We start from the raw sequence: 57,671 nt of genomic DNA on the forward strand, positions 1-57,671 counted from the left end.
CCCGTGCCGTCCGCCTGCATTGCCACCTCGCACCACGAGCCGTCCTCGGCGGCCACCGTCGACCAGCTCGGCCGACCGTCCGGAGCGCGGCCGCGCAGGCCGGTGGCGACGATGCGCGGCAGCTCCGCCTGCACCAGAAACCACGGCACGAGCTCACTCGCCGGGTCCGAGCCGAGCGACGTCGTTCCGCGCGCGCCCTCCTCGCCGCGTCGCACCTCGACGATCTCGGCAGGAGCCGCCGCACCGCGCATCGCCATGAATGCCGCCCACCTGGGGAGGAACCGACCCTCGAGTCGATCCTCCTGACGGCGCAGTGCGACGAGGCTTCCCGCGTGCAGCGCCGGTTTGAGATCCGCCAGTACGAGGCCGCCGGGCCGGGTCTGGTCGGCCCACGACCACGGCACCCGTCGCACCGAGCACGTCGCGATGATCCTGTCGTACGGGGCGTGGTCGGGGAGTCCTGCGGCGCCGTCGGCGGCGAGCAGAGTCGGTGTCAAACCGAGACGCGCCAGCCTGCTGCGGGCGGCTTCGATCAGTTCGGCTGCGACGTCCAGGGAGAACACCTGACGGGCACCGAGCAGGCGGGTCAACAGGGCCGCGTTGTAACCGGTGCCGGTGCCGATCTCCAGCACCCGCGACGCGTCGTCGAGTTCGAGCGCCTCGATCATCCGCACCATGAGGCCCGGGGTGGTCGACGAGGACACCGTGACCCGCTGCCCGTCGGAGAGTTCGCCGAGCGTGGTCACCAGTGGTCGGTCTCGGTAGACCTCGTCGAGGTACCCCGGGGTCCGCTGGTCGCTCGCCACCCACGCTCCGGTGGGCTCCTGTACGAAGAATCGTGGGACGAAGACGTGCCGCGGAGTCGCCTCGATCGCGGCCCGTAACCCGTCGTCATGCAGGACGTCGCTCTCCCAGAGCCGAGCGGCCAGGCGCCGCGCGGACTGCCTCCACTCGAGGGCGGGCGGGGTCATGCCGACGCCGAAGCGAGCAGGTCGGCGAGCACATCGGTGATAGGCAGGCTCAGGACCTGCGCGTCCGGGACCCTCATCGGCCCCGCATCGCAGCGTCGTCACCGACGGGAACGGCTCAGTCCGCCAGGATGAGGATCTGCCCGCCCGCCTGCGCGACCGGATCGTCGTCCGCTGCCTGCGACGACCGGCGTGCCCACGACGACGAACCGCAGGCGGCCCTCGCTTCGATACATGATCCACAGGCTATCGAGTGAGTCATCGGATGACGCTGCGCTCGACCGAGGAACACACCAACGGTCGACATGTCGAAGTGAACTGCTGCTCGCTGATGACAGGTGCCGTGGTTCCCCGCTGCCGCAGCCGGCCGACGATCTCGTCCCGCCGCGAGACATCACCGCGTGAGCGCAACAGAGGTCTGATCCTCCGACGGCAAGGCAGGCGTCCCGAACGGTCGCCGGGTCCTGACGGTCCCGGAACCCGTCGTCGCGACGTCCGGTCGCCCCCTTGCCGTTCACCGAATCGTGATCGACGCATCACCTGGTGTGGACGGCCACGCCACGCGGGTCCAGCAGCCTCGACTGGGCTGGGCGACAGCAGGTTCGCCTGTCAAGATCCCGCTACAGGAGGAACGACGTGACCGAACGCAGTACCCCACCCGCTCTCGCGCTTCCCGCCCGCTCCGCGTTATCCCGCCGATCGATGCTGGTCGCAGGCACCGCCGCAGCAGGCCTCACCGTCATCGCCCCGGCTGCGAGCTGGGCGGCGGGCCGCCAGGGCACCTCGGGTGCCCCGTCCGATTCGACGACGGCAGGCGGGCGTCGAGACCCGTTCACTCTCGGCGTCGCCTCCGGGGACCCCTTCCCGGACGGGTTCGTGCTCTGGACTCGGCTCGCCCCGGAGCCGCTGGCCGAGGACGGCATGGGCGGGATGCCCGCCCGCAGCGTCAGAGTGCAGTGGGAGCTGGCGACCGACGAGCGCTTCCGTCGAGTGGTGCGACGCGGCGCCGAGCACGCCAGACCGGAACTGGGACACAGCGTCCACGTGGAACTGTCCGGCCTGCGGTCGGGGACGGAGTACTTCTATCGATTCCGGACGGGCGGGCACCACTCGCCGGTCGGGCGGACGCGGACCGCACCAGAACGGGGCGTCGTCGGCGCGGGCCTGAGCATGTGCTTCGCCTCCTGCGCCCAGTACGAGCACGGCTACTTCACCGCGTATCGCAGGCTGGCCGAGGAGGAGCCTGACCTGGTGCTGCACCTCGGCGACTACCAGTACGAGCATCGGGCGGACAGCTACGTCGCGCCGGGCGGCAACGTCCGGGACCACGACGGGCCCGAGACCGAGACGCTGGCGAACTACCGACAGCGCCACGCCCAGTACAAGACCGACCCGGATCTCCAGGTCGCGCATGCGGTCGCGCCGTGGCTGGTGGTCTGGGACGACCACGAGATCGACAACAACTGGGCCGCCGACGTCCCGGAGCGGCCGGACATTCCGCAGCCCGACTTCGCCGCCCGCCGTATCGCGGCCGCGCAGGCCTACTACGAGAACATGCCGCTGCGGCGCAGCTCGGTGCCCTCGGGCGTCGACATCCGGCTGTATCGCAGCATCCGGTGGGGCGGCCTGGCGAACTTCCACATGCTGGACACTCGGCAGTACCGCGATGATCAGGCCTGCGAGGACGGTTGGAAGGACTGCGACGCGGCGGGCGAGCCGAGTCGCAGCATCACCGGTGCCGAGCAGGAGGCCTGGCTGCTGGACGGCTTCCGCCGCTCCAGGGCGCGCTGGGACGTGCTCGGCCAGCAGGTGTTCTTCGCTCAGCGGGAGAACGCGGCCGGGGCGAACAGCATGGACGCCTGGGACGGCTATTCGGCATCGCGAGACCGCGTGACCCGCGGCTGGGTGGACGCGGGCGTCCGCAACGCCGTCGTCCTCACCGGCGACGTGCACACCCACTGGGCGAACGAGCTGAAGCTCGACTACGACGACCCGGCGTCGCGCTCGATCGGCACCGAGCTGGTGTGCTCCTCGATCACCTCGGGCGGGGACGGCGCCGACTCCGACCCGTCCGACAACGAGAGCGTGCGACTCAACCCGCACATCAAGTTCTACAACGCGCAGCGCGGCTACGTCCGCACCCGGATCACCCGTGACGAGCTGCGGGCCGACTTCCGGGTGGTGCCGCAGGTGAGCCGGACCGGTGCGCCCGTGCACACCAGGGCGTCCTTCGTGGTGCCGGATCGGGAGGCGACGCTGCACGAGGTGTGAGTCGAGTCGCACCGGGAGGCGCACGGGCAGGAGATCCACTCGATCGATATCTTGCCTCAATCGAACATCTGTTCGATCATGATGGCGTGATCAATCCTCGCATCCCCACGAAGTCCCTGTCCCTGGTCGACGACGGCTCACGGCGGCGTTCCACCGGGACGGCAGCCCTCCTCGGCCGTCCCCGCCTGGCAGGCGGGCGAAGAACAGGCGGCCTGCGTGGCGTTCGTCCGAACGTACCGGGCGAACGCCGCGCAGGCGGCGAATGCCGGCCCGTTCGACCAGCGCACCCTGCTCGCCGAGGCCCGCCTCGGCGTCCTCGCGACGATCAAGCCCGACGGCCGCCCCGGACGTGGGCCGTGCGGCAGGGCGACGCCGATCCCGATCGGATCGCGATCTTCGGCGACGACGCGACCATCGACACGCACCGTGGCGCGGCCCGCAAGCCCGCAAGCCCGCAAGCCCGCAAGCCCGCAAGCCCGCAAGCCCGCAAGCCCGCAAGCCCGCAAGCCCGCAAGCCCGCAAGCCCGCAAGCCCGCAAGGAGAGTGTTCGCCGCGCCCCACCCCGACGGCGACCGCAGCCAGCGACCTCAGACGAGGATGGTGCCGACCGGGAGGGCGGGGTCGGCGCCGAAGTCCGGCGGCGAGGGAGGAGCGCCTGCCGCGAGCAGTCGGGCACCCAACGCGGCGATCATCGCCCCGTTGTCGGTGCACAGCCTCGGCCGGGGGACGCGCAGCTCGATGCCCGCGGCCGCACAGCGGCTCGCGGCAAGCTCCCCCAGCCGCGAGTTCGCCGCCACCCCGCCGGAGATGACCATGGTCCGCACACCGTGGTCCTGGGCGGCACGCACGGCCTTGGCAGTCAGCACGTCCGCCACGGCCTCCTGGAAGGAGGCGGCCACGTCGTCGACCGGCACCGGCTCGCCTGCGGCCTGCCGCTGCTCGACCCAGCGGGCCACGGCCGTCTTCAAACCGGAGAACGAGAAGTCGTGCCGAGCATCCTTCGGTCCGGTCAGCCCCCGAGGGAAGGCGATGGCGCTCGGATCGCCGCGTCGGGCCGCCGCGTCGATCGGCGGTCCGCCGGGATAGGGCAGCTCCAGCAGTCGGGCCACCTTGTCGTAGGCCTCACCCGCCGCGTCGTCGATGGTCGAGCCGAGTTCGGTGATCGAGCTCGCGACGTCCTCGACGAGCAGCAGCTGGGTGTGCCCGCCGGAGACGAGGAGTGCCAGGCTCGGCGAGGGCAGCGGGCCGTGCTCCAGTGTGTCGACGGCGACGTGTCCCGCCAGGTGATTGACGCCGTAGAGCGGCCGGTCGAGCGCGGCGGCGTAGGCCTTGGCGGCCGACACGCCGACGAGCAGTGCGCCTGCCAGGCCCGGCCCGGCGGTCACCGCGATGGCGTCGACGTCGGAGAGCCGCAGGCCGGCGTCGGCGAAAGCCTTGCGCACCATCGGGACCATCGACTCCAGGTGCGCCCGGCTCGCCACCTCCGGCACCACGCCGCCGAACCTGGCGTGTTGTTCGACGCTGGAGGCGACGGCGTCGGCCAGCAGCTCGACCGAGCCGTCGGTGTGCAGCCCGACCAGGCCGACACCGGTCTCGTCACAGGAACTCTCGATGCCGAGCACGATCGACTCGGGTCGGCTGTTCGGCCTGGTCATCGCACGGTCTCCTCGTCCGATCCTGCGTCCGATCCCAGGTCCGATCCCGCTGCGGCGTTGCGCTGCGGGGGCTGCGCGGGCCGACGCATGGTGTAGGCGTCCGCTCCCGACGGCTGGTAGTACCGCTTCCGCAGGCCGACCACCTCGAAGCCGTGACGCTCGTACAGCGTGATCGCCTGCCGGTTGTCGGTGCGGACCTCCAGGAAGGTCGTGGCGCTCACCTCGTCGGCCCGCCGCAGCAGCGCGCGCAGCAGGGCCGTGCCGACACCGCCGCCCTGGTAGTCGGGGTCGACCGCGATGGTGTGCACCTCGGCCTCGAAGTCCGGCGCCCGACCCACCACCGCCAGGCCCGCGTAGCCGATCAGGCCCGCCGGGCCGGGGACCTCGTCCTGCTCGGCTCCGCGCCGAGCCGCCAGGTACAGATGACCGGCCGCCAGCTCGGCCCGGAAGGCGGACTCCCGCCATGGATCATCGCCCCGGAAGAGCCGAGCCTCCAGCTCCGCGCAGCGGGACAGGTCGGACTCGGTCAACGGAACGAGTCGGAAGGTCATCGCGGGCTCACCCGCTTGGGGGCGCCGGGTGCGACGGCGTCGGGCCTGCGCAGGTACAGGGGCACCAGCGGTTCCGGGCTCCGCTGCGCCAGGGCGGCCTCGGCCGCCACCAGTGCCAGGCCCAGCGGGGTCGGCCCCGTCGTGGCGTGCACCGGAAGGGCGAATCGCTCGGCCGCCTGGCTCGCCTGCGGTCCCGCCAGCGCGGCGACGTCGAGGTCTGGCAGCCGCTCGGCCAGGGCGTCCGGGGCGGCGACCTCCGGTCCGTGGGTCCGAACGCCGTCGGCGTCGTACCTCGCCCAGTACAGCTCGCGGCGGCGCGCGTCGCTGACCACCAGCAGCGATCCGACCGAGTGCGCATCGGCGGCGGAACCCGAGCCCGACTCGGCCTGCGTCGCGGGTTCGGCGACGCAGGCCGCCCGCACGGCGTCCAGCGAGCAGACCGGATACACGGGTCGGTCCAGGGCGTCGCCCAGCGCGGCCGCGGTGACCATGCCGACTCGCAGCCCGGTGAAGGGGCCCGGTCCGACGCCGCAGGCGATCACATCGAGGTCGGCGAGCGTGCGCCCCGCCGTCTGGACGGCGGAGGAGATCAGCGGGGTGAGCAGCTCACCGTGGGCTCGCGGGTCCACCACGATCTGCTCGGCCAGCAGTCGTGGTGCGGACCGAGGGTCGAGTTCGACCAGCCCCGCGGTCACCGCAGGGGTGGACGTATCGATGGCCAGCAACAACACGAGGGAGAGCCTAGGAGCCCACGGCCGGCCCGCTCCGCCCGGCCGGCCGGTCCCCACGCCGGCACGCGCCGAACGCGCTGTCGATCGACGGCGTAGCCGGATCTGCACAGGCGAGCCCGCCGCTCCGAGCAACACCGAGACCGACCGGCGGCGCAGCACCGAGGGTCGACCGGGCGGACTGCCCGGACGCCGCACGGTCGACCCGCCGCACGGTCGACGCGCCGCACGGTCGACGCGCCGGTTGCTAGGGCAGCAGCTCCGTCGCGGGCAGGGTGAGGAAGTCCACGAACCGCTCGGCGAGGGCGACCTCCTCGAACAGCTCCACCGCCTCGTCGAGCCGGTCCGCCTGGTCGGCGGGCAGTTCGGCCAGCAGCGACTCACGAACCTGCTGCGCGGCCTCGCGCACCAGCTCGACGTCCACGGTGGCGCCCGTGTCGAGCTGCACCCCGTTGTGCACCCACTGCCAGAGCTGCGAGCGAGAGATCTCCGCCGTGGCCGCGTCCTCCATCAGGTTGTGGATCGCGACGGCTCCGTTGCCGCCGAGCCAGGCGACGAGGTATCGGATGCCGACGTCGACGGCCGCGCGCAGCCCGCCCTCGGTGACGGCGCCGCCCGCCGAGGCGACGTCGAGCAGTTGTCGTGGCGCGACACGCACGTCGTCCCTGGTGCGATCAAGCTGGTTCGGCGCGTCGCCCAAGGCCTTGTCGAAGACCTCCCGGCACAGCGGGACGAGGTCCGGGTGGGCGACCCAGGAGCCGTCGAAGCCGTCGGCCGCCTCGCGTTCCTTGTCTTCGCGCACCTTCGCCAGGGCGGTGGCGGTGGCCTGCTCGTCCCGCCGGTTCGGGATGAAGGCCGCCATGCCGCCGATGGCGTGCGCGCCCCGTCGATGGCAGGTGCGGACCAGCAGTTCGGTGTAGGCACGCATGAAGGGGGCGGTCATCGTGACGCCGCTGCGATCGGGAAGCACGAAGGACGCGCCCGCGTCGCGGAAGGTCTTGATGATGCTGAACAGGTAGTCCCAGCGTCCGGCGTTCAGTCCGGCGGCGTGCTCACGCAGCTCGTAGAGGATCTCGTCCATCTCGAAGGCGGCCGGGATCGTCTCGATCAGCACGGTGGCCCGGACGCTGCCCACCGGCACCCGCAGCTCCTGCTGGGCGTGGACGAAGACCTCGTTCCACAGTCGGGCCTCCAGGCTGCTCTCGAGCTTCGGCAGGTAGTAGTACGGGCCGCTTCCCCTGGCCAGCAGCTCGGCGGCGTTGTGGAAGAAGTGCAGGCCGAAGTCGACCAGTGCCCCGGCGATCGGCTCGCCGTCGACGCGCAGGTGTCGTTCCGACAGGTGCCAGCCTCGGGGGCGCACGACGATGACGGCGGGGTCGACGTCCTCGCGCAGGGTGTACGAGCGCCCGTCCGGACCGGTATGCGAGATCGTCCGTCGTACGGCGTCGAACAGGTTGATCTGCCCGCCCACGACGTTCTCCCAGTGCGGGGTGTTGGCGTCCTCCAGATCGGCCAGCCAGACCTCCGCGCCGGAGTTGAGTGCGTTGATCGTCATCTTGCGCTCGGTGGGACCGGTGATCTCGACCCGGCGATCACGCAGGTCCGCAGGTGCGGGTGCGACCCGCCAGTCGGACTCCCGGATCTCGGCCGTCTCGGGCGAAAAGTCCAGGCCGCCACGGCGGACCGCGTCCTCTCTGCGCAGGACTCGTCTGGACAGCAGCTCCCGTCGTCGCGGGTCGAAACGACGATGCAGACCGGCGAGGAAACGCAGCGCCTCGGGCGTCAGGATCTCCTCGCCGCGCTCGACAGGCGCTCCCAGCACCTGGGCGCCCTGCTCGGTCTGATCGGACATGAGCACTCCCTTTTCCGCATTGTGGAACTATGTTTCCGAACTGCGATAGCTAGACTAGCTGCTCGGAGCGGGCCCGAGAAGAACCTCGCCGACCGGACAGAAGCGGAGTCCCATTCGGATGTCCCCAGACGACCCCGACCAGATCGCTTCAGGACAGCGCGGTCCTGCACCGACCGGGCCCGCGCAGGCAGGCGGGGTGCAGTCGGTCGAGCGCGGCATCCGGCTGCTGGAGCTGCTGGCGGACGCGGGGGGCGAGATGACACTCAGCCGACTCGCCGAGGCCGCCGGACTTCCGATGCCCACCATCCACCGGCTGCTCGGCACCCTCGTGCAGTGCGGCTACGTCCGCCGACGACCAGACCGGCGCTATGCGCTGGGCTCGCGACTGATCCGGCTCGGCGAGACCGCCGGACGGGCACTGGGCACCTGGGCCCGCCCCCGGCTGGCGGAGCTGACCGAGGCGACCGGCGAGACCGCCAACCTCGCGGTGTTGGAGGGCAGCCAGCTCGTCTACGTGGCCCAGGCGCCGTCGCCTCATTCGATGCGGATGTTCACCGAGGTCGGCAGGCGGGTGCCCGCACACAGCACCGCGGTGGGCAAGGCGGTGCTCGCGCTGCTCCCGGAGGAGCAGGCGTTGGACCTCGTCCGCAGCGCCGGGATGCCTGCACAGACCGAGCACACCATCACCACGCCCGACGCGCTGATCGACGAGCTGCGGCAGATCCGTCGCACGGGCCACGCGATCGACGCTCAGGAACAGGAACTCGGGGTGCGCTGCCTCGCGGTGGCCGTGCCGACCGCAGACACGCCCACCGCGGTCTCGGTGAGCGGTCCGCAGGACCGCATGCAGCGGATCGGCGAGGCGGCGCTGCTTCCCGCCCTGCGGCGGGCCGCCGAGGCGGTAGCCGAGGAACTGACCGGACGCGGTCAGCGCGGTACCCGAAGCTGATCACGAGCCGGGCGCGGCGTCGACCCGATCCGGCCTGCGGAAGCCCCGGTGACCCGGCAGCCATCGTCCAGCTGCGCGGTGCGGTGCCGGAACGGCGACGCGGGACGGCACCGACTGTGCCGAGCCCGACCCCGTTTCCGGGCCCGAGGAGTCGAGACGCCGGATGCTTCCTCCGCTGCCTGCTGCGCACCGGAGCGGACGACGAGCGGGCAGCCCACACCGGGTGCGCGTCGGGTCCGCACGCGGACCGAGCCCCGGGCGGCTCGGGCGACGCAGGAAACGGATGCGACGGGCCTGGCGTTCCACCCCGGCCGAGATCGGCGACAGTCGACGTCGGAAGCGACCCGAGAAACCGCACGCGACGAGGCCGACTCCGCACCCCGATCAGGTACGCCGAGCAGCAGGAACCGACTCAGAGTCTGTCTTCGGTCCCTCTGGAGTCCTGAGCGGGGAGCGGCATGGATGAGCTGCCAGGCGGAGGAGAGAGCCATGGCGGAGCCATGGTGACCGACGACAACGCCGCAGATCGCCGCGCCGGCCCCACACAACTCCGAAAGCAGGGATCGAAGACAGACTCTCGGTCTGTCTTCGATCCCTCTGGAGTCCTGCGTGGGGAGCGCCGTGGATGAGCTGCCAGGCGACAGGAGCGAGCCATGGTGAGGCGACGTCGCAGGCAGCGTGCCGGACTCCCCACCCGATCTGCTGTTCGAGGCGCGTACCTGCCTGCACGCCATGATCGCGATCAGGGCAGCCGACCGGCCGACGATGGCACGGCTCTATGAACGACCGCTCCCGGCTGCAGGAGAACTCGCGGGGGCAGGCAGCGGGCTGCTCACCCTCGGCCCCACCGCACAACACCTCGGTCACCTCGCCGCCGCCCTGGGACAGGTCGAACGGGCAGCAGACCACTACCGACAGGCACACACGATCGCGACCCGCGCCCGATCACCGCGCAACTCCGACAGCAGGGATCACAGACCGGCTTCAGAGCGTGGCGAGCCGCCGAGCCCAGGTCGGGCCGCCCGCGAGCAGCATCGCCTCGCGCGTGTCGTCGGGTCGGCGGTCCATCCTGATGAGCAGGTGCTCGTCGGTCAACGTCTCTGCCAGCCCCTCCCCCCATTCCACGACGACCACGGCCTGGTCGAGGTCGAGTCCGAGGTCGAGATCCTCCAGCTCGCCGAACCCGCCGAGCCGGTAGGCGTCGACGTGCACCAGCGCCACCCCACGCCCGTCCGGCGCGGGACGGTGCAGCCGAGCGATGACGAAGGTCGGCGAGGTGACCCGCCCGAGGACGCCCAGCCCGGCACCGATGCCCTGGGTGAGTGCCGTCTTGCCCGCGCCGAGCGGGCCTGCCAGCACCACAAGATCGCCTGCCTCGACGATCCCGCCCAGCCGCTGCCCCAGCGCATGGGTGTCGGCGGGTGTGGGCAGGGTCCGGCGTCGCTCCACGGCCGCCGCCGTGCCGTCGGCGACGCGGCCCTCGGCGCCGGAACGGGCGGGGGACACGCTCCGGCCGGGCAGGTCTGCTGCGGTCGCGTCGTCGATCACGCCTCGGCCTCCTCCGGTCGGATCGGCGCCCGGCGCCTGCCGCTGACCCTGCGCACGAGCTGCCGCACGGCCTCCGTGCAGCGGTCCGCCTGTTCCAGCATCACCATGTGCCCCGCGCCCTCGATCCGGACGAACTCCGCGTTCGGCAGTTCTCTGGCGATGACCTCCGAATGCCAGAACGGGGTGATCCGGTCGGCGTCGCCCGCCAACACCAGCACTTCGCAGTGCCGCAGCCCGACCAGCGCCGTATAGCGATCGTGGGTGCCCAGCGTCTCCAGGAAGTCGGTGACGACCTGCAACGGCGTCGACGTGATCATCTCCGCCATCAGGTCGACCAGGTACGGGCTGACCTTCCGGTCGCCGAAGGCGATCGAGCGCACCCCGCTCCTGGTGATCCCGCCGCCCGCGCGTCGGACCATCTCGAACAGCCCAGGCTGCCAGGAGGCCACCCGTCCGAGGCCCCTCGTCATCGGATTGCGCCGGTTGAGGAACGACCGGGACAGGCCGGACTTCCCCAGCTCGCCCGCCGCCGTGCCGATCAGGGCGACGCCCTTGATCCGCTCGAGGAACAGCTCGGGGTACTGCTCGGCGAGCGCCATGATCGTCATGCCGCCCATCGAGTGCCCGACCAGCACCAACGGACCCTCCGGCGCGGCCACCCGCAGTACCCCCGCCAGATCACGGCCGAGCTGCTCGATCGTCGACGACGCCAGCCGCGCCCGGCCGGACCGGCCGTGACTGCGCTGGTCGTAGGAGATCACCCGGACCCGAGGATCGGTCATCAACGGCAGGTCGCGCCGTTGGAAGTGCCAGCACCGGCGGTCCAACACGTAGCCGTGCACCAGGACGACCGTGAGTTCGGGCTCGCCGCCGTCGGCGGGGCCCACCTCCTCCACGGCGATCGGCAGTCCGTCGTCGGCGGCCACCGTGTACTCGCGATCGGGTGCCAGCATTCCCAGTTGCTCGTCAGCCAGCGGGTCCGCTTCGCCTGCGCGCTGGGCGGCCAGCCGGGCGCTCTGGGCGGCGACGCCGACGACGGCACCACCCACGGCCGCGCCGACCAGGCCGCCGACGACGCCCACGACATGCCACGGTTTCATTCGTCCGCCTCCGCGTGGTGCTCGGGACGTGCCTCGCCTCCGTCGACGGCGGCATTCGCTCCGTCGACGACGACCCGACGTCCCCTCGGCCGGTGCATCCCGGTGACGATCTCGTAGTCGATGGTGCCGATCGCGTCCGCCCAGTCCGTCGCGGTGGGCTCGCCGTGATCACCCGGACCGAACAGGACGACCGGGTCCCCCGGCTCGACGGTGTCGTCACCGCAGTCCACCACGAACTGATCCATGCAGATCCGGCCCGCGATCGGCCGTCGCGCCCCCGCCAGCCAGACCGACATCCGGCCCGAGAGCAGTCGGGGCACGCCGTCGGCGTAACCCACCGGGACCAGGGCCAGCGTCGTGTCCCGCTCGGCGGCCCAGGTCAACCCGTAGGACACGCCTTCTCCGGCGGAGATCCGCTTGACCAGCACCACCGTGCTGCGCAGGGTCATCGCCGGACGCAGCGGCGCCGAGGTGTGGCCGGGCACCGGGTTCAGGCCGTAACAGGCGATGCCCGGCCGGACGAGGTCGAAGTGCAGGTCGGGCCGGGTGAGGGTGGCGGCGGAGTTCGCCAGGTGTCTCATCGGCCGGAGTCCCGCAGCGCATGCCACCCGGTAGGCCTCGTCGAGGCGAGCCGCCTGGGCGTCGATCGACGGGTGCCCCGGCTCGTCGGCACACGCCAGATGCGACCAGACCGCGCCGACGGCGACGTGCCCCGCATGCGAGGCCTCGGCGGCCTCGGCGACCAGTCTCGGCCAGTCCTCCCGAGACGCGCCGTTGCGGCTCAGCCCGGTGTCGATCTTCAGATGGACGGCGGCCGGGGTCCCCGTCCGGCGTGCGGCGGCGATGACGGCGCGGAGCGTGGCCGGGGTGGCCGCCGACAGGGTGACCCGCTGCCGGACCGCCTCGGTGAAGTCCTCCTCCGGCTCGTGCAGCCAGCACAGGATGTCGGCGGTGACACCGCCCGCACGCAACTGGAGGGCCTCGGCCTGCGAGCGGACCCCCAGCCAGGTCGCGCCGCCTGCCAGCGCGGCGTTCGCGGCGGTCAGCGCGCCGTGTCCGTAGCCGTCGGCCTTGACCACGGCCATCGTCGCGGCGCCGGAGCGCCGAGCCGTCTCGGCCAGCAGGGCGACGTTGTGTCTGATCGCCTCGGCGTCCACGACCAGCTCGGCCCGAGACGGAGGCACCGTGTGATGTGCGTCCATGACCCGGCCATGGTGTCACAACGCGGCAGACGGGTGAGCTGAGTCGGCGCGCACGTCTGGGGCGAGCCGCCGTGGTCCGCAGCCGAGGATGTCCCGGCGCCCGGTCGGCGCCGACCTGCCGGGCGCCGCCTGCACGACGGTCCCGCCCCGGCCGCCCGCCGACGCGAGAGCCTCAGTCCTCGGCGCGTCGGAATCGACGGATCGCGGCGGGGACGGCGGCGAGCAGGGCGGAGGCGCCGATGGGTGCGCCCCGCGCGGCCAGGTCGGCGGCCGAGGCGTGCAGCAGCGCCGCGTTGCCCGCCGCCGCCCACGGGTCGAGCCCCGAGGCCAGCAACGCGCCGATCAGCCCGGAGAGGACGTCCCCGGAACCCGCCGTCGCCGCCCACGAGGCCCGCGCCTGATTGACCAGGACCCGCCCGTCCGGCGCGGCGATGACCGTGGTGTTGCCCTTGAGCAGGACGACCGCGTCGAAGTGCGCCGCAGCCCGGCGGACCGAGGCGACCCGGTCCGCTCCCACCGGGCCGAACAGCCTGGCGAACTCCCCCGCATGCGGGCTCAGGACCAGCGGAACACCGGGATCGCGCAGGTCCCACAGCGTCTCGTCCTGCGAGAGCAGGGTGATGGCGTCGGCATCGACGCAGGCGGGCAGCCCGGACCGCAGGACGTGGCGGAGGACCTCACGACCCGACTCGCCGGTGCCGATGCCCGGCCCGACCGACCAGGCCTGCACCCGCCCGGCGTCGGCGACGGTCCCGGTGGCGACGACCTCCGGCCAGTGGTCCCGGACGACGTCGGCGGCCGGACCCGCGTACCGCACCATGCCCGAGGTCGCGTGCACCGCCGCCCCGGTGACGAGGATGGCGGCACCCGGATAGACGGCGGAGCCCGCCGCGACGCCCACCACGCCCTGGCTGTACTTGTCGTCCTGCGGGCCGGGCACCGGCCAGTTGCGACGCAGGTCGGCGGGGTCGAGCAGGGACAGCTCCGGCGTACCCAGCTCCTCGGTCAGGCCGATGTCCAGGACGTCGACCCGTCCGGAGTGGATCGCACCCGCGCCGAGGACGTGGCAGGGCTTGAGCCCGCCGAAGGTCACCGTGCGCGTCGCCGAGACGGCAGGTCCGGTGACCTCGCCGGTGGCCGGGTCGACGCCGCTGGGCAGGTCCACCGCGAGCACCGGGGCGGTGACGAGTTCGACGAGCGCGGCGGCGGCGGGCCGTAGCGGGCCGCGAGCCGACAGGCCGACGATCCCGTCGACGACCAGGTCCGCCCGCGCCGTCACCTCGGCGGCGGCCTCGGCCGAGTCCGAGCCCGCCGAGTGCGACTCGGCCGAGGCCACGCCGCCGGACCGCGACCCCGTCACCGCCAGCACCCGTCCGCCCGCCGCGCGCAGGGCGGCCAGCCCGGCAGGGTGCGCCCGGTCGGGGGCGAGCAGCACGGCGTCCACTCGCACTCCGCGGCGCCGCAGGAAGGCCCCGGCCCAGAGCGCGTCGCCGCCGTTGCTGCCCGCGCCGACCAGCAGCACCACCCGTGCGCCCGAGACCCGGCCCACATGCTCCCGGAGCAGGTCCGAGGCGGCGACGGCCACGCCGAAGGCCGCTCGATACATGAGCGTCGACTCGGGAACCTGCTCGATCAGTCGTTCCTCGGCCGCCCGCACCTGGTCGGCGGTCCACACTCCGCGCATCCGGCTTCCTTCCTCAAAGACCGCGACTGTTCAGCACACCCGACGATCATCCTGACGACCGAAGCCCGGTGACGCACCTTTCGACCGGAGATCCCCGGCGTGCGCGGCAGCAGCCGGTCGCACTCAGGCCCGCGCGGGCCCGGTCGCCGCAGGCCCCGGCTCGGCGGCCTCCGCGATCACGATGGCGGCGGCGAGGTCCGCATCGTGCGTCAGCGAGACATGCCAGCGGAGCACGCCGAGGCGGGCGGCGTGTTCCGCCAGGACGCCGGTGATCCGCAGCGTCGGCCTGCCGTCGGCCGCCGTGACCACCTCGCAGTCACGGAATCCACAGCCTGCCGGGGCGCCGAGTGCCTTGGCCGCCGCCTCCTTGGCCGCGAAGCGCGCCGCCAACGACCGCGCCGACCGGTCGCCGCCCGATCCGGTGATTCGCTCCTCGGGGCAGAACACCCGGTCGAGCAGGTCCGGGGTACGGGCGATGACGGCCTCGAACCGGACCACGCCCACCAGGTCGGTGCCGATCCCCACGATCATGACGGTCAGCCTGCCAGGCCGGGCTGGAAGTCCGTTCGAGGCGACCTCGCTTGCGCGTCGCGGAGGAACCGGGCTCGTCGGGGCGGAGGCTCCGCGCGGCGACGGGCCGAGGCTCCGCGCGGCGACACGTCGGGGCGACCACCGCCCACGAGGACGACACTGGCGGCACGCCTGCCCGCCGCGCATCAGCCCGCCGAGGACGGCCTGCGCAGGCCGGCGGTGCTCCCGCCTCCCCTCGCACGTCCTCAGGCGACGAGAGGCGGAAACGGGCTCACTCGACCGTGACGGACTTCGCCAGGTTGCGCGGCTTGTCGACGTCGTAACCCCTGGCCTTGGCGATCTCGGCGGCGAAGATCTGCAGGGGGACGGTGGACACCAGCGGCTGGAGAAGCGTCGACACCGCAGGCACCTCGATGAGGTGATCGGCGAACGGCCGGACCGTCTCGTCACCCTCTTGGGCGATGACGATCGTCTGCGCGCCGCGCGCCTGGATCTCCCGGATGTTGGAGAGCAGCTTCGAGTGCAGCGTCGCCCGGCCCTTCGAGGACGGCATGACGACCACCACGGGCAGCCCTTCCTCGATCAACGCGATCGGGCCGTGCTTCAGCTCACCCGCCGCGAAGCCCTCGGCGTGCATGTAGGCGAGTTCCTTGAGCTTCAGCGCGCCCTCCAGCGCCACCGGGTAGCCGACGTGCCTGCCGAGGAAGAGCACCGCCTTGGAGTCGGCGAGGCCCCTCGCCAGCTCCCGCACGTGACCCGTCGTGCCGAGCACCCGGCTGACCGCCTCCGGCATGGCCTCCAGCTCGTGGAACTCCCTGGCCACCTCGTCCGGGTACTTGGTACCGCGTGCGCCTGCCAGTGCCAGGCCGACCAGGTAGTTCGCCGCGATCTGGGCGAGGAAGGCCTTGGTCGAGGCGACCCCGATCTCGGGGCCTGCATGGGTGTAGAGCACCGCGTCGGACTCGCGGGGGATCTGCGCCCCGTTGGTGTTGCAGACCGCCAGCACTCTGGCCTTCTGCTCCCTGGCATGCCGGACGGCTTCCAGCGTGTCGGCCGTCTCACCGGACTGGGAGACCGCCACCACCAGCGTGTCTCGGTCCAGCACGGGGTCGCGATAACGGAACTCGCTCGCCAGCTCGACCTCCACCGGAAGCCTGCACCAGTGCTCGATCGCGTACTTGGCGACCAGACCGGAGTGGTAGGCCGATCCGCAGGCCACCACGAAGACCTTGTCGATCTCGCGGAGGTCCTGATCGGCGAGCCGCTGCTCGTCCAGGACGATCCGGCCGTCGGCGAAGTGGCCGCGCAGGGTGTTGGCGAGCGCCTCCGGCTGCTCCTCGATCTCCTTGAGCATGAAGTACTCATGGCCGCCCTTCTCGGCGGCGGCGAGGTCCCAGTCGACGCGGAAGGTCTTGGGCGTGATCTCCGTGCCGTGGAAGTCGGTGACCTGGTAGCCGTCCCGGGTGATGACGACGGCCTGGTCCTGCCCGAGCTCCACCGCGTTCCTGGTGTGCTCGATGAAGGCGGCCACGTCGGAGGCCACGAAGGTCTCGCCGTCGCCGACCCCCACGACCAGCGGGGACGACCGGCGAGCCGCGACGATCATGTCCGGCTCGTCCAGGTGGGTGATGACGAGGGTGAACGCACCCTCCAGCCTGCGGCACACCGCGCGCACCGCCGAGGGAAGGTCTCCCTCGGAGTCGCCGCCGTCGATGCCGAGGTAGGCGCGGGCGATCAGATGCGCGGTGGTCTCGGTGTCGGTGTCGCTGGCCATCTCCACGCCCGCCGCCTCGAGCTCGGCGCGAAGCTGGGCGAAGTTCTCGATGATGCCGTTGTGCACGACGGCGACCCGGCCCGCAGCATCGGTGTGCGGGTGGGCATTGCGGTCCGTGGGCGCACCGTGGGTCGCCCACCTCGTGTGCCCGATACCGGTGGTCCCGTCGAACCTCTTCCGCCCCACCTCGTCGAGGCGTGTCTCCAGATTGCGGAGCGGACCGGCCTTGCGCTCCACCGCCAGCCCGCCGTCGACCACGGCGATGCCCGCAGAGTCATAGCCCCGGTACTCCAGCCTCCGCAGACCAGCCAATACCACGTCACGTGCCTGCTGATGGCCCACATATCCGACGATTCCGCACACAGCCACAGCGTAAGCCGGCAGCGGCGCACTCTCCTCGCCTACGACACTCCCGCATCGTCGCAGGTAGCACGCTCACTCGGGCGAGTTTTGGTATAGACCAGTGTGGATCTTGTCCGCTGCCCGACCGAGCCGTCGGAAGCCGGGTCAGCGCGGCCCTCGACCGCCTGATCGACTACCGTCGTCGTTCATGGCCGCCCCCGCCAAGAAGCTGCTCGCCGAGCTGAGCAGGCCCGGACCGCATCAGGTGCTCTACGGCGATCTTGCCCTGGTCGGTCTGCCCGGCCTCGTCGTCACGCCACGCCGAGGCCTTGACCTGCCCGCCGTCGCCTTCGGGCACGGCTGGATGCAGCCGCTGCCGAGGTACCGAGCCATGCTCCGACATCTGGCGTCCTGGGGCATCGTGGTCGCCGCCCCGGCCACCCAGCGCGGTCCGCTGCCCTCGCACCGGCTCTTCGCCGCCGACCTGTGCACCGCACTGGACGTGTGCACCGGGGTACGGCTGGGCGACGGTCGGATCAGCATCGACGCCGACCGGCTCGGCGTCGTCGGTCACTCCTTCGGCGGCGGGGCGGCCGTCATCGCCGCCGCAGAAGACTCGCGCATCCGCACGGTGGTGACCATCTCACCGACCGAGTCCCGGCCGTCGGCGATCAGCACGGGCGCCGGCGTCCGCGTGCCCGCGCTGCACCTGGCGGGCGCTGAGGACCGGGTCGCCCCGCCGGAGGCCACCGCTGAGCCGCTCGCCCACGGCTGGGCCGGGCCCGTCCAACTCCGCACGCTGACCAAGGCGGATCACCTCGGCGTCACCGAGGGGCGGCACTGGAGCGAGCTGCTGATGGACGGCCGCGCCTCCCGAGGCCCCCGACGGCTGGCCACCGCGCTGACCACCGCGTTCCTGCTCCGGGTACTCACCGGCAACCGCGACATGGACCCGCTCTTGGAGAACGACGTGCCCGGGGCGCAGCTGGAGTTCAGCAGGCGCAGCCTGCCGGGCGCGAAGCTCGCCGAAGCGAGCTGATCCGCCGCATCGCGCGCCGTCCCGGCCGGTGCCGACGGCACTGCGGCACGCCCCACGGTCGGCGAGGCGGGTCCCGGTCGCACGCTGTGACAGCGTGTATCGCGACGGGCCAGCCTCCTCCGAGGTCGGACGAAAGCGGAGCAGGGCCCCGGCAGGTCGCCGAATCGTCCGCACCCTCGGGTTGCTCATCCATCCGCCCGTTTCGGGCGCCGAGCGCAGCAGCGGCGCAGGGACGGCTCGGCTCGCACGGTCTGTGGATGCGCTCGGGCCCAGCCGCCGTCTCCGATGCATCCGGGCAGCCGCACAGCCGTACGGCAGGCCGCCGCAGGAAGCTCCGAACCGACCGGCGCCGCCGGCGCACCACAGTGGAGCTCCGGACGGCCGACACTGCCGTCCGGAGCTCCAAGACCCGCGCCGCAGCCGACGGTCGTCCGAACCGACGACCACGTTCCAATCCTCGGCGTGCCGGTCCGCCTCACCCAGTCCCGTGTCCGCCCGGACCCGACACCGTGTCCTCGATCCGCCGCCGGACCTCGCTCACACCACGCGATCGATAGCCTTGGCCGATCACGTCTCGCACATCGACGACGCCGAGTTCGGGGGCAGGACATGTCGCTACCACCACAGCACCCGCCGGGGCCGCCTGTGCAGGGGCCGGGAGGCCCCTACGCGGGCGGACCGCCGGGGTTCGCGGGCGGATCGCCGCAGAACGGTCCCCACGGCGGTGTCGCGGGGCCTCCCGGCGGCCCCGGAGGTCCCCGGTTCGGCGGTCCCCGACCGGGCGGCTTCGGGCCGCCGGGAGCGTTCGGGCCGCCGGGCGGCGGGATGCCGCGCCCGGCAGGCAGACCCGCGCCGTCGGGGCCACCGTCGATCGGCATGCTCGTCCTCGGCATCCTGCTCGTCTGTCTGGCGGCGATGCCGTTGGCGATACTCGGCATTCCCGCGATGCTGGAGTGGAATTCCTCGGGCTTCGGACTCTTCGCGCCTGCTCCGCTGAGCGGGATCGCCTGTCTGATCGTGATTCTCGGCGCGGCGCTCATCCACTACGGCCGCCGGATCAGCCAGGTGTTGATCATCGTTCTCGGCGGCGGCTTCTCCGGATTCGTCGCCTTCGTCGGTCTGGTCGGCGATCCCACGTCCATGCCGATCTGGCTGTCCGCAAGCGCGGCAGCGGGTGCCGTCGCGCTGATCGTTCTGCCCCTGGTGCCGCCGCTCTCCCGTGCGGCGCGCAAGACGGCAGGCAGGCCGCCGATGTCCGACCCGACCACCGGGCCGGTCGGATATCCGGGCGGGCCCGGCACCGGACCGGGGCCGATGCCCACCGGACCGCCGCAATCGATGCAGGGTCGATGAACCCGGCTGGTGAGATCAGATGACGAGACGGCAGCAAGGTCCATGACGACCGGCGGGCGGGGCGGGCGCTTCGCACCGCACCGCCGACGTCGCTCCGCGCGGCCGACCGAGACGGCACCCGGCGGCAGACAACTGCCGACCCGCCACCAGCCGGTGGGGGAGGACTCTTCCACGCCCGCGGGCGACAGCCTGAGGCACTCACGTCGACGAGCACAATTCGGGAGCAGGACATGTCACAGCCAGGACCACCCGTCGGGCCGTATCCGCCAGGCGACCACCGGCAGCAAGGACCAGGCTTCGGCGGACCGCCGAGCGGCCCGATGCCGCAGGCTCACACCCCCGGGCCGCCCCCGCAGTTCGGTCCACCTGCCTATGGGATGCCGGGCCCCGGCATGAACGGACCGGCAGGCGGGTTCCCACCCGGACCCCGCCCCCCGCGCCGAGGACCACGTCCGCCCTCGATCGGATCACTGATTCTCGGCATGGTGCTCGTCGTGATCGCTGTGACGCCTGCCCTCATCTTCACCAATTTCCTGATCTTCTTCCCAGTCAACTGGTTCATGAACTCGTACACCATGATGGCGGCGGCCTCGGTCATCCTCCCCCTCCTCGGTGTCGCGTTCATCAGTCTGATCCGGCGCGTCGCTCAGATACTCATCGTCCTCGGCGGCATCGGGATCGGGGTCTTGGTCGGCGTCGTCTTCGGCGGGACCAGCGAGCCGCCGGACACCGGTGACTGGGTGATGGCCGTCTGTCTGGGCCTGGGGGCGCTCGCCCTGTTCGTGTTGCCCTTCGTCCCGCCGCTGAGCTGGGCCGCCACCTACAAGTCGGCACCGTCGCACCTGGGATCGAATGGACCGGCGGGCCCCGGTGGACCGGCAGGCCCCGTCAGCCCCGGTGGACCGGGATGGCAGGGCGGCCCGGGACCGGGGCAGCCGCGGCCGGGCCCCGGTCATCTCGGCGGTCCCGGTCCTGGCATGCCGATGGCACCCCCACCGGGCCCGCAGGCCGGGCCGCCGCCGAGATTTTGAGCCGAGGAGAAGACAGACCGGTCTCTCGAGCCCGGCCCCGTGTCCCCTGGGCGGGTCTCGTCCTTCGGCCGGGCTGACGGCAGCGATCGGAACGGTCAGGCTTCGGCGGCTCGGTCGGCAGGACTCCCCGACCATGCGAAGAGGGGTGTGATCCGCGCACACCCCTCTTCGTCGAGCACGATCCGACACCGTCATCGAACGCCGAGAAAACCGACGAGCCTCCGGATCGGCCTGTTACTGGAGCCAGTTACCCGTCGAGTAATCGTCGTCATCGTCCTCTGCACGACGCCGCGCGGACGCACGGAACGACTCGGGCGCGGGACGGGCGACCGGCGGCGGCTGATGCGGCGGCTCAGCCCTCAACGGCGTGGGCTCGGAAAGAGGACCGGACTGCACGCCTTGATATCCGGCGCCTGCCGCCTCGGCCTCGATGACCCGTTCCATCTCGTCGATCTCCGCAGAGGCGTCGCGCATCTCGTCGGCGTCGTAGTCGACATTGAGGGTCTGTTCCGTGTGTTGCCTGCCGAACGGATCGGCCTGTCGCTTCTCCTTCTCCTTCGCCCACCGTTGCAAAGCACTGATCCGCTTGCCCCAGCGGTCGGTGGTCTTCTTGGTCGCCTCCGCAGCGTCCTTGTTCATCTGTGCGGATTTGTCGCGGTAGTACTCCCGGTTCTCCCGTAAGGAGCGCAGCCGGGAGTCGAACTCAGCGCGAAGTCGGGCAGCCCGTCCTTCCACCGATCCCCTCTCCCTCATTGCCAGTCCTGGCCCTCTGGTCAGTCATCGTCGCCGAGCAGTGCGCGAATCCGGTTGGTGGTCTTCGCGGCCTCGCCCGCGTCGAACAGCTCGCCCTGAACCCGCCACTGACTCGCGCCGCGTTCCTGGTTCTCGCCGCCGCCCTGGCCGCCGCCACCGCCGCCCATGCCGCCGCCCGCCATTCCGCCCATCATGCCGCCACCCGCTGCGCCTTGGCCGCCGCCCGACCCTGCCGCGGCTGCCTGGCCCGGCTGACCGGGCTGGCCGCTGTCTGGCAGCACACCGAAGCCCGCCTGGCCCGCAGGCGGCGCCTGCGGGGTGCTGGTGGAGGGTGCCATGCCGGGGACGTCGCTCGGCGGCCCCCACTGCGCGGCAGCGCCACCGCCCGGCGCGAAGCCCTGCGGCGCCCCCGACGGGCCGGGCATCCCCGGTCCCGAGGAGTGTGCGGCCGCCGCCGAGATGCCGGGCGGGCCGCCGTCCTGACCGCCACCGGGGCTCGGGCCGAAGCCCTCTGGCGGGGTGAAGCCGGGCGGGGTGAAGCCCTGCGGAGGTCCGAATCCGCCCGCGCCCGCAGGCATCGTCTGCGGCGGGCCGAAAGCGCCCTGACCGGCACCCGGCGCCTGCGGCACGTCATTGCCGAACCCGCCGGTTCCGCCGGGGCCGAACTGGGCCTGCTGATTCCCCCCACCGAAGCCCTGGGCGCCGATCGGCTGCGACTGCTCGCCGGTCGGACTCTGCCACGTTCCCTCGAAGCGAGGGCCCTCGCCACCGCCGGGGCGGAAGTCCGGGTTCACCGCGTGGGGCATGGTCTGGAAGCCCGACGGCTGATCCCGCAGGCCGTTGCCGACCCGGTCGGCCAGTGGATCGCCGCTGCCGAACTCGGTGAGGTAGCTGGTGGAGTTGCCCTCGGCGTCCTCCACCGTGATCAGGTGGCCTGGCTGACCTGCCGGAGCAGGCTGCACGCTGATGGTCGAGTCGCCGTCCTGGATGACTGCCCGGCCGTCCGCGTCCGGCTGAATCGGCTGCGGCCCGTCCTCGCCGGGCCGTTCCCAGCCTGCGAGACCATCCGGCCCGCCGGGGACCTGCACCGGAGCCGTCGGACCGCCCGGCATCGTGCTCGGCGCTCCGGGTCCGAACGACGCCTCGTCGGGCATCGTCTGGTACTGCCCGGGGACCGTGCCGGGACCGCCGGGGCCGAAGTCGATCTCGTAGCTCTGCTTCTCGCCGTCCGGGCCGACGATCTCCAGCTCCACCTGACCGTCGTCACCGGGCGGGTTGACGGTGATCTCGTCCTCGCCGTTCTCGATGGTGACCGGGCCGCCGGGCACGTCCGGCTGCACTCGGAAGGGGTCTTCCGGGGTGCCGGTACCGGGCCCGTCCGGGCTCTCAAGGCCGGGCGGGAGGTCGCCGATCTCCGGCATCGGACCGGGGTCCGGGATCTCCGGGGTCTCCGGCGGCGTGGGCAGGCCGCCGGGCGGCAGATCGGGCATCGGGGGCGCACCGCCGCCGCCCGCACCGGAACCGCCGCCGGAACCGCCACCGCCCGCACCAGAGTCGGGCATGCCGCCGCCGGAACCGTTGCCGCCACTACCGTCGCCGCCACTACCGTCGCCGCCGCCTTGGCTGACCGCGTCGAAGATCTCAGGTCCGATGTCGGCCAAGGCGTCATTCAATTGGCCCCAAGCCTCGACAAGCAGCCCGTCCGTGGCGATGCATGCATCGTCGAACTGGGCCTTGTGGCCTTCCATTCGGGGGATCAGCCAGGCATTGAGCCAGCGATTCGCCTCATAGGCAGCCTCGTCCCTCACCGAGTCTGGGACGTTGTTCCCACAGCCTCCGGTGTCGTACTCGACGCCGAGCTGACTGGCAATCGAGGCCAGCTCCTCATCATTGGCCTCCTTGCGGGCGACCTTGATCAAGAGCGCAACCTGATTCGGCGAATACGAGCCACCAAGTTCCGTCGCATCCGGCTCGAAGACCCACATATAATCTGCTTTATAGTAACAGGCCTCTTCCGCCGCCAACGCGGATGACTCGAGAGTGGTGGCCAACTCCTTGAACTTCGCCATGAAAGTGTCGGAATTAGTCAGAAAGTTGTGGATCTGATTCTGCGCCTGGGCGGCTGCCCCCCCGGACCAGACCTGGGCAAGCGCGCTGCCGTGGCCGCGCAGATTCTCGCGAATCGTGTCCAGTGCATCATAGGCACTGTTCAGCCGGTCGACCTCGGCCTGGAGCCTGCCGAAGGCCACCTCGCGCTGTTCGTCATAGCTGCGGCAGATCGCATCGTAGTCGAGCGACGCCCCCGCCCAGTCGTTGTACTGCGGAATGAAGTTGTGGAAGAACTCCAGTCCGACCGCACCTGCGTTGAACATCGGCTCGGAAGTAGCGTCGCCCGACGGGTTGCCGCTGTCGTGCGCATTCGCCGCGCTATCGAGGTGGCCCCGATTCCCCGCCCGTCGTTCGAGGGATTCCTCGATTCCGCGAGCTTCCTCGATGGAATCCATGAGGTCCAGCTCTGCGATGCCCTCGTGCGAGTTATCGTAGTAATCGCCCAGCTTACGGTCTGGTTCAGTCTTGCTGTCCGCCTCACGACCGTGCCGATAGGTCTCGACCGCGTCGGCAGCATCATAGCGGTCGACGTAATCCTGAACATGATCAGGAAGATCGCCGTCGGAGCTCCCCCGGTAGGTACCGGCCCATTCCCCGATGATCTGCGTCTTCAAGTGGTCCGGTATACCCGGATCGTCTAGAATCCGCTGCACTTCCGCATCGGAAATGGACTCGTCGACTTCACTCCTACGATTGTCTGCCATGCTCGTCTCACTCCACCCTCATCAGCACGGTCAGCCCAGCTCCTGCATACGCGCGGCCTCATCGTCTTCAAGTGCCGAATAAGTCCGGTAAGACTGCGTGATGTTCTCCGCGAGCGCACGCGCCTGACGAGCGTATTCTTGAACTGCTTTCACCAGATTGTCATCTACACCGGCAGCATAGCTCTCACCATAAGAATGGTAGTTCTCCCCACCGAAGTCACTCGGGCCGAGCACGCTCTGCGCCAGCGCGGTCGCCTGCTCATCGATCGCCTCGGCCTCTCCCTCGATCTGCCCACCGATAGCCGACATCTCATCCAGGGTCGTCTGGTAATTGTCGCTCACGGGCCCCCCGTCCTCATTCATCACGTCGTCAAGTCAACGAGCGCGTCCACGACTCCGACGCGGCCGTCCGATCTCCGGTTCCCAGGATCGCAGGCGGACGGGCGCTGCGGGGGGACACCTTCCAACTACTTGCTAACGCGAAACTGACATCATCCCCGCCCTCATCCCCGCTGAAGAGGGCACGGGTCGAGGGCGGGCGTCAGTGGAGAACGACGTGTCACCCCACCGAGGAGACGACCTCGACGAGCCTGCGGGCCGTAGCCTCGGCGACGTCCTGGCTGGTCGCCTCGACCATGACCCGGACGATCTGCTCGGTGCCCGAGGGGCGGAGGAGCACGCGGCCGTTCTCCCCCAGCTCGGCCGACGCCTCCGCGACGGCTGCGGCCACCTCCGGTGCCTCGGCCACCGAGGCCTTGTTCGCGACGGTGACGTTGATCAGCACCTGCGGCAGCCTGCGCATCACCGAGGCCAGGTGGGACAGCGGCTTGCCGGTGGAGGCCATCCGGGCCATCAGCCGCAGTGCGGTCAACAGGCCGTCGCCGGTGGTGGCGTGCGAGGGCAGCACGACGTGGCCCGACTGCTCGCCGCCCAGCGAGAAGCCGTTCGCCCGCAGCTCCTCCAGCACGTATCGGTCACCCACGGCGGTGGTCCGCAGGGTGATCCCGTTCTCCCGCATGGCCAGATGCAGCCCCAGGTTGCTCATCACCGTGGCGACGAGGGTGTCCTCGACCAGCTCGCCCGTCTCCCGCAGGGCCAGCGCCAGCACGGCGAGGATCTGGTCGCCGTCGATCAGCTCGCCCGTCTCGTCGACGGCCAGGCAGCGGTCGGCGTCGCCGTCGTGGGCGATGCCCACGTCGGCCTGGTGCCTGCGCACCGCCTCGCGCAGGTGGTCCATGTGCGTGGAGCCGCAGTCGTCGTTGATGTTGCGGCCGTCCGGCTCGGCATGCAGGGCGATGACCTCCGCACCCGCCCGGCGGAACACGTCGGGGGCGACGAAGGACGCGGCGCCGTGCGAGCAGTCCACGACGACCCGCAGGCCGTCGAGCCGCTGCGGGGTGGCGACCAGCAGGTGGTCCGCGTAGCGGCTGTCCGCGTCGGCGACCGGCCGCACCCGGCCGATCGAGGCACCCGTCGGACGGCGCACCGCCTTCCCCAGCCGCGCCGTGATCTCGTCCTCGAGCGCGTCGGGGAGCTTGTGGCCGCCTTCGGCGAAGAGCTTGATGCCGTTGTCCGGCATCGGGTTGTGGGACGCGGAGATCATCACGCCGAAGTCGGCACTCAGCTCGCCGACGAGGTAGGCGACCGCAGGCGTGGGCAGGACCCCGACCAGCAGCACATCGGTGCCCGCGGCGCTGAGGCCTGCGGTGACCGCCGCCTCCAGCATCTCCCCGCTCGCTCTGGGATCACGGCCGACCACCGCGACCGGGCGACGGCTCTCCGAATGCTCGGACAGCACCTCGGCAGCCGCCGAGGCCAGGGACAGTGCGAGTTCCGGGGACAGATCCGCGTTGGCGAGTCCACGCACTCCGTCGGTGCCGAAGAGCCGGGCCATGGTCGAAGAAACCTCCTCATCGCGCCGCGCTGAAGGCGCCGCAGGGAACACAGACGACAACGGGAGCAGCCCTCGCCCTTCGGCGATGACTGCTCCCGCTCACTGCCTGCCCAGAAGCAGGACCCGAATCAGCGCTTGCTGTACTGAGGCGCCTTACGGGCCTTCTTCAGGCCGTACTTCTTACGCTCCTTGGCCCGCGAGTCGCGGGTGAGGAAACCGGCCTTCTTGAGAGCCGGACGGTCGTCGGCGTCGACCTCGATCAGCGCCCTGGCGATGGCGAGCCGCAGCGCGCCTGCCTGGCCGGAGGTGCCGCCGCCGTGCAGGTTGCCGAAGACGTCGAAGGCGTCGACCTTCTCCAGCGTCACCAGCGGCTCCTTGATGAGCTGCTGGTGAACCTTGTTCGGGAAGTACTCCTCGAGCGCCTTGCCGTTGAGCTTGAACTCGCCGGAGCCGGGCACCAGGCGAACCCGGACCACGGCCTCCTTGCGACGGCCCACCGTCTGCACCGGGCCGCTGACGAAGGCCACGGGGGCCTCTTCGTCCTCGAAGAGGTGCTCCTCGTCCGACTCGAACGCCTCGTCGACCGGGGCCTCGCCGTCCTCGGCGACCTCGACGTCGTCAGTGCCCTCGTGGGCCTCGCCCTCGAGGGCCTCGCCCTCCGGAGCCTCGACGGCCTCGGCCTCAACGGCCTCCGGCGTCTCGACGGTCTCGCCCTGGGGGGTCTCGACGGCGTCGTTCACCGTGTTCTCTTCCGAACCATGTTCTGGGGCGGTCACTTCTCCACCTTGCCGATCTCGAACGCCTGCGGCGCCTGCGCCGCGTGGGGGTGCTGGGAGCCTGCGTAGACCTTCAGCTTGCTGGCCATCGCCCGGCCGAGCCGGGTCTTCGGGAGCATGCCCTTGATGGTCTTCTCCAGCAGGCGGTCCGGCTGCTTCTCCAGCGCCTCGCCGAACGTCCTCTTCCGCAGACCGCCGGGGTAGCCGCTGTGGCGGTAGACGAACTTGTTGTCCCGCTTGTTGCCGGTGAGGGCCACCTTCTCGGCGTTGACGATCACGACGAAGTCACCGGTATCGACGTGCGGGGCAAAGCTGGGCTTGTGCTTGCCACGCAGCAGAATCGCTGCCTGGGTGGCGAGCCTGCCGAGCACCACGTCCTCGGCGTCGATCACATGCCAGGCGCGCTTCACCTCGCCAGGCTTCGGGCTGTACGTGCGCACGGATCTACCTCGTCGTCGTTCGCATCGGAATGGATGGGCTCCAGGATGTTACTGCGGCCCCCTCAGTTGGATGCCTCCGCACCGAGGAACGCGCCGGATCAGCTCTCACCGCGCACCGCACAACAAAGAGGGAAGATACCCGCTGCTGCTTCGTCGGGTCAAAACGACCCCTCGAAAAGGGGTCGGAACGGCTCTGCCACGACCACGGCCACGCGTTGGGCGAGCCGCGCGGGGCAGGAAGCCCCGACCGTTCCGATCAGCCCGCCGCCGCACCTCGGCGGCGACGCGCCGACGGCCCCGAGGACCCCCTCATCGGGGACCCGTCAGGGCCGTCGGCGCAGTTCACACCGGGGTGACTCAGGAGAAGCGCGCCGCGTTCGCAGCCTCACCGGCCTGGTAGTTCTCGGCGGCCGCGGCGAGCGCGCTACCGATGGCCGCGATGGCCTCACGAAGCTGCTGAGCGCTCGTGTCCCAGCGGGCCTGGACGTCCTGCCAGTTCGCCTGCGCCTGGCCTTCCCAGCTGGAGACGATCGGCGCGAGGCGGGTCTTCAGGTTGTTCTGGATCTCCTCGGTCTGGTTCCCCGCGTTGGTCACCTCTTCCGAGGCGTTGACGATGGTGGAGAAACTAACCTTGATTGCGCCGCCCATGGTCGTGGGCTCCTTTCAGTGCCGAACTTCGAGATCTGCCGAGTGCAGCCATGCGGAGACCGCATGGGATGTCGCGGAGGGTGACGCGGGCGAACCCGACTGTCACAGGCCTTCGAGGCGGCCGCCGAGGCTGCTGATGTTGCTGGACTCTTCCTCTTCCATCCGGGCGTACTCCTCGGCCGAACCCGCCAGGTTCATGCCGATCTCCTCAAGCACCATGTTGATGCTCTTGCCCGCCTGGTCGGCGGCCTCCATCAGCCGCTCGAACTGCTGGGCGGCAGCACCCTGCCAGAGACCGGCGACGCCGCCCGCCGTGGACTGGAGGCTGGCCAGAACGGCAGTGATCTCCTCGTTCGCGGTGGCCACGTCGCTGGCCGCGGTGACCATCTCGTCGGTGGTAGTGCCGAAAGCGTCAGCCATCTGAGGGCTCCCCATTCATGCTCAAGTCGATGTGTTCCGTGGTGCGACGCAAAGACTGCCAGGTTCGGTTCCGCTTTGTCCGACACTTCGGCGAAGTCGTTGCGCCAGTGAACGCCAATCGTTGCGGCAGTAAACGATCAGCGGGGAAAACGCTGGTCAGCCGAGTATTCGCTGTTGCGAAAAATCGTCGTCATCGTCCTCGCCGTAGGTCTCAAGCCCGGCGGGAGAATGTGCTTTCCGAAACGGCGTCGGTGTTGCGCGGCTCACTTCCTCGGCTTTCTGTGCTTCTGCCAACAATTCTTCGCCGGAGGGAAGTGCCGGAACGGACAGTCCGGCGTCCTGGCGAAACGCCGCCGCAGATGCCCGCAGTTCGTCGGACGTGACGTCGTCTCGGGTCGGCTTCGCCGAGCGTCGGTCCACCTTCTCGGCGAGTTCACGACTGTCGGCGCGGAAGCGGTCACCTTGTTCCCTGGCCCGTACCGCCGCCTGCCTGCCCCGGCTCACCGCACCGGACACCACGCCGCGCAGTCTTGCCACTGCCTCCTGGGCTCCGCTCATCGCTTCAGTCAGCTCCTCGTTCTCCCGCCGCAGACAGTTCACGCCGCACGTGCGACCCGTCCCACGATCTGCGCTCCGGCGATCCGCTGCGGCCTGTCGTCCCGGCCCGTCGAGCACGGCCCGCAGTCTCGTGCCCTGCTTCGTCCGGCCGCCTCACCTGGTGACCGCCAGGCTCGCGACCACCTGTTCACAGGCCTGCGCAACTGCTGTCGCGCCCGCCTCGGTGTGCTGGCAGCCCACGTTCACCTGCACCTCGCCGTCGAAGTACACGTACCAGTCGACCTCGGCCGTGGACAACTGCTGTCGATAGTGGATGACCTCGCGGCCCGCGAACTCCGCGGTCTCGTCCAGACCGGACACCTCGGCGCTGGCCGCATCGTAGTTGCGACGCACCTCGCCCACTGCCCGTTCCCGATCGGCGTCGCTGTCGTAGTCCAACAGCCACTCCTCCACCACGATGAGATCGGTGTCCGGTGTTGAGTCGACGGGGCGGATCTGCACCGAACGGCGCTGCGCGTCCCCGCCGCTCTGTTCCCAGCCCGCCGGGGCGAGGAAGCGGTAGTCGTACTGGGCGATCTCCACGCCCTCCCCGACCGCGTCCCCGTCGACTGTGTCGCCGCCGACCTCACCGCCCGTGAGCGCAGTGCCGGGATCGCCCTTCCGGTCTCCGCTGAGGAACGCGAGCACGGCGACGATCCCGGCCAGCAGAACGACTCCCAGTGTGACCGGCAGTGCCCAACGGCGCAGGGACGTCGCGTCGCCCGGCCCGGCCGAGGCCGCAGGCCGGTTCCGATGATCGGCGGGCGGCGTAGGGCCTACGGACCCCGGTGTCGGCGACAGCCCAGGCGTCGGTAGTGGCTGTGGCACGCCCGGCACGCCCGACACGGACGGCGCCGGTAGTCCCGGCGGCGTCGGAGGGCCGGTCCTGACCACAGGCCCGCCGATGCGCGGTGGGGGGCCCTGCCTTGGTGCGGGCAGCCCGCTGGTGCGTTCCGGGTCGAGTGCGGCGGCCCGCAGCGCGCCCCGCGCCACCACGGTCTCCGGCTGGTCCAGCGTGGTGGGGACGATGCCGATCCGCTCGTGTACCAGCCGCGCGACCAGGGGAATCCGGCTGGAGCCGCCGACGAGGAAGACCCCTGCGAGGTCGCGTGTCCGGAGCCCGGCGTCCTGCGTCGTCGCGGTCACCAGATCGACCGCCCTGGTCACCGCGGGCTGGATCAGTCGTTCCAGGTCGACCCTGGTCACGTGCGCATCCGGGAAGGGGTGCGGCATCGGCACGTCGGTGAAGGTGTGCCGGGATAACGTCTCCTTCGCCCCGCGCACGTCTTGATGCAGCACCCGGCGACGGCGGCGGTCGGCGAGTTCGCGGCCCGCCACGAGCAGCTGCCAGGCGGCCGGGTCGTGCGAGCCGACCTCGATGCCGAGGTGCTCCAGCAGCGCCTGATCGATGTCGGCGCCGCCGTAGTCGGGAATCCCCTTGTTCGCCAGCACCTCGAAGCCCGCGCCCCGGCTGCGCACCACGCTGGCGTCGACCGTCCCGCCGCCGAGATCCAGCACCGCGAGCGGACCGGCCCCCACCGTCGAACCCGCCCTGGTGCCCGCGTGGAACACGGCGGCGGCGGCGGGTTCCTCGATCAGGATGAACTCCCGACCGAGACCGTGCGCGGCCTGTCGCAGGACCCTGGTGCGCATCGCGCCCCAGTCGGCGGGATGGGTCAACACCAACAGGTCGACCGGTGCGCCGTCGGCAAGCCTGCGCGCCTCGGCGACCGCCCTGGTCAACACCTCATGAACCACGTCGAGCACCGCGAGGACGGTGCTGCCCAGCAGCAGCTCCCCCTCGTCGATCCGCCGCTTCGGATGCGGCTCGTAGCGAGACGGGTCGATCCCCGCCTGCCGTTCGGCCTCGCGTCCGACGAACAGCGTCCCGTCCACGGCGGCGAACACCGCGGACGGGACGAGCGGCTGCCCGTCGACCACCACCACCTGCGGTTCCCGGCCGTCGACCGAGAGGACCACGCAGGTACTGGAGGTGCCGAAGTCGACCGCGACGTGCAGGCTCACAAACGTCTCCGCTCGGTCGTCCCCGGGCACCTGGCGAATTCCAGGGCCGACTCTAGTACTCCGGCTCCACCCAACCGATCTGGATGAGCTGCTGGCCGGTCCGTCTGCTGACGATGGTGCCTCGGCCGGGCGGCAGCGCCGTCGGCTTGACGTTGCCGAGGATGTTGGACTCCTCCTTCGGCCCGCTCATGATGATGCCGGGGCTCGTGACCTCCTTCATCTTGCCGATGATCGGCTCGAAGCCCGCCCTGGTGCCGCCCGCGATGTTGCGGGCCAGGATCAGGTGGAGGCCGACGTCCTTGGCCTGCGCCACATACGGCGCGAGCGGGGCCAGCGGGTTGGCCCCCTGCGGAGAGACCAGCTCGTAGTCGTCGACGATGATGAACAGCTCCGGGCCCTTCCACCAGGACCGGTTCCGCAACTCCTCCTGGGTCACGTTCGGACCGGGCAGCCGCTTGTCCAGCGACTTCTTGATGTCCGCGACATAGCCCTTCACCTGCTGCGCCGAGGCGGCGTACTCGAGCAGGTGATCCGTCTGGAGGTAGCCGAGCAGCGTCCGCCGGTAGTCCACCAGCAGGATCAGCGCCTCCTTGGAGGTGTAGTTGTTGACGATGCCGCTGATGATCGTCCGCAGCAGGTTCGTCTTGCCCGCCTCGCGTTCGGCGAAGGCCACGAAGTGCGGGTCGGACTCGAAATCGAGGAAGACGGGCGCCAACTCGTTCTCGTCGACGCCGATCGGCACCAGCTTCTTTCCGGCGGGCTGCTGGAACGCCGGGATCTCCTCGTACCGCAGGAGCTGCGGCAGCAGTCGGACCTTCGGGGCGTGCGGGCCCTTCCAGGCCGCCGTGATCTTGGCGACCGCGTCGCCGACGCCGTTGCCGATGTCGCCCGCGTCGCTGACGGCGTCGACCCTCGGCAGTCCGGTCAGGAAGTGCAGCTTGTCCGGCGAGAGGCCTCGGCCGGGGATGCCCTGGGGAACGTTGACCGCGGCGCGCCGGTCCACCTCGGACTCGGTGGTGTCACCGAGCCGCAGCTCCAGCCTGGTGAGCAGCAGGTCCTTCAACGCGGGGCGCACCTCGGCCCAGCGGTTCGCGGCGACGATGATGTGCACGCCGTAGGACAGGCCCTGCGCCGCCAGCGTCTGGACCTGCTTCTCCAGGGCGTCGAACTCGGTCTTGAAGTTCAGCCAGCCGTCGATGATGAAGAAGACGTCGCCGAACGGGTCGTCGGCGGCCTCACCCTGGCGCTTCCTGGCCCGATAGTCCGCCATCGAGTCGACGTTGAGCTGAGCGAACCTCGCCTCTCGGGCGGCGATGATCCCACTGACCTCGGCGAAGGTCCGGCGCACCGTGTCCGGGTCGCGCCTGCTCGCCACGCCGCCGACGTGCGGCAGCCCCGCGAGGCTGCCGAGCGTGCCGCCACCGAAGTCCAGGCAGTAGAACTGAACCTCCTGCGGCGTGTGGGTCAACGCCATCGACATGATCAGCGTCCGCAGCAGCATCGACTTGCCCGCCTGCGGGCCGCCGACCACCGCCGCGTGGCCCTTACCCCCGGAGAGGTCCGCCCAGAGCAGGTCACGCCGCTGGTCGAAGGGCTTGTCGACGAGGCCGAGCGGGACGGTGAGCCTGCCGTTGCCGTAGAACCCGACCGGGCTGAGCCCCCGGTCCTCAGTCTGCGACAGCGGCGGAAGGAGCTGGTCGAGCGACGGCGGCTCGGTCAGCGGCGGCAGCCACACCTCGTGGGCGGGCGGTCCCTGGCCGACGAGCCTGCCGACGAGCACGTCGAGGCTGCTCGGCTCATCCGCCTTCTCCTCCTTCTTCTCCTCCTTGACCTCTTCGACCTGTTGCACCGGTTCCTGGGGAATCTCGATGTAGTCGGGGACGAACAACTTCGGACGACGGTCCGCCGTCACCGGTGCAGAGGACGGGCCGACCTGGATGCCCGCAGGCCGGTACGGGCCTGAGACGTAGGAGGCCTTGAACCGCACCATGCTCGTCGTGTCGAACTTCAGGTAGCCAGAGCCGGGGATCGACGGCAGTTCGTAGGCGTCGGGCACGCCGATCGCGGCCCGCGACTCGGAGGCCGAGAACGTCTTCAGACCGATTCGGTAGGACAGGAAGGTGTCCAGACCACGCAGCTTGCCCTCTTCCAACCGCTGCGATGCCAACAGCATGTGCACCTGGAGCGATCGGCCGACTCGACCGATCTGAAGGAACAGATCGATGAAGTCCGGCTTGGCGACGAGCATCTCGGAGAACTCGTCGATGCAGATGAACAGCGCGGGAAGCGGATCGAGATCGGCGCCGTTCTCCCGTGCCTTCTGATAATCCCAGACGTTCTTGAAATTGCCCTTGTGCAGGACTTCCTGCCTGCGGGCCATCTCGCCCGCGATGGCGTCCTTCATCCGGTCGACCATGGTCAGGTCGCCCGCGAGGTTCGTGATCGTCGCTGCGACGTGCGGCGCCACGTCCAGTCCCGAGAACGTCGCACCACCCTTGAAGTCGACCAGGATCATGTTCAGCGAGGTCGAGGAGTGCGTGGCGAGCAGCCCCAGCACCAGCGTCCGCAGGAACTCGGACTTACCGGAACCGGTCGCGCCGACGCACAGGCCGTGCGGGCCCATGCCGCCTGCGGCGGCCTCCTTGATGTCGAGTTCCACGAGCTGCCCGTGCTCGCCGACGCCGAAGGCGACCTTGTAACGGTCGCGCACCGGCCGGGGGCGCCAGGCCTCCTGGACGTCGAAGGTCATCGGGTCGCCGGGGATGCCCGCCATCTCGAGCACGCCGGGGTTGGACAGCAGGGGCTCGTCCTCCTCCTCCTGCTGCGCGGCGGCGCTGATCCGATACGGGGCCAGCCGCCTGGCCAACGCCTCCGCCTCGGCGAGGCTGATGCCGTCCGGAGCGCCGAACCATTCGACGCCGCCCGCGCCCTTCGCGCCGAGGCGATCGGCCTCGACCACCATGCGCAGGCCTCGGCGGGAGGTCAGGTTGCCCAGCGAGTCGGACAGGTCGAGCAGCGTGACGCCGACCAGGCCCTCCTCCATGAGGATGTGCTCCTCGCGGCTCACATCGCCGTCGTCGATGACGATGACGATGTGCGGCTGATCGGGCTGCACGGGCGCGTTGCGGCTGAACCGCTGCCGATCCCGGATCTGGTCGGCGAGCCAGGCTTCGATCTGGCCGAGGGAGCCCGCCATCATCCGGAGCTGGCCGATGCCGTCGGTGAGCGTGGGGTGCTGCGCGTGCGGCAGCCACTTGACCCACTCCCACTCCTGCTTGGTCTTGCCCGCCGCGACGACGGCGATCAACACGTCCTCGGGGCTGTGGAACGTCGCGAGCTGCGCGAGCAGCGCCCTGGCCAACGGTCGGGTGTGCTCACGCTCGCCGTTGAGCCCGATCGCGGCGAATCCGCGCAGCGAGATCGCGATCGGCATGTCGGGCAGGATCGAGTGTCCCCGTACGAATCGACGCAGGGCCAGCGTGGTCAGCGGCTCCAGCTCGTCGACCGGGCCGGTCTGCGGCGGGACGAGGCGGGTGGACAGCCGTTGCGGGCCGCGACCGGATCGGAGTTGGCAGAAGTCGGGGTCGTTCGTCCGACGCTCCCACAGTCTGCGGCTGCTCGCGGCGATGGACCATAGCGCCTGCGGGTCGGGGTGACTCCATTCGCGGGCCGCCCGCTGTTCGTCGGCGGCCTCCCGCGCGCGATCCCGCATCTGTCCGAGGTACCGCAGGTAGTCCTTGCGGTCCTCGTTCATCTCGGCCTTCTTCTGGGCCTGTCCGTTTCCGCGACCGCCCGCCATCATCCCGATGGTCGAGATGAGGAACATGCCGCCCATCATCATCATCATGGGGCTGCGTCGCACCATGAACATGAAGGCCATCATGCCGATGGAGGCCACGATCATGATCACGGGCAACAACTTCTGAATGATGTTGCCGGGAATGGTCCTCGGCACCTCGGGCGGCGGTTCGAGGTGCACCTCTCCGCCGGGGAGCCTGGGGGCTGCCAGTCGCGGCGACCGCTTGAACCTCAGCGTGCTCACCGAAGACGCACCTCTCGAACTCGATGTGGTGGTTGTCGCTCGACGACATCCGATGGGTCTCGACGAACGATCGGGCAACGTGCTGGACGACGAGCCGCATACATTCTGATCGTTGTCTTCGAACTCCCGGACGCGAGCCTGCCGGTGCCGCCATACTAGGGTCGCTCGGCGACGGGCCGGGACGGTTTCGAACAACCAGACCTTAATGCCCGCCTCTCGGCGGGGAGCGAGCGACGACAGTCTTCCGGCGATCCACTCGGTGGCCGAGGACCGGCCTCGATCATCGCGCCGCCGCGCCGCAGGAGACTTGGACCGACGACAAGACCAGGAGACTCAAGTGGCGACCGGTACGACGGTGTTCAGCCGGGTCACGGTGGTTGCGCCGAAGACACGCATCGATGTCGCACTGCCCGCCGACGTGGCAGTGGCCGACATCCTCCCGATGGTGCTGGAGATGGCCAAAGAGGTCACCCCGGACGGCGGCGCGCGGCACGGCGGCTGGTGCCTGAGCAAGATGGGCGAGGGGCCGCTGACGCCCAATCGCACCCTCGCGTCCCTCGGTGTCGTCGACGGGGAGATCCTCCAGCTCCGGCGTCGCATCGACAATCCGCCGCCGCCCCTCTACGACGACGTCGTCGACGCGATCTCGGACTCCGACCCGAACAGCTTCCGGCCCTGGACCAAGGAGACGGCCCATCGGCTCGGGCACCTGGCAGGCGTGCTCGGCCTGCTCGCCGCCGCCGTGGCGGTCTTCCTCGCCGGGCCCACCAACAACCTCGCCGCCGCCATCACCGGCGGTGTCGCGGCGATCGTCGCCATCAGCCTCGGCACGGTGATCGCCCGCGTCTACCGCGCGGTGACCACCGGTCTGCTGATCGCGGCGGCGGGCGGCCTGCCGATGGCCTTCGTCTCCGGCTTCTACATCGTGCCGGGGGCTCAGCCCCGCCCCGCCTTCCTGCTGGCCTTCACACTGATCCTGGTCGCATCCGCAGCCTGCATCATGCTGCTGGGCACCGGGATCACGGTGTTCGTGGCATCGGCGACGGCCGGTCTCTTCGGCACCATCGCCTTCTTCATCGCCACCTTCGTCGCCCACCCCGGCCCCGGCATCGCCGCAGGTGCCGCCGCAGTCGGCGTCGCGACGATCTCGCTGCTGCCCCGGCTCACGATCCAACTGGCCAAGCTGCCGCTGCCGCAGGTGCCAGGCAACGCGGAGGACCTCAAGGACGACGGCGGGTTCCCGGACTACGCCGTCATCGAACGCCGTTCCGGCCTCGCCCACGAGTACATGACCGGCATGATCATCGGCTGTGGCGCCACGGCGGCCGTCGGCTCGGTGATCGCCGCGGCCTCCGAGACCATCTGGGGGCCGATCTTCGGCGTCGTGGTGGCGATCGTGCTGCTCATGCGGTCGCGGACCTACGCCAACGGCGTCCAGGCCATCGCCCTGCTGATGTGCGGGATCGCGACCTTCGCGGGTCTGATGATCGGCTGGCTGATGATCAGCGCGGGCGACACGCTGACGCTGCTGCTGTGGACGATGAGCAGCCTGTTGGCGTTGGCGGTGGCGGGCTTCGTCTTCGGCGTCGTCTTCCCCGAGCAGAAGTTCTCCCCGGTGCTGCGTCGCTCGGTCGACATCTTCGAGGCGGTGATGATCGCGGCGGTCATCCCGTTGGCGCTGGCGGTGATGGACCTCTACAGCACGTTCCGCCACCTGATCCAGATCGATCTGGGCTTCTAGTCGATGGGGCTCGCGATGACCTCCACCCGCATGACACGACGTGTCCTGGTCGCCCTCTCCGCCGGGCTGCTGGCGCTGGGGCTGCCCTTGGCCGGGGCGCCCGCCCTGGCCCAGCAGGCGGACGTCGAGGACACCGTCACCGACGCCGCGCAGTACCCGCCTGCCGATCCGGCCATGGTGCCGGGCAATCCCAGTTCGGGCAGCGGCGATCACTCGCAGTTCACGCATGAGGTGGAGTGCATCAGCCCGAACGGGAGCCTGCCCACCGATCTCCAGCAGACGCCGTGGGGACAGATGTTCCTGCGGATCGACGAGGCGCAGCGGTATGCCACCGGCGTGGGCCAGCGGGTCGCGGTGATCGACACCGGCGTCAGCGTGCACCCCAGGCTCGCGGGCCGGGTCGAGGGCATCGGCGACTACATCGCGGACGCGAACGGCCTGACCGACTGCGACGGCCACGGCACGATCGTCGCCGGAATCATCGCGGCCGCCGAGGACCCGGTGACCGGTTTCACGGGGGTCGCCCCCGATGCGGAGATCCTCTCGATCCGCAACGTCTCCCATTTCTACGGTCCGGTCGACCGGCTGGAGGAGCAGGCGATCCAGGCCGGGAACCTCGAGACGATGTCTCGGGCGATCGTGCTGGCCGCCGACCGAGGCGCGACCGTGATCAACCTCTCCGAGACGGCCTGCGTCGTCGCGACCTACCCGGACGACTTCTACACGGCGCAGCTGCGGGCGGCGATCAACTATGCGATCGAGCGCGACATCGTGGTCATCGCCGCAGCGGGGAACCACAACCAGGACGATCCGGCCTGCGCCAACTCCAACACCCCGAACTCCCTGCAGAATCACACCTTCCCCGGCGTGTTCCCCGAGGTGCTGACGGTCGGGTCGATCGGTGGGGACGGGGCGCTCTCCGAGTTCTCCGTCCAGGGCGACTGGGTGGACATCGTGGCGCCCGGCGAGGACATCATCTCGCTGGACCCGGCGGCAGGCGCCACGTCGCTGGCGAACCAGGTTGCCAGCCCGCAGGGCGACCTCGGTCCGATCGAGGGCACCAGCTTCTCGGCTCCCTACGTCGCCGGGGTCGCCGCGCTGGTCCGAGAGCGCTACCCCGACCTCAGCGCCGAGCAGGTGGTGAACCGACTCGTCCGTACGGCCCAGCACCCCGGCGGGCTGGAGGGTCGCAGCTTCGGCGTCGGCTACGGCGTCCTCGATCCGGTGGCGGCCCTGACCGAGGTCCTTCCCGAGGAGCACGGCATCGAGCCTGCCGCGCCGGAACAGGCGAGGAACGAGCTGCCACCGATGCCGCCGTTCGACTGGACGCCCACCATCGTCGCGGTCTCCGGTGCGGGCGGCGGCCTCGTCCTGCTGGGGATCACGCTCTTCATCGTCCGCGCCGTCCGCCACACCCGACAGGGCAGCGAGGCCTGAGGAGCCCGAGTGGAAACGGTCGGCCGCCGAAAAGGGCGGCCGACCGTTTCTGTCCGCGAGTGTGTCGACGTCAGCGCAGTCCCGACGTCAGCGGAGGTCGTCGTCGGCACCGATGACCGGCGCGACGGTGGCCTCCGGCTCGCCGAACAGCTCGGTGGCATCGGAGATCACTCGGGACGACTTCTTGCGTTCCTTGTCCTCGTTCTGCTGAGCGCCGCCGCCGCCCATTCCGCCGCCGCCCATCATCCCGCCCATCATTCCGCCGCCCGCGCCGCCGCCCCCGGCAGCGCTCGGGACCACGGACGACGGGGCGCCCCCGGAGACCGCCGCGACGCCGGTCGAGGCGCCGGTGCCCGTCGGAGCCGCAGGCGCGCTCGGCCCGCCGCCCGCGCCGCCGAGGCCGCCCCCGACACCACCGCCTGCTCCGCCGCCGACACCACCGCCACCTGCACCGCCACCTGCACCGCCGCCCGCACCGCCACCGCCACCGCCTGCACCCGCAGGCGCCGTCTCCGGAGCGGGACCGCCGCCGCCGACGGTCGGCATCTCGAAGCTCCAGTCCTCGCCGGGATAGGTGTGCGCCATCTCGATGTCGGCGAAGGCGCTCTCGCCTTCGAAGCCCTCACAGGCACTCACCAGCGCCTGAAGGACCTCACGGACCAGCTCGAACATCTCCAGCACCGGGCCCTGCATCTCCTGCAGGTAGTTCCGCGCGCGCTGCTCGCCCTCCAGCGGGAGCACCATCGCCTCGGATACCGACTCGGCGCCGTGCGCAAGCACCTCCACCATGTCCATCACCAGTTGGCGGATGCCGTCGGCGGTGGCGTCCAGCGCCTCGCCGAGCGCCACCATCGTCTCCGAGAGCGACGTGGTCGCGCGGCCGAACTGGTCGATGTGGCCCCGGAAGGACTCCGCGTCGGCACCGGTCCAGCCCTCGTCCATCCCGCCGAGCGGGCTCGCGACGTCGATGGCGACGTCGTCGACGAGTTCGGCCGTCCTGCGCCACCGTTCGGCCTGCTCGTGCATGTCGTTCCAGCGGCCGACGACCGGACCGAAATACTCCTGAACGGGGTCGGGCACGCCCAGCTCCCGGCTGATCCAGGAGAGGTACTCGAGGTGGCTGCTCGCACCGCCCGCGATCTGCTCGCCGTCCGGCCCGCCGATCCCGCCGATAGCGGGCGGGCCGGTCGGCGCGATCTCGGCAGGCGCGGGGGCGGCGAGCCTGCCCTGGTGGGCGATCGGGCTCGCGCCGAGGGCACCGAGGGAGTCACCTCGTTCGGGAGCGGCGACGCGGTCGGCCGTCGCTCGGCTCCACCGGCCGTCGGCGGCGCTGTCCTGGCTGAACTGGTCGGGTCGCACGGCGACCGACCTCCTTTCGAGAGTGATCAGGCCGGTTCGGTGCGGGTGAACTCACTTGCGGCGTCCTCGTCCTGCGTCTGATGCAGGGTGACCACGTTGCGCAGGCCGACGGCTGCGGCGGCCAGCACCTCGCAGCCGCGTCGAGCCTGCTCGTAGAGGTGGTCGGCCACCCGCGCGTACGCGACGTCGGTGCCGACCTCCGCGCCCAGCTCGCCGAAGCTCTCCGCGCTGATCCGTGCCTCGTTGAGACTCTCGTCGGCGGTCGTGAAGTCGTCAGAGGCGTTGTTGACGCTCTTCGCGTAGTTGTTCAGCCAGTCGATGTCGATGCTGATGTCGGACACGGCTCGCCCCCAGAAAGTCATGATCGTGATTCGCGGTCGCTGCCCGCCTGAGACGGAATGTGACGCCGAACGGTTCCCCACCTGCGGCGGAAAGCCTCGCACACGACGGCGGGCACCGATCCTCTCGTCAAGGATCGATGCCCGCCGCAGTCCACTCGTCTCAGGTCGCACGCACGAGCTAGAAGCCGAACAGATCCTCTTCCGACTCGGTCTCCTCCGCCTGACCGGCCTCGGGGCCGAGGATCATCCGGTCGCCGCCGCTGCCGTCGAACGGCACCGCGTCGTAGACGCGGCTGACGTCCTCCTGGTCGAGTCGGGGGCCGCTGGGCAGCAGGCCGAGGATCGACTCGGGCCCGGCGTCCACGGTGGAGCCCTCGGCGGCCAGGTCGAGCCCGACCACGTGCGCCATGTCCGGAATGCCATAGATCACGCCTCGATCGGAGACGAAGTGCAGCGGCCCGCGCTCGAAGCCCTCCTCGCCGGTGGCGGCACGCACCACGGCGGCGTTGCCGGGCGGCATGAAGAAGTAGTCCACGTCCGGGCTGCTGGACAACGAGACGGCGCGCATCTCGACGTCACTGTCCTCATCGGACTTCGGCAGCACGACCTCGTCGCCCAGCGTGACCTCGATGCGCTGGCCGTCCGAGCCGTCCCAGGTGAAGCAGGACATCTCCGACTCGCTGAACGAGACCGGCGTCGGCAGCTGCTCGGGAAGGTCCGCGACGTCGATCGGGTTCTCGGACTCCTCCATCTGAGTGAGCTGATCAGACTGGATGCCCGGCGTCGCGACGGTGAGATCCTGATCGGCCCGGATCAGGTCGGCGACACCCTCGGGGATCCGCTGGTAGCCGTCCGCGAGCAGGACGTAGTAGCCCCGCGCGCCCGCAGCAGTCTCGGAGAACGCCACCGTCCCGACCTGAGCGTCCGACTGGTCGCTGAGCTGGACCGGGTTCGGCAGCGGGCTGCCCGCGTCCGGGATCTGCGGGGCGCGGAAGGCGCCGACCTCGGGGATCGCGTTCAGCAGACCGAGGCTGACGGCGCGCGGCGTCGGGTTGGAGTTCAGCACCGCCGCGGCCGCGACCGGGTCGTTCTCCACGTCGATGGGTGCCCGGACCACGCCCCGGGAGCCGCCGTCGTCGCCGGACGGACGATAGACCAGATAGTGCCGGTCGTTCTCCGCCGAGTGGACCAGCAGCGCCTGCTCGTCCGTCATCGGCGTGCCGGGCATGTCCTCGACGCCCGCCAGGACCGTGGTCTCCGGCCTGGCCACCGCCTCCGCGTCCGGGTGGCTGGCGTCCAACTCGGCGACGTCGCACAGTCCCCAACTCGGCACGATGCGCCGGTCCGAGCCCGGCATGTAGTCCGGGGCCCCGATCAGTCCGGTGAGCTGCCCGCGCGGAATGTCGGCGAGGACGTCGTCGCCGATGACCTCCATCTCACTCTTGGAGTCGGCACCGAGCTGCATCTGCAGCAGCCGGGCAGAGGCCATGTTCGTCATCGGGATGAGCTGCATCCCGTCGTTGTCCACCGCGACGTAGACCCCGCCGGACGGTTCGGACACGACCACCGCGCCCGCGGCAGGCGGCTGCGCGCGCGGGGAGATGATCCCGAAGATGAGGAATCCGAGCAGGCCGACCACGGCCAGCGCGACCCCGGCTCCGACCGAACGCATGTGCGTGCGCATCGGATCGTGCAACATCACCGCGTCCTTGCGCACCAGCGCCGACTGCATTCGTCGCAAAACGAAGCGATAAGCCTGGACCTGGGACTTGGTGGTAGGTGTTGACGGCATTTCGAACCTACAGCTCTCTAGTCCACGGTACGGTTCGGAAGAATAGCGGGCGCGGGCGCGGCCTGAGCCTGGATTGCGCAGAAGCCGTGCCCGGAGCCGCTGTCACACTGTGAGCCCGTCATGCTTCACCGCTGTCGGGCGATCACGCTCGCACCGCCCCACACCACCCACGCCGTCACGCGTCAGCGAGGGGAAGACCGAACACATGTCCGTGACCACACCACCGCATCCGGCAGCAGCGCGTCCTGCTCCGCCAGGACCAGGACAAGGGCCCGCGCCCGGGAACGCGGCCCGGCCGATCGGCAAGGCTCGCAAACGGACCGTGGGCGCCAGCCTCGGCGCGCTGCCGGTGGCCAACCTGGTGGTGCTCGAAGTCGGCCTCGCCGTGGGTCTGCTCGTGATGGCGATCAACATCGACCTCTGGCCGGTCTCGGCCGGGGTGCTGGTGCTGGCGCTGGCGATCGCGTTCACCCGGTGGCGTGGCCGATGGGTGGTGCAGTGGAGTGGACTGACGCTGCGTTATCTCGCTCGTCCGCACTCCCGGGTCGTGACGCCGCCCGCACCGACCGACGGCGAGGTGCCCGCGCCGGAGGAGAAGACCGTCACGGGCCCGGAGGACGCCAGGGTCGCGCTGCTGCGGCTGGTGATCCCCGATCTGGTCGTGGCGCACGCCAAGGATCACGAACGCAGGCCGCTCGGCCTCGCCTGGCATGACGGCGCCTGGACCGCGGTGCTGATGGTCGAGCCCGCCCCGGCACTGGTGACGCACGTCGGCGCGGCGCCGAACCTGCCGTTCGGCGCGCTGGCGCCGTGCCTGGAGGACCGGGGTGTGATCCTCGACTCGATCCAGGTGATCTGGCACTGCTACCCCGGCAGCGCGTCGCTGCCCGCCACCTCCCCTGCGCTGAACTCCTACCTGGAGGTACTCGGACCGCTGCCCGCGGCCGCCCGTCGCAGCACGCTCGTCGCGGTGCGGCTGGACCCCCGGCGGTGCCAGAGCGCGGTGTCCGAGCGCGGCGGCGGCGTGGTCGGTGCGCATCGGGCACTCATCGGCGCCTTGTCTCGAGTGCGCAATGCGATGGAGGGCCAGGGGGTGCCCACTCGTCCGTTAGACGTCGACGAACTTCTTCGTGCAGGCATCTCCACCGCCAATCTTCAGTCGGTGGCGGGGGCCCAGGTCAAGGTCGGCCTTCGGGAGCGGTGGGCGGGTGTCACCGCAGGCGGCGTGGGCCACGCAAGCTACGCCGTGACGTCGTGGCCGAGCCGAGCGGCACACAGCCTCAACGCACTGACCGGGGTCCGGGCGCTGTCCTCGACCGTCACGATGTCCATCTCGCCGACGGAGGACGAGGGCCAGGTCAGCCTGCGCGGGCTGGTGCGGGTCAGCGCCCGCACGCCGAGCGAGCTGGCTGCGGCGCACACCAGGCTGAATCAGCTCAGCGGGAAGCTGGGCGTGACGCTGACGCCGCTGCGGGGCCTCCAGGTCCCCGGCTTCGCCGCCACGCTGCCGTTGGGAGGCACGGTATGAGCAGCAGTCGCATCGCCTACAGCCAGCGCGGTGACGCGGGTGTCGCACCGGAGTTCCTGGTGTCCCCCGCGATGTTGGACTCGGTCAGCCCCTCCGGCGACCGGGGCGGGATGGTGCTGGGCTCCGGCATGAAGGGCGAGCCGCTGACCATCTCGGTGCTGCGCTCGGCACCGACCAGGGTCGTCATGGTGGGCGGTCTGTATCTCGCCCGCCAGGTCGCCCTGCGGGCGATGGCCACCGGTGCCTCCGTGGTGATCGCCACGGGCAGACCCGCCGCCTGGCAGATGCTGGTGCGGGCGGCCGGGCAGCTTCCCGACGGTCGCCCGGTGCCGCTGGTGCAGATCCGCAGGCTCAGCCCCGTCGAACTGCCTCGGCCGACCGAGGACTCCCCGCTGCTCGTGGTGCACGACGAGGGACACCTGCCGCACGACCTCTTCCCGCCTCGGTCTCCCTGGCAGACGACCCTGTACGTGCTGCCCTATCTGCACCCCAACGCGACCGCCACCGCCAACGCCGCCGATCTGGTGCTGCTGCAGCGGATGCCGGTCGGTCAGGCGCAGCTCGCGGCTCGGGTGTGGCGGCTCCCGCCGCCGATGATGCAGCAGCTCACGACGTTGAAGGACGACGGCGTCGTGGCGCTGGGCCACAATCTCTGGCGTCCGCTGCGCCTGATCACGACGAAGAAGGAACAGGAGATCCTCGGCCCGGTACGGCGCGGGGACTAGTCAGGCCGCGTGCGCGCCCTCGGGTGCCGATCGGGCATTCGGGCCCGCGCGGACGGCTTCGCGCTCCGGGCGTGAGGCGGGCGGCGCCACGCGAACCGGGCAGCCCCGTTTCCTCGTCTGACGCTCGGCGGGAACTCCTCCTGCCCGGCGCGGGCTCGGGACGGTGCCCGATTCCGACTGCGGCCGATTCCGACTGCGGCCGATTCGACCAGAGCCGGTCCCGCCTACGGCGAACCTCAGTCGGACCTCGCCCGCGCACTCGGCCGGGCGTGCATCCTTGGTCCGGGGCGGTTCAGGCAGGTTTCCGGATTGCGGCACCCCTCGACGGCGGCACGGCCGTGACCGGACATCAGCATGTAGTCCGGTCCCGGCAGGCGTGGCGCAGCCGCGCACGGCAGGTGCAGGCGGGCTCAGTGTGCCGACCAGCCGGACCAGTGATCGACGTCGATCCTGATCACCGGCCCCGCAGGCGGGTCCGTCCGATACTGCGGATACTTCGCCGCCAGCGCGCGCAGCGGCGTCGCCATCACGGCGGGCTCGGCCTCGATCCGCGCCGTCCCGTCGACGCGGACCCACCACAGCTGAGACCAGTCCGGCTCATAGTGGTCGACGAGAAGCGACACCGCCGGATGTCTGCGGATGTTGCGGAGCCTGGCGAGCTGCCTCGTGGACTTCGGCTTCTGGTCGACCGCCAGATAGACCGACTCCCCCATCATCGTGAAGGTCACCGGCACGAGTTGGGGACGACCGACCGCGTCGATGGTGCCCAGCCTCGCGATCAGACAGCTCTCGAATCGCCTGCGGCATCGCGCGAGATCAAGGCGCATCGTCGGTCACCACCGGGGTGTCGGACGACAGGACGCGGCAGTGCGTGGCGGCGGGCGACGAGCACGACGCCGCCGGTCGCCGCCGGAGCGGACGAGCGGTGTCGACGTCGCACGCGAAGATCACGAACACAGAGTGGCACAGGTCATCCGACGAGAGAGGACCGTCGGACCACCTGTGCCACGAGCTGATGAATCAGCGGCCTGCGGTGCGCAGCGCCATCGGCAGCCGAAGCGGCATCCCGATCCGACGACGGTAGACGAAGAACCCGAAGGGGATACCGAGGGCAGCGCAGGCGATCAGGGGCAGAATCGGCACGACGAACCCGAACGAGAACGCGATGACCGCACAGGCCATGATCGTCGTTCGCGGTCCCATCGAGCTGAGTACAACGCCCACAATTCCGCTGAAAATCAGAATAAGTGCGATGATGAACAAAAAGGGGACAAGCTGGGTCGAGATGAAGCTCCCCACCGAAACAACTCCCTGAAACGTCAGAACTCCCCGGGGACTCGATCACTTTAGCCGCCAGACGGCGATGAAGCCAACCACCGAATTCGACCTACCGACCTGCGACACAGGGCCAAGCGGCCGACAGAACGCCTGGTCAGTGCCATCGGCCACCAAGGTTGCCTTTCTGTGACTCGCATCACGTTCCGGCTTCGGCCCCGTCGAACAGGTGCCCACGGCCTGCTGACGCCCGCCGTTACCGGTCGGTATTCAAGGTTCGATCGGCGATTTGCGGACCGCCCGACCACACCCGGCACGGAGGTCGCGCGCCTGCAGGCGCGCATTGCCGTTAGGCCGACTCGGCTACGCCGCCGACTCCGAAGGACGATTATCGTCGACTATTCATCCTATTCTCCATTCGGCGTTCATCTCTTCTTCGTCGACGACGGCCGCACCCCGAGACATCGGCGGTCACTCGGCACGGGCACCCGCCGATCGAGGACGACAGGAGCCCCCGCGTGCCGTGTGCGGCGGGGCCGTTCAGAACAAGAATCGCTCGATCGTGGGAGACGACACGAAGGAGATGTCGGCGCGGCAGGCCTGCTGACCCGCATCGCACGCCGTCGAGAACGCCGCGCGATGCATCAAGGGGAACCGGGCCGTCGCCGCGTGGATCACCGACGGTGGCCGGTCCGGCGACCGGCTCGGCGGCAGGGCATGGTCGGACGACGATCCAGCGGGCGGATGGTGACACACCGTGACATCAACCACGCGGTTCACGAACGTCGATGGTCGAGGCGGGACTAGGATCGCGGGCGTGGCTCACCAGCTCGCGGACGAGAGCGCGGCAGGCGCGCTCGATTCGACCGCACCAGAAGACCACCCCGACGACTCGGCCGCCCAGGCCGATCGGCCGGTCGGCCAGGCCGCCTCACGTGGGCTGGCGCTGCTGCTCACCATCGGCGGGGTCATCGGGTTCGCCGCCGCCTTCGTCCTGCTCATCGAGCGGATCCAGCTGCTGATCGACCCGCTCTACATTCCCTCGTGCAGTCTCAATGACGTCCTGAGCTGCGGATCGGTGATGACCACTCCGCAGGCCGCCGCCTTCGGCTTCCCCAACCCGATCATCGGGGTGGCGGCGTTCCCCGTGGTGGCGACGATCGGCGCAGCAGCGCTCGCGGGCGCCCGATTCCGCCGCTGGTTCTGGTTGGGCCTCCAGGCGGGCACCGTGTTCGGCGTGGTGTTCGTGCACTGGCTGATGTTCGCGAGCCTCTTCGAGATCAGGGCACTGTGCCCGTACTGCATGGTCGTGTGGGCGGTCATGCTGCCGATCTTCTGGTATACGACGGTGGCCAACATCCGCGCGGGCAGGCTGCCGCTCGGCGCGGTCGGGCGCGCGCTGGTCGACTATCGCCATGTCGTGATGCTGACCTGGTCGCTGGTGATCGTCGCCCTGGTGATTCAGTCGTTCTGGAGCTACTGGGTCAGCCTGTTCTGAACCGGGCCCGACTCGTGCCCGGCGCGGTCCGCCGGACCCGGCCCGCGATCCCGGTCGGCGGCATCACGACCGGCCGGGGCGGCAGGGTAGGCCTGCTCGACAGGCCGGTAGGCACCCGCCGCGAGCCGCGAGCTGGCTCGTCGTCGACGCGGGTCCGTCAGTCGTCGTACGGGTCGTAGATGGCCGCCGTCTCATGGCCCGTCGCCTCACCGGGATCGATCAGCCCGAAACGGGCGCCGGTGACGTCGCGGAGCACCGCGATCCGCCCGTACGCGGAATCGAAGGGGTCGACCCTGAGTTCGGCGCCGAGCGACCTGGCCTGTGCGACCGTCTGATCCACCCCGACGGCCGGATCGACCCCGAAGTACACGAGCCAATGCGGCTCCGTCTGCGGACCGGTGTCCTTGACCATCCGCACGCGAGCCAGCACGGAGTCGCCGCCGACGTACCAGACGACGAAGTCGGAGCGCCTGCTGTCGCCGAACTCCCTGGTCTCGTACTCGAAGAGCGTCTCGTAGAAGTGATCGGCGAATCGAACCCGGTTGGTGATCAGCTCGGCCCAGATCAACGATCCCGGCCTGCCCACCTCGAACTGCCAGCCGTTGCCCGCCTGTAACAGCGCGATCTCGGCGAGGCTCGAGTCACGCAGTACGACACGGCGACCCAGTGCGCCGAGCTCCTCTTCCTTCCGCAGGACCTGCGCCCCGAGTCGCTGCGCGGTCGAGGAGGCCTCGGTGAGCCGCTGGGTGGCGAGGTGGAGCACCCAGCTCGACGCGGCCTCGCGGCGGGCGGAGATGCCACCGACCGGGATGCCGTCCCGCGTCGCCACGAAGTAGTCGTCGCCCGCGCCGCCCTGCTCGGCCGACTGCGTCTGATACTCCCAGTCGAACAGCGTCGCGTAGAAGTCCAACGCGGCCGACGGCTCAGTGGAGCAGAGGTCGACCCAGCACGGCAGTCCTCTCGGCAGGCTCGCGTACAGCATTGTTCCGCCGGACCTGGACATCGGCATGTGACCACCCCCGAAGTTGATCTGAGGCGCACATTATGTCGCGGGTTCACCAGCCGTGGGGCGGTTGTGGTCAAGGTCTGCCGGAACGTGCCCGCCCGCCACCAGCGACGTCCCCGAAAGCCTCGCCGGACCGTCGCTCGGCCGTCACGGGCCGCCTGGCAGCCTCGTCCAAGGCAACGGTCATGCATCCATGCCACACCGAGCGGTGTGAGCCCCTTGCCCAGGCCTCGAGGAACCGACACGATACGGACTCATCGCGTTCACGTGATGAGAACCGGCATCGGGTAGTCGGGAGGCAGGATGTCTCCTGAAGCGACCAGACAGGACCTCATCCGTCATCTAAGGAGCCGTCGTGACCGAGTTCAGTGTCCCTCCCTTGGTAACGACGCAGCCGGGAGGCGGACTGGCCGACATGGTCTACGTCAACGCCGCCGAGGCTCCGACACAGGTGGTGTTCGGGCGTAAGCAGAGCGACGGCACCTGGGCAGACGTCACCACCAGCCAGTTCCGCGACGAGGTCACCGCGACGGCCAAGGGCCTGATCGCCTCGGGCATCAAGTCAGGCGACCGCGTCGCGCTGCTGGCCAGGACCCGCTACGAGTGGACGCTGCTCGACTACGCGATCTGGGCGGCGGGGGCGATCACCGTGCCCGTGTACGCGACGTCCGCGCGCGATCAGATCGCCTGGATTCTGGCCGACTCCGGCGCGGTCGCCGCCGTGGTGGAGAACCAGGCGAACGCCGACGACGTCGAGGCCGCTCGGGCAGACGCCACCGCGTTGAAGACGGTGTGGCAGATCGAGTCAGGCGCGGTGGAGGCGATCGTCGAGGCGGGCCGCGAGATCGCCGACGACGAGGTGGAACAGCGCCGGTCGGCCGCCAAGGCGGACGACCCGGCCACGATCATCTACACCTCCGGGACGACCGGACGGCCGAAGGGCTGTGTCCTGACCCACGCGAACTTCTACGCGGAGGTCGACAACGCGATCGCCCGCCTGCCGCAGCTCTTCGTGAACCAGTCCCCGGAAGGACCGGTGCCCTCCACCCTGCTGTTCCTGCCCGTCGCACACGTGTTCGGCCGCATGGTGCAGGTCGCCGTCGTGCGGGCACGGGTGCACACCGCGCACGCCCCCGACATCACCGAGCTGACCTCGGATTTGCAGACCTTCAGACCCTCCTTCATCCTCTCGGTTCCTCACGTCTTCGAGCGCGTGTTCAACCGCGCAAGCCAGAAGGCACGGTCCGAGGGCAAGGGCCGGATCTTCGACCTGGCCGCGAAGACCGCCATCGCCTACAGCAAGGCGTTGGACGCGGGCAGGCCGAACCTCCTGCTCAAGGCCAGGCACCTGCTGTTCGACAAGCTCGTGTTCAGCAAGCTGCGGGCGGTGCTCGGCGGCCGGGTGCGTTACGCCATCTCCGGCGGAGCCCCGCTCGGCGAACGCCTCAGCCATTTCTACCGTGGGATCGGCCTGCTCGTCTTCGAGGGCTACGGCCTCACCGAGACGACGGCGGCCGCCGCGGTGAACTCGCCGGAGAAGATCAAGCTCGGCACGGTCGGCCAGCCGCTGCCCGGCAACGCGATCCGCATCGCGGAGGACGGCGAGATCCTGATCAAGGGCGGAGTCGTCTTCCCGCAGTACTGGAACAACCCGACGGCCTCCGCCGAGGCGTTCAGCGACGGCTGGTTCGCCACCGGCGACCTCGGCGAGCTGGACTCCGAGGGCTACCTGCGCATCACCGGCCGGAAGAAGGAGATCCTGGTGACCGCGGGCGGCAAGAACGTCGCCCCGGCAGGCATCGAGGACGTCATCCGGGCACACCCGCTGGTCAGCCAGGCTCTGGTCGTCGGGGACGGCAAGCCGTTCATCGCCGCGCTGATCACCGTCGACGCGGAGTCACTTCCGCAGTGGAAGTCGGAGAACGACAAGCCCGCCGATGCCACGGTCGCCGACCTGGCGGACGACGTCGATCTGATCGCCGCCGTGCAAGAGGCCGTCGACGCGGGCAACGAGCGGGTCTCCCGGGCCGAGTCGGTACGCAAGTTCCGCATCCTGCACACGGACTTCACCATTGCCGACGGACACATCACCCCCTCGCTCAAGCTGCGGCGGGCCGCGATCGCGAAGGACTACGCGGCCGAGATCGCCGATCTGTACCGAAAGTGATGGGGACCACAGGGCGCTGAGCGTCGTCGAGTGGAGGCTCGGTAATCTTCCACTCGACGACGGCACGGCACGAGGTGGTTCATGACCCGGCAGACGAGAACTCCGTTTCCGGTGACGCTGGAGATGCCCAACGCCGCCCGGGTGTATGACTTCTACCTGGGCGGCAGCCGAAACTTCGCCGCCGACCGGGAGTTCGCTCGCCATGCGATCCGGGTGATGCCCGAGATTCGAGATCTGTGCATCTACAACCGTCTGCTCGGCCGCAGTCTCGTGCATCACTTCATCGCAGGCGGAATCCGACAGTTCCTCGACATCGGCTCCGGTATTCCGACCGTCGGCAACACCCACGAGGTGGCCCAGCGGCTCGTCGACGACAGTCGAGTCGTCTACGTCGACAATGAGCCGCTCACCGTCGGGCAGAGCAGGCTTCTGCTGGCGGGCAACGACCGCACGATGATCGTCGAAGCGGACGTCCGCGATCCGGAGCTCATCCTCGACGCGGCCGCCGCGAGCGGTTTACTGGACCTGAGTCGCCCGGTGGCGCTGCTGATGACGGCCCTGTTGCACTTCATCCCCGCCGCCGACCGCCCGACCGGTTTCCTGTCCCGGTATCACGACGCGCTGGCTCCCGGCAGCGTCTTCGCGTACACCCATCTCACCGCCGACCATCGGCCGGACGAGATGGGTCGATTCGCGAAGCTCTATCACGACACGCCGACTCCGGTGGTGATCAGAACGCGGGCGGAGATCGAGGCGCTGTTGAGCGGATTCACTCCCGTGGGCGGTGCGAGCGACGGCATGTCCTGGGTACACGACCAGGACGAGATCACCGGTCTGGAGCATGTCGCGGCGTTGGGTTATCTGGTAGTCGGCATCAAGGGCTGAACCCGGGCCCGAAAAATCGGTACAGTTTCCATGAAGCGCACTGACTGTAACGCCCCGGTCGCACAACCCGGTCTTATTGCTGTAAGAATCAACTGGCAGACCGAGGAAGCGCACTGCGAGGCTTACCGTGACCCAGCAGCTGAATTGGTTACCTCATGGACTCAGGCGAGCACCCGGTGCCGACGGGGGCAGCGATGTCATCGGCGGCGAGGGCGAGGGCGCACCGAGGGCAGGAGGTCCACCCCCAGCCGACGGCGGCGCCGCGAACGGAGCCGTCCGGGTGACCGACGAGCTGAGCACCTCCCTCGTTCACGAGACCAGGTCGGTCGATCGGCGGAGCCCGGCGCTGGCGGAGTTCGCCCACGACTGGGCGGCCTCGGTATTCCGGACCAGCTACGTCGCGATGACCCGTCAGGACACCGAGGACCTGCTGTCGCGCTTCGCCCACCGACTGCAGGCCGCCCTGCGGCGGGAGCCCTTCACCCCGGAGGAGGGCAGGCGGATCGGCACCGCGCTGATCGACGCCCACTTCACCGACTCGACGACCCTGGAGAACACGCTCCGCGTATTGGGCACCCGGCTGCGGCCCTGCCTGAGCCCGCCCCCGCACCTCGGCGAGCGCGAGGTGGGGGCGCGGCTGACCGCGCTGATCAGCGCTCTGGCCGCCGGGTATGCCGCCGCCCTCCAGGATCACGTCCTGCGGCAGCAGGAGGACCTCAAGGTCTCGATGATGCTGGAACGCCAGCGGAGCGACGCCATGCTTCAGGAGAGCGACGCACGCTTCCGGACCGCCGTCGAAGGGTGCGCGACCGGGGTGGCGACGCTCGACATCACGGGGCGGGTCCAGACGGCCAACTCCGCGTTGGAGGAGTTGTTCGGCACCCGCGCGTCGGAGCTGATCGGACACGACATCCACGCCCTGATCCACCCGGAGGATCTGCCCGGTGCAGGCGAGCACCTGGCCGCGCTGAGCACCGGACTGTGCGACAAGTTCCGCTCGGCACTGCGGTTCCTGATCGACGGCGAACAGCCGGTGTGGACTCGGGTCACCGGCTCGTTGATCAGGGACAAGCAAGGGCGGCCAGACCAGCTCGTGCTGTTCATCGAGGACTGCACCCAGTCGTTTCTCAATCAGGAGATGATCCGCAGGCAGCTCATGGTGGACCCGTTGACCGGACTGGCCAACCGATCGGTCCTGGTCTCGCAGATGGAGACCATCCTGGGATCACTGCTGCCCGACGGACGACTGGCACTGTGCTACTTCGGGCTCGACGGCTTCCGGCTGATCAACGACGGACTCGGTTACGACGTCGGCGACGAGGTGCTCCGCAAGGTGGCGGGTCGGCTTGCCGCCGGGGTGGGAACGACCGACGAGCTGGTGGCCAGGATCAGCGCCGACGAATTCGTGGTGCTGATCCCGAACACTCGCGGAACGGCCCCGGTCATCGAACGCGTCGAGCACCTGCTCCGCAGTCTCACCGAGCCGATGCAGGTGTGCTCGCAGGACGTGTCGGTGTCGGTGAGCGTCGGCGTGGTGGAGCGCCCCGCCGCCGAGGTGAGTCCCCTGGAGCTGATCCGGGCGGGCGATCTGACGTTGCGGACAGCCAAAGAGGAGGGCCGTGCGCAGTGGGCGCTCTATGACCCGGAGCGTGACCAGGCCGGACACCGCCGTTCCCGGCTCGCGGCCACGATGCCCGCCGCCCTGCGCGACAACGAGTTCTATCTCGACTATCAGCCGGTGGTGCGGCTGTGCGACGGGCGGCTGACGAGTGTGCGGGCCGTCGCCCGCTGGGATCACGTGGAGTTCGGCCTGTTGTCGCAGGAGGATTTCGTCGGGCTGGCATCCGACGCCGGGCAGGTGGTGGCCTACGGTCGCTGGCTCCTGCGGCAGGCCTGCGAGCAGGCGCAGCGCTGGCGCGAGAGCCTCGGCACCACGCCGACGGTGAGCATCACCCTGGTGGACCGGCAGGTTCGGGATCAGGACCTGGTGCGCGACGTGCGAACCATCCTGGCGGAAACCGGACTGCCTGCGGCGAGTCTCCGGCTGGAGGTGCCCGCCGGAGCCGCCTTCGCGGACACCGGAGAGCCGCTGGACACCTGGTCGATCCTGGCGGAGCTGGGCGTCCGCCTCACCGTCGGCGGGCTCGGCACAATGGGACGGATGCTCTCCCGGCTGCGGCTGCTGCCCGTCGAGGCGGTCCTGGTGTCCGGCGGGCCCGCGCGCGATCCCCATGCGGGGTCCGACGCGGTAGACCAGTTCGCCCTCCGCAGCATGGTCGCGATGTTCCGCAGGCTGGGTCCGGCCGTCATCGCCAGCGACGTCGACGACGCTGCGCAGGCACGCAGGTTGCGGACGATGGGCTGCGAGCTGGGTTACGGGGAGCTCTTCGGTCCGCCGTCAGACCCGGTGGACATCGAGGAGTTGGTCGTCTCGGGTTCGCTGGTGGCAGGCACGTGGCCGTAAGCGCGGGTCGGCGGCTCCGGGTCGTCCACGACGTGGGGAACCGGCCGGTGCACGCGATGATCGACGCCCTCAGCTCGGCAGCCCGCGCCGATCAGCACCCGTCATGAGACCTGATCGCGAGTTCGACGGCGCCGTGACCTGTTGCGTCGAGCCGGGTCGCCCCGAGCCCGCGCCGCTGCGGTCCCGTCCGCCCGTGCCCAGCCGCCTCGCCGCGCCACCTGCCGCCGGCACGCCTGCCTGCCGCCGAGCCGGATCCGAGGCCGCGACGACCCGGTGACAGCTCTGCGCCGTGGCCTGCCGCCCGGTCTTCTCCCTCGCTCGCCATCGCGTCCCGCCGGCTAGACTCGCCCCATGCCTCGTCAGATCGCCACCACGGACATCGTCGAACTGCCGCAGCTGCTGGAATTCCTCCGCGCCCGCCATCAGGGCCTGCTCATCACCAGCCGTTCGGACGGTCGTCCCCAGGCGTCGCCGGTGACCTACGGCGTCGACGAGGCGGGGCGGATCGTCGTCTCCACCTACCCGCAGCGAGCCAAATCCCGCAATCTGCGGCGATCGGCCGCCGCGAGCCTGGTGGCGCTGTCGCAGGACTTCAACGGGCCGTGGGTTCAGGTGGACGGCACCGCAGAGGTCCTCGACATCCCGGAGTCGGTGGAGCCGCTCGTCGAGTACTTCCGATCCGTCGCGGGCGAGCATCCGGACTGGGCGGAATACCGACAGGCCATGGTCGATCAGGGCAAGTCGCTGGTCCGCATCACGCCGCAGCGCTGGGGGCCGGTCGCCACCGGCGGGTTCCCGCCGGAGCTGGCGGACTGACCGAACCGACGGACGGGCGGCGAGGACGGGCGGACGCCGCGTCCGCCGCCTGGGCGCCTTCGCTGCCGGGCTGCGGCTCGATCGGTTGCTGCGCGCTGCTTTCCCCCCGCCCGGCCGGTCGCCGTCGGACGCCGCACCGCCGCCGAGAACAGCGACGATCGACTCGTTCCGCCGCGCGCAAGCCGGCCGTCCGTCACCGCTCGCGCTGCGCGATCCCTACTCGTTCCGGATGATCGGTCGGTGGCCGAGACAACCTCGGCCGGGTCTGTCCCGTCTTCTGGGCAGGCGCCGATCAATGCACTCCGACGAATCGCCGCCGCAGCGACGCGGTGGCCAGGAGGTGATCCCGTTGGCTTTCACGAGCAGGACGCTGTGGCTGTCCGCGCTGACCTGTGCCGCACTGTTCGGCGTCGCAGGATGCGGCCAGGAGTCGACCCAGAATCAGGGCGAGGACGACTCGATGGCTGCGACGGAGACGACAGACGCCGCGCCGACCACCGAGCCGTCCGAGACGAGCCAGGCCGAGACGAGTCCCCCGTCCGAGTCCGCCCCGGCGACCGGTGGGGATGTCGAGAGGCCGGAGTCCTCACGGGCGGCCGACGAGCCGGATCGTTGTCACGCAGGCGGTCTCAGCGGCTCCTTGGAGTCCTTGGACTCGGCGGCGGGCAACCGCTACGCGAACCTGATCCTGACCAATGACGGCGATGAACCATGCGCGATCTACGGATACGGCGGTCTCGAACTCGTCGACACGGACGGGACTGCGCTGCCGACGCAGCTCGAACGGGTCGCCGACCCTGCCCCGACGCTCGTCGAGCTGGCGCCGGGGGAACACGCGACCAAGCTGCTGCACTGGGGCGTGGTTCCCGGCGAGGAGGAGGAGCCCGAGGGTGACTGCGGGACGGAGCCGACCAGCATCCGGGTGATCCCGCCCGATGAGACCGACTCGCTGAACGTGGACTGGGAGCTCGGTCCGGTGTGTCAGGACGGCCGGATCGACGGCAGCGTCTACGTGTCGAGCTGAGCGCACGCCGTGCGGGTCGGCTACCGGCCCGCACGGCGACCGCCGGTCACCGGTCTCGGCGAAGGCCGCGATTGCCGAGACCAGGCGCGGCGTCCGATCGCCAGGCGTCCGATCAAGCAGGCGCCCCGCTACGTCCCGGCGCCCGCCGCCGGTCGACGGCAGCGGGCGTGCGCGGGCCGAACGCGCTCCGCAGCAGGCAATCGAGGCGCGCCGGGAGCCGCCCCTGCCGGAACCCCCGCAGCGCGGCGTCTGCCTCGCTGCCCGAGCCGTCGCACGCCCGCCGAATCGAGCACGACGCCTGCGTCCCGACGTATCGTCGACGGCGCGATCCGACCGCCGAGGGCAGGGGGGCGGGCGCGACGGCGGGAACGAGGATGTGCTGATGACGGAGCCGAACGGCGACACCGATTTCTGGGCGGACCGATTCTGGGCCGAGGACGAACTGCTGACCGCGCTGCGAGCCGACATCGCGGCCCGCGCGCCGAAGATCCAGATCCAGGCCGAGGCGGGCGCGGCGCTGACCACTCTGCTGATGGCCGCAGGCGCCCGGCGAGTGCTGGAGATCGGCACGCTGTTCGGCTACAGCGGCGTGTGGATCGGCCGGGCGCTGCCTGCGGACGGCACGCTGGACACCCTGGAGCTCTCCCCCGCGCATGCCGAAGCCGCCCGAGAGTGGTTCGAACGGGCCGGGCTCGGCTCGAAGGTCACCGTGCACGTCGGCGCGGCCCTCGACACGCTGGGCACGCTCACCGGCCCGTACGACGCCGTGTTCATCGACGCGGACAAGACCGAGTACCCGGACTACCTCGATCGGTGCCTGCCGCTGCTGCGCCCCGGCGGCCTGCTGATCGCCGACAACCTGTTCCGTCGAGGGGCCGTGGCCGCCTCGACCGGCGAAGGGGTCGACGAGCGGGCGGCCGCCGTACGGGTCTTCGCGGAGCGGATCGCGGGCGACCCCCGGCTCCAGTCCACAGTGCTGCCGCTGGGCGACGGACTCTCGGTGAGCGTCCTCCGGGGATGACGCCTGGTCGAATGATCGGTCGCCGTCACCCACGCAGCCGTCCGGTCGCCCCACGATTCTCTTGAGAACGGTTCTTCGATCCCTGGCTTTCGGAGTTGCGCGGGGCCGACGCGGCGATCTGCGGCGTTGTCGTCGGTCACCATGGCTCCGCCATGGCTCTCTCCTCCGCCTGGCAGCTCATTCACGCCGATCCCCGCTCACGACTCCAGAGGGACCGAAGACAGGCTCTAACAGCCCAGCTCGACGCACGATGCCACGTCGAATGATTACCGTCCATGATCGAAGTTCACCCGAAAGAGTGGGATCACACTGCGATTACCCCTTGGCCGGTGCGGTTCCGGTGGCCGGTAGTGGTGGGGGAGAATCCTGGTCCAATGGGCGAGGACCGATTCGAACTGCTCATCACCGTGGTGGTCGGCGTCGAGGACGACCGGCGGGCTCGTGCGGCCTGCCAGGGCCTGCTGTCCCTGGTCGGCGGCCGGATCGTCGAGTCAGGAGACTGCTCGGCCGAGGAGCCGGGCTGCTGGTCGGTCACGATCCGCAGACCGGCGGACGTGACGGCGGGCGACGACGAGAGCGTCACCCTGAGCCGGGCGATCCGCCGGTTCCTGCGCCGACTCGGTCCCGAGTACGGCACCAGTCGGGTCTCCTGCGAGCCGCCGACGGCCTGGACCGTCCTGGACGATCCCGAACTGCTCGGCGCCATCGTGCCCTCGGGCGAACGGCTGCTGGTGGAGGCGTGGTCCGATGACAGCGCGCTGCCCGACGTCGAGCCGGACCGTCCTGCGGACTCCGAGGCCGGGTTCGGCTTCCCCAGCGTCGACCAGGACGAGACGCCTGCGGTCGCATCGACGGTGCGGCTGCGCGTGGAGGTCCAGGCCGAGCGGCAGGCGGGCGCCCATTGGCAGGCCCGCGCCGTGGCGAGCAGGCTGGCGAGCAGGGCGACGATCCTGCGCACCGAGTCGGCCGACGGGCGGACTTTCGCGGTGACCATGGACCTCGGCAGCAGGCCGGGTCCGCCGGACGAGGTCGCCCGCGAGGCCGCGGCGACCCTGGGCAAGTCGGGCTGGTCCCGACTCCGCGTGGCCGGCGAGTCGACGATCACGGAGTGGGCGGCGGCCTCTCCCGGTCGCAACGGACTCCTCGGTCTGCGGCTCGCGGCACGACAGCTCACCGAGTCGGATGCCGACGACCTGGCGGACGCCGACGGCGTCGACGAACAGTCCGACGACTTCTCGACGGCAGAGGGTGGTCGACGTCCGGCGGCGGAGTCGGCGGAGGCGACGCGGGGAGGCCGGGCGGGCTCGTCGACGCCGTCGAAGGCAGAGCTGCTGTCGGTCGAGCATCGACGGTCGCTGCCACGAGACGAACAGCGCTGGTCGTGGTGGTCGCAGTGAGCAGCGGCGGTCCGCGTCCGCCTGCGTGGGCGGTGTCCGCGCCCGCTTATTGATCATGGTCGTCTGGCGTGATCGACAGCGGACTATCGTGCGCGCCATGAAAGGGCGACCGACGATCCGACACCGGAGACTGTGTGCACGGCTTCACCGGATGCGGAATGACACCGGCATCGAGATCGAGCAGGTCATGGCGGAGATGGGCTGGTCAC

General features: G+C 70.4%; 47 protein-coding genes (2 of these 47 cut by a window edge). 18 read left to right on the top strand and 29 right to left on the bottom strand.

The genetic code is table 11. The features are described 5' to 3' along the window. A protein-coding gene (locus UA75_RS28640; RefSeq protein WP_075742884.1) for a methyltransferase domain-containing protein crosses the window boundary here: on the bottom strand, positions 1-971 show its 5' portion. It extends 193 nt beyond the left edge of the window; the window shows 971 of its 1,164 coding nt (coding positions 1-971); its start codon is at positions 969-971; the stop codon falls past the left edge of the window. A gap of 699 nt (positions 972-1,670) precedes the next feature. On the opposite strand from UA75_RS28640, the gene UA75_RS28645 reads away from it, so the two are divergent. After that, entirely contained in the window at positions 1,671-3,239 is a 1,569-nt protein-coding gene (locus tag UA75_RS28645; protein ID WP_075742885.1) for an alkaline phosphatase D family protein, read from the top strand. A 587-nt stretch (positions 3,240-3,826) separates the two neighbouring features. Here the strand turns inward: UA75_RS28645 and tsaD are convergent. The 4 genes from tsaD to aceB all read right to left on the bottom strand — a co-directional run bounded on the left by tsaD (position 3,827) and on the right by aceB (position 8,025). Next, positions 3,827-4,894, bottom strand: a complete 1,068-nt coding sequence (gene tsaD, locus UA75_RS28650) for a tRNA (adenosine(37)-N6)-threonylcarbamoyltransferase complex transferase subunit TsaD (RefSeq protein ID WP_075742886.1) — start codon at positions 4,892-4,894, stop codon at positions 3,827-3,829. Continuing rightward, a complete protein-coding gene (rimI, locus tag UA75_RS28655) occupies positions 4,891-5,445 on the bottom strand; it encodes a ribosomal protein S18-alanine N-acetyltransferase (RefSeq protein WP_075742887.1) in 555 nt (184 codons plus the stop codon). Before rimI ends, tsaD begins: the two co-directional genes overlap by 4 nt. Continuing rightward, positions 5,442-6,176, bottom strand: a complete 735-nt coding sequence (tsaB, locus tag UA75_RS28660) for a tRNA (adenosine(37)-N6)-threonylcarbamoyltransferase complex dimerization subunit type 1 TsaB (RefSeq protein WP_075742888.1) — start codon at positions 6,174-6,176, stop codon at positions 5,442-5,444. The genes rimI and tsaB overlap by 4 nt, the downstream gene beginning before the upstream one ends. Before the next feature lie 244 nt (positions 6,177-6,420). Then, the gene (gene aceB, locus UA75_RS28665; RefSeq protein WP_075744325.1) at positions 6,421-8,025 is read right to left on the bottom strand and encodes a malate synthase A; all 1,605 of its coding nucleotides are present in this window, start codon (positions 8,023-8,025) and stop codon (positions 6,421-6,423) included. A gap of 118 nt (positions 8,026-8,143) precedes the next feature. Here aceB and UA75_RS28670 point away from each other — a divergent pair, with 118 nt between their 5' ends. Beyond that, positions 8,144-8,974 (top strand): IclR family transcriptional regulator, encoded by an 831-nt coding sequence (locus UA75_RS28670; protein ID WP_083683733.1) that lies wholly within the window; start codon positions 8,144-8,146, stop codon positions 8,972-8,974. Between the two features lie 984 nt (positions 8,975-9,958). Here UA75_RS28670 and tsaE read toward each other — a convergent pair. The 6 genes from tsaE to glmS form a co-directional block, all read right to left on the bottom strand. Continuing rightward, the gene (gene tsaE / locus UA75_RS28680) at positions 9,959-10,423 is read right to left on the bottom strand and encodes a tRNA (adenosine(37)-N6)-threonylcarbamoyltransferase complex ATPase subunit type 1 TsaE (protein WP_075744327.1); all 465 of its coding nucleotides are present in this window, start codon (positions 10,421-10,423) and stop codon (positions 9,959-9,961) included. Positions 10,424-10,518: 95 nt separating this feature from the next. Beyond that, positions 10,519-11,622: an alpha/beta fold hydrolase gene (locus UA75_RS28685; RefSeq protein WP_083683735.1), complete on the bottom strand. Its 1,104-nt coding sequence runs from the start codon at positions 11,620-11,622 to the stop codon at positions 10,519-10,521. Then, positions 11,619-12,824, bottom strand: coding sequence for an alanine racemase (gene alr / locus UA75_RS28690; RefSeq protein WP_075742889.1), 1,206 nt, complete (start codon positions 12,822-12,824; stop codon positions 11,619-11,621). Before alr ends, UA75_RS28685 begins: the two co-directional genes overlap by 4 nt. 172 nt (positions 12,825-12,996) lie before the next feature. Beyond that, positions 12,997-14,508, bottom strand: a complete 1,512-nt coding sequence (locus UA75_RS28695; RefSeq protein ID WP_075742890.1) for an NAD(P)H-hydrate dehydratase — start codon at positions 14,506-14,508, stop codon at positions 12,997-12,999. Positions 14,509-14,631: 123 nt separating this feature from the next. Then, positions 14,632-15,039: a holo-ACP synthase gene (locus tag UA75_RS28700; RefSeq protein WP_075742891.1), complete on the bottom strand. Its 408-nt coding sequence runs from the start codon at positions 15,037-15,039 to the stop codon at positions 14,632-14,634. Positions 15,040-15,310: 271 nt separating this feature from the next. Continuing rightward, positions 15,311-17,176, bottom strand: a complete 1,866-nt coding sequence (glmS, locus tag UA75_RS28705; protein ID WP_075742892.1) for a glutamine--fructose-6-phosphate transaminase (isomerizing) — start codon at positions 17,174-17,176, stop codon at positions 15,311-15,313. Between the two features lie 187 nt (positions 17,177-17,363). Between glmS and UA75_RS28710 the strand changes: the two genes are divergently transcribed. The 3 genes from UA75_RS28710 to UA75_RS28720 all read left to right on the top strand — a co-directional run bounded on the left by UA75_RS28710 (position 17,364) and on the right by UA75_RS28720 (position 20,578). Continuing rightward, positions 17,364-18,194 carry a dienelactone hydrolase family protein gene (locus UA75_RS28710; RefSeq protein ID WP_075742893.1) on the top strand — a complete coding sequence of 277 codons (831 nt, stop codon included), beginning with the start codon at positions 17,364-17,366 and terminating at the stop codon, positions 18,192-18,194. Positions 18,195-19,070: 876 nt separating this feature from the next. Further along, on the top strand, positions 19,071-19,547 hold the full coding sequence (locus UA75_RS28715) for a hypothetical protein (RefSeq protein WP_075742894.1): 477 nt from the start codon (positions 19,071-19,073) through the stop codon (positions 19,545-19,547). A 494-nt stretch (positions 19,548-20,041) separates the two neighbouring features. Next, positions 20,042-20,578, top strand: a complete 537-nt coding sequence (locus tag UA75_RS28720) for a hypothetical protein (RefSeq protein WP_157434484.1) — start codon at positions 20,042-20,044, stop codon at positions 20,576-20,578. A gap of 234 nt (positions 20,579-20,812) precedes the next feature. On the opposite strand, the gene UA75_RS28725 is transcribed toward UA75_RS28720, so the two are convergent. The 11 genes from UA75_RS28725 to eccCa form a co-directional block, all read right to left on the bottom strand. After that, positions 20,813-21,331 carry a hypothetical protein gene (locus UA75_RS28725; RefSeq protein WP_075742896.1) on the bottom strand — a complete coding sequence of 173 codons (519 nt, stop codon included), beginning with the start codon at positions 21,329-21,331 and terminating at the stop codon, positions 20,813-20,815. Positions 21,332-21,351: 20 nt separating this feature from the next. Then, on the bottom strand, positions 21,352-24,144 hold the full coding sequence (locus UA75_RS28730) for a WXG100 family type VII secretion target (protein WP_157434485.1): 2,793 nt from the start codon (positions 24,142-24,144) through the stop codon (positions 21,352-21,354). Positions 24,145-24,174: 30 nt separating this feature from the next. Next, positions 24,175-24,486 (bottom strand): hypothetical protein, encoded by a 312-nt coding sequence (locus UA75_RS28735; protein ID WP_157434486.1) that lies wholly within the window; start codon positions 24,484-24,486, stop codon positions 24,175-24,177. Positions 24,487-24,703: 217 nt separating this feature from the next. Continuing rightward, on the bottom strand, positions 24,704-26,038 hold the full coding sequence (glmM, locus tag UA75_RS28740) for a phosphoglucosamine mutase (protein ID WP_075742899.1): 1,335 nt from the start codon (positions 26,036-26,038) through the stop codon (positions 24,704-24,706). A 128-nt stretch (positions 26,039-26,166) separates the two neighbouring features. After that, on the bottom strand, positions 26,167-26,814 hold the full coding sequence (rpsI, locus tag UA75_RS34820) for a 30S ribosomal protein S9 (RefSeq protein WP_157434487.1): 648 nt from the start codon (positions 26,812-26,814) through the stop codon (positions 26,167-26,169). Next, positions 26,811-27,254, bottom strand: coding sequence for a 50S ribosomal protein L13 (gene rplM, locus UA75_RS28750; RefSeq protein WP_075742900.1), 444 nt, complete (start codon positions 27,252-27,254; stop codon positions 26,811-26,813). The genes rpsI and rplM overlap by 4 nt, the downstream gene beginning before the upstream one ends. Before the next feature lie 357 nt (positions 27,255-27,611). Beyond that, on the bottom strand, positions 27,612-27,902 hold the full coding sequence (locus UA75_RS28755; RefSeq protein ID WP_075742901.1) for a WXG100 family type VII secretion target: 291 nt from the start codon (positions 27,900-27,902) through the stop codon (positions 27,612-27,614). Positions 27,903-28,004: 102 nt separating this feature from the next. Next, positions 28,005-28,322 (bottom strand): WXG100 family type VII secretion target, encoded by a 318-nt coding sequence (locus UA75_RS28760; protein ID WP_075742902.1) that lies wholly within the window; start codon positions 28,320-28,322, stop codon positions 28,005-28,007. Positions 28,323-28,478: 156 nt separating this feature from the next. Beyond that, the gene (locus tag UA75_RS33545; RefSeq protein ID WP_157434488.1) at positions 28,479-28,880 is read right to left on the bottom strand and encodes a hypothetical protein; all 402 of its coding nucleotides are present in this window, start codon (positions 28,878-28,880) and stop codon (positions 28,479-28,481) included. Positions 28,881-29,033: 153 nt separating this feature from the next. Continuing rightward, the gene (locus tag UA75_RS28765; RefSeq protein ID WP_075742903.1) at positions 29,034-30,944 is read right to left on the bottom strand and encodes a type VII secretion-associated protein; all 1,911 of its coding nucleotides are present in this window, start codon (positions 30,942-30,944) and stop codon (positions 29,034-29,036) included. A 52-nt stretch (positions 30,945-30,996) separates the two neighbouring features. Next, positions 30,997-34,986 carry a type VII secretion protein EccCa gene (gene eccCa, locus UA75_RS28770; protein WP_075742904.1) on the bottom strand — a complete coding sequence of 1,330 codons (3,990 nt, stop codon included), beginning with the start codon at positions 34,984-34,986 and terminating at the stop codon, positions 30,997-30,999. Between the two features lie 337 nt (positions 34,987-35,323). On the opposite strand from eccCa, the gene eccD reads away from it, so the two are divergent. Together eccD and mycP are read left to right on the top strand one after the other, a co-directional pair. Beyond that, positions 35,324-36,727 carry a type VII secretion integral membrane protein EccD gene (gene eccD / locus UA75_RS28775; protein WP_075742905.1) on the top strand — a complete coding sequence of 468 codons (1,404 nt, stop codon included), beginning with the start codon at positions 35,324-35,326 and terminating at the stop codon, positions 36,725-36,727. Between the two features lie 30 nt (positions 36,728-36,757). Continuing rightward, on the top strand, positions 36,758-38,164 hold the full coding sequence (gene mycP / locus UA75_RS28780) for a type VII secretion-associated serine protease mycosin (RefSeq protein WP_198042867.1): 1,407 nt from the start codon (positions 36,758-36,760) through the stop codon (positions 38,162-38,164). 87 nt (positions 38,165-38,251) lie between these two features. Here the strand turns inward: mycP and UA75_RS28785 are convergent, their stop codons facing one another. The 3 genes from UA75_RS28785 to eccB all read right to left on the bottom strand — a co-directional run bounded on the left by UA75_RS28785 (position 38,252) and on the right by eccB (position 41,656). Further along, positions 38,252-39,523 carry a WXG100 family type VII secretion target gene (locus UA75_RS28785; RefSeq protein ID WP_232237526.1) on the bottom strand — a complete coding sequence of 424 codons (1,272 nt, stop codon included), beginning with the start codon at positions 39,521-39,523 and terminating at the stop codon, positions 38,252-38,254. Positions 39,524-39,549: 26 nt separating this feature from the next. Further along, a complete protein-coding gene (locus tag UA75_RS28790) occupies positions 39,550-39,885 on the bottom strand; it encodes a hypothetical protein (RefSeq protein ID WP_157434489.1) in 336 nt (111 codons plus the stop codon). Positions 39,886-40,042: 157 nt separating this feature from the next. After that, positions 40,043-41,656 carry a type VII secretion protein EccB gene (gene eccB, locus UA75_RS28795; protein WP_075742907.1) on the bottom strand — a complete coding sequence of 538 codons (1,614 nt, stop codon included), beginning with the start codon at positions 41,654-41,656 and terminating at the stop codon, positions 40,043-40,045. 349 nt (positions 41,657-42,005) lie between these two features. On the opposite strand from eccB, the gene eccE reads away from it, so the two are divergent. Both eccE and UA75_RS28805 read left to right on the top strand, forming a co-directional pair. Then, complete coding sequence (gene eccE, locus UA75_RS28800) at positions 42,006-43,184, top strand: type VII secretion protein EccE (protein WP_075744332.1); 1,179 nt, start codon at positions 42,006-42,008, stop codon at positions 43,182-43,184. Then, positions 43,181-43,909, top strand: a complete 729-nt coding sequence (locus tag UA75_RS28805) for a hypothetical protein (RefSeq protein ID WP_075742908.1) — start codon at positions 43,181-43,183, stop codon at positions 43,907-43,909. Before eccE ends, UA75_RS28805 begins: the two co-directional genes overlap by 4 nt. A gap of 410 nt (positions 43,910-44,319) precedes the next feature. Here the strand turns inward: UA75_RS28805 and UA75_RS28810 are convergent, their stop codons facing one another. The 3 genes from UA75_RS28810 to UA75_RS34825 all read right to left on the bottom strand — a co-directional run bounded on the left by UA75_RS28810 (position 44,320) and on the right by UA75_RS34825 (position 45,964). Beyond that, positions 44,320-44,736 carry a TIGR03668 family PPOX class F420-dependent oxidoreductase gene (locus tag UA75_RS28810; protein ID WP_075742909.1) on the bottom strand — a complete coding sequence of 139 codons (417 nt, stop codon included), beginning with the start codon at positions 44,734-44,736 and terminating at the stop codon, positions 44,320-44,322. Positions 44,737-44,929: 193 nt separating this feature from the next. Beyond that, positions 44,930-45,208 (bottom strand): hypothetical protein, encoded by a 279-nt coding sequence (locus UA75_RS33550; RefSeq protein WP_157434490.1) that lies wholly within the window; start codon positions 45,206-45,208, stop codon positions 44,930-44,932. 516 nt (positions 45,209-45,724) lie between these two features. Next, complete coding sequence (locus UA75_RS34825; protein ID WP_157434491.1) at positions 45,725-45,964, bottom strand: hypothetical protein; 240 nt, start codon at positions 45,962-45,964, stop codon at positions 45,725-45,727. Between the two features lie 37 nt (positions 45,965-46,001). Between UA75_RS34825 and UA75_RS28815 the strand changes: the two genes are divergently transcribed. Continuing rightward, complete coding sequence (locus tag UA75_RS28815) at positions 46,002-46,682, top strand: vitamin K epoxide reductase family protein (RefSeq protein ID WP_075742910.1); 681 nt, start codon at positions 46,002-46,004, stop codon at positions 46,680-46,682. Positions 46,683-46,839: 157 nt separating this feature from the next. Here UA75_RS28815 and UA75_RS28820 read toward each other — a convergent pair whose 3' ends face one another. Continuing rightward, positions 46,840-47,691 carry a VOC family protein gene (locus UA75_RS28820; protein ID WP_157434492.1) on the bottom strand — a complete coding sequence of 284 codons (852 nt, stop codon included), beginning with the start codon at positions 47,689-47,691 and terminating at the stop codon, positions 46,840-46,842. A gap of 352 nt (positions 47,692-48,043) precedes the next feature. On the opposite strand from UA75_RS28820, the gene UA75_RS28825 reads away from it, so the two are divergent. The 8 genes from UA75_RS28825 to UA75_RS28860 all read left to right on the top strand — a co-directional run. After that, positions 48,044-49,855, top strand: coding sequence for an AMP-dependent synthetase/ligase (locus UA75_RS28825; RefSeq protein ID WP_075742911.1), 1,812 nt, complete (start codon positions 48,044-48,046; stop codon positions 49,853-49,855). Between the two features lie 81 nt (positions 49,856-49,936). Continuing rightward, a complete protein-coding gene (locus UA75_RS28830) occupies positions 49,937-50,740 on the top strand; it encodes an SAM-dependent methyltransferase (RefSeq protein ID WP_075742912.1) in 804 nt (267 codons plus the stop codon). 280 nt (positions 50,741-51,020) lie between these two features. After that, complete coding sequence (locus UA75_RS28835; RefSeq protein WP_075742913.1) at positions 51,021-53,204, top strand: putative bifunctional diguanylate cyclase/phosphodiesterase; 2,184 nt, start codon at positions 51,021-51,023, stop codon at positions 53,202-53,204. Positions 53,205-53,555: 351 nt separating this feature from the next. Next, the gene (locus UA75_RS28840; protein WP_075742914.1) at positions 53,556-54,020 is read left to right on the top strand and encodes a PPOX class F420-dependent oxidoreductase; all 465 of its coding nucleotides are present in this window, start codon (positions 53,556-53,558) and stop codon (positions 54,018-54,020) included. 349 nt (positions 54,021-54,369) lie between these two features. Beyond that, complete coding sequence (locus UA75_RS28845; RefSeq protein WP_198042868.1) at positions 54,370-55,044, top strand: DUF4232 domain-containing protein; 675 nt, start codon at positions 54,370-54,372, stop codon at positions 55,042-55,044. A 382-nt stretch (positions 55,045-55,426) separates the two neighbouring features. Further along, a complete protein-coding gene (locus tag UA75_RS28850) occupies positions 55,427-56,065 on the top strand; it encodes an O-methyltransferase (protein WP_075744335.1) in 639 nt (212 codons plus the stop codon). A 374-nt stretch (positions 56,066-56,439) separates the two neighbouring features. Then, entirely contained in the window at positions 56,440-57,462 is a 1,023-nt protein-coding gene (locus UA75_RS28855; protein WP_075742915.1) for a hypothetical protein, read from the top strand. 97 nt (positions 57,463-57,559) lie between these two features. Then, a protein-coding gene (locus UA75_RS28860; RefSeq protein ID WP_257787612.1) for a helix-turn-helix domain-containing protein crosses the window boundary here: on the top strand, positions 57,560-57,671 show its 5' end (the start). The gene runs 734 nt beyond the window's last position; 112 of the gene's 846 nt are visible here — the first part of the coding sequence; its start codon is at positions 57,560-57,562; the stop codon falls past the right edge of the window.

Source organism: Actinoalloteichus sp. GBA129-24 (assembly GCF_001941645.1).
GTDB lineage: Bacteria > Actinomycetota > Actinomycetes > Mycobacteriales > Pseudonocardiaceae > Actinoalloteichus_A > Actinoalloteichus_A fjordicus.

Excerpts from the sequence above, each read along its gene's own strand:
- UA75_RS28645 (WP_075742885.1), top strand. The coding sequence starts at position 1,671 with ATGCTGGTCGCAGGCACCGCCGCAGCAGGCCTCACCGTCATCGCCCCG.
- tsaD (WP_075742886.1), bottom strand. The coding sequence starts at position 4,894 with ATGACCAGGCCGAACAGCCGACCCGAGTCGATCGTGCTCGGCATCGAG.
- rimI (WP_075742887.1), bottom strand. The coding sequence starts at position 5,445 with ATGACCTTCCGACTCGTTCCGTTGACCGAGTCCGACCTGTCCCGCTGC.
- aceB (WP_075744325.1), bottom strand. The coding sequence starts at position 8,025 with ATGTCCGATCAGACCGAGCAGGGCGCCCAGGTGCTGGGAGCGCCTGTC.
- UA75_RS28670 (WP_083683733.1), top strand. The coding sequence starts at position 8,144 with ATGTCCCCAGACGACCCCGACCAGATCGCTTCAGGACAGCGCGGTCCT.
- UA75_RS28685 (WP_083683735.1), bottom strand. The coding sequence starts at position 11,622 with ATGAAACCGTGGCATGTCGTGGGCGTCGTCGGCGGCCTGGTCGGCGCG.
- alr (WP_075742889.1), bottom strand. The coding sequence starts at position 12,824 with ATGGACGCACATCACACGGTGCCTCCGTCTCGGGCCGAGCTGGTCGTG.
- UA75_RS28695 (WP_075742890.1), bottom strand. The coding sequence starts at position 14,508 with ATGCGCGGAGTGTGGACCGCCGACCAGGTGCGGGCGGCCGAGGAACGA.
- UA75_RS28700 (WP_075742891.1), bottom strand. The coding sequence starts at position 15,039 with ATGATCGTGGGGATCGGCACCGACCTGGTGGGCGTGGTCCGGTTCGAG.
- UA75_RS28710 (WP_075742893.1), top strand. The coding sequence starts at position 17,364 with ATGGCCGCCCCCGCCAAGAAGCTGCTCGCCGAGCTGAGCAGGCCCGGA.
- UA75_RS28715 (WP_075742894.1), top strand. The coding sequence starts at position 19,071 with ATGCTCGTCCTCGGCATCCTGCTCGTCTGTCTGGCGGCGATGCCGTTG.
- UA75_RS28725 (WP_075742896.1), bottom strand. The coding sequence starts at position 21,331 with ATGAGGGAGAGGGGATCGGTGGAAGGACGGGCTGCCCGACTTCGCGCT.
- UA75_RS28730 (WP_157434485.1), bottom strand. The coding sequence starts at position 24,144 with ATGGCAGACAATCGTAGGAGTGAAGTCGACGAGTCCATTTCCGATGCG.
- glmM (WP_075742899.1), bottom strand. The coding sequence starts at position 26,038 with ATGGCCCGGCTCTTCGGCACCGACGGAGTGCGTGGACTCGCCAACGCG.
- UA75_RS28755 (WP_075742901.1), bottom strand. The coding sequence starts at position 27,902 with ATGGGCGGCGCAATCAAGGTTAGTTTCTCCACCATCGTCAACGCCTCG.
- UA75_RS28760 (WP_075742902.1), bottom strand. The coding sequence starts at position 28,322 with ATGGCTGACGCTTTCGGCACTACCACCGACGAGATGGTCACCGCGGCC.
- UA75_RS33545 (WP_157434488.1), bottom strand. The coding sequence starts at position 28,880 with ATGAGCGGAGCCCAGGAGGCAGTGGCAAGACTGCGCGGCGTGGTGTCC.
- mycP (WP_198042867.1), top strand. The coding sequence starts at position 36,758 with ATGACACGACGTGTCCTGGTCGCCCTCTCCGCCGGGCTGCTGGCGCTG.
- UA75_RS28790 (WP_157434489.1), bottom strand. The coding sequence starts at position 39,885 with ATGACTTTCTGGGGGCGAGCCGTGTCCGACATCAGCATCGACATCGAC.
- eccB (WP_075742907.1), bottom strand. The coding sequence starts at position 41,656 with ATGCCGTCAACACCTACCACCAAGTCCCAGGTCCAGGCTTATCGCTTC.
- UA75_RS28805 (WP_075742908.1), top strand. The coding sequence starts at position 43,181 with ATGAGCAGCAGTCGCATCGCCTACAGCCAGCGCGGTGACGCGGGTGTC.
- UA75_RS28810 (WP_075742909.1), bottom strand. The coding sequence starts at position 44,736 with ATGCGCCTTGATCTCGCGCGATGCCGCAGGCGATTCGAGAGCTGTCTG.
- UA75_RS28820 (WP_157434492.1), bottom strand. The coding sequence starts at position 47,691 with ATGCCGATGTCCAGGTCCGGCGGAACAATGCTGTACGCGAGCCTGCCG.
- UA75_RS28830 (WP_075742912.1), top strand. The coding sequence starts at position 49,937 with ATGACCCGGCAGACGAGAACTCCGTTTCCGGTGACGCTGGAGATGCCC.
- UA75_RS28840 (WP_075742914.1), top strand. The coding sequence starts at position 53,556 with ATGCCTCGTCAGATCGCCACCACGGACATCGTCGAACTGCCGCAGCTG.
- UA75_RS28850 (WP_075744335.1), top strand. The coding sequence starts at position 55,427 with ATGACGGAGCCGAACGGCGACACCGATTTCTGGGCGGACCGATTCTGG.
- UA75_RS28855 (WP_075742915.1), top strand. The coding sequence starts at position 56,440 with ATGGGCGAGGACCGATTCGAACTGCTCATCACCGTGGTGGTCGGCGTC.